Genomic DNA, 56,290 nt, shown 5'->3' with positions numbered 1-56,290 from the left:
CAGTTTTCAGTCGGCGTTGACACGTAGACCATGCACAGGTATTTCATCGATGTGCCTCCGGGCGATCGGAACGGTGCGCCATGCACGGCGAGTGCTGCCCCGCCGGCTCAGCCATCGGGGATCTCGGGCTCGACCAGTCGCGCCAGATACTCGAGTGATTCCTGCCAGCCCAGGTAGCACATCTCCGGCGGAATGATCTCCGGTACGCCGGCCTGGACGATCGTCAGGTCGGTGCCGCAGGACACCGGCTGCAGGGTAACGGTGACCTCGATCTCACCGGGCAGGCCGGGATCGTCGAAGCGGTCGGTGTAGCGCAGGCGCTGCCCGGGGACCAGTTCCAGATACTCGCCGCCGAAGGCGTGCGTGTTGCCGGTCGTGAAGTTGGTGAAGGCCATGCGGAAGCCGCCGCCGACGCGTGCATCGACATGCTCCACGGAGCAGGTAAAGCCGTGCGGCGGAGACCAGCGAGCCAGCGCCGCCGGTTCGGTGAAGGCGCGATAGACCTTGTCGGGCGCGGCGCGCAGGACGCGGTGCAGTCGGATGGTGTTGCCGGGCATGGCGTAGCTCCCAGATGGGTGGACACGGGACAGCCGTTGCTGTCGATCCATCGTCGATCGGACACGTCCCGATTCGACAGGCCACCTGTGCACCGAGTCCGCCTGCGCCGCTGCGAGGCGGGAGGCGCTGCCGCGCGCGCATGCCGGCCCGGGGGCTGAAGCGGGCCGGTCGGGGAGGCGTGGGGCCGCGATCGGGCGCCCGCGCCGGCAGGTGCTCAGTCCCCGGCGCCGCCCTCGGCGAAGCCCATCATGCGGAAGCCGGCGTCGACGTAGGTCACTTCGCCCGTGATGCCGGATGCCAGATCCGAGCACAGGAAGGCCGCGACGTTGCCGACCTCGTCGGCGGTGACGTTGCGCTTGAGGGCGGACATGCCCTCGGCCTTGGACAGCATGCTGCGGAAGCCGCTGATGCCGGCTGCGGCCAGGGTCTTGATCGGTCCGGCCGATATCGCGTTGACGCGGATACCGTCGGGCCCGAGATCGGCCGCGAGATAGCGCATGGTCGACTCGAGCGCCGCTTTTGCCGGTCCCATCACGTTGTAGCGCGGCACGGCGCGTTCGGCACCGAGATAGCTGAGCGTGAGCATGGCGCCCTGGCGGCCTTCCATCAGCGGCAACACCGCCCGCGCGAGTGCCGCGAAGCTGTACGCCGAGATGTCCTGGGCAATGCCGAAGGCCTCGCGCGAGGTGTTGTCGATGAAGCGGCCCTGGAGCGCGTCGCGCGGCGCGAAGCCGATCGAATGCACGGCGATGTCCAGATGGCCGTGCCGCGCGCGGATGGCGTCGGTCAGCGCGGCCAGATCATCGTCGCTGGCGACGTCCAGCGCATGGACGCTGTCGCTGCCCAGTGACTGTGCGAACTCTCGGACGCGGCCCTCGAGCTTGTCGCCCTGATAGGTGAAGATGAGCTCGGCGCCCTCGCGATGCATTGCGCGCGCGATGCCGGCCGCGATCGAGCGGTCGCTGGCAAAGCCGGTGATGAGTGCTTTCTTGCCCTCGAGAAAGGCCATCGGTGCTGTCTCCCTGTCTGTGGTCCGCATGCCCGCCAACGCGGCGGGCTGCAATCAGCTCGGCATGAAGTACATCGGATAGGTCATCGTCACCGTGTCGACGTCCTTGGCCCCGAAGTTCAGGGTGCGGACCCGGGTGAGGATGCGGCTCTCCAGAGACGGATTGTTGAGCTGGCTATCGACGATGCTGGCGCTGGTGACGCTGCCATTGGGGGCAATGGTCAGGCGCAGCGTGACCTTGCCGCGCAGCGACGGGTCCTGGCGCAGGGCGCGGTTGTAGAGCGTGTAGAACGAGCCCTTGTTGCGATCGAAGACCAGCTGGATCTCGTTGAGGCTGCGGCCGGCGGTGCGCTGATTGCCGGTGCTGCCGACCCGCTCGCGCGACGGACCGGCACCCGCCTGCCGCGCGATCGTGGTGCTGGAGCGCTCGCCGATATCGGTGCTGCCTTCGCGGCTGCGGGTCTGTGCATTCGCCGCGGCGCCGCCGGAGCGTTCGCGGGCCGAGTCGGAGATGGAACCACCGCCCCGGCGGCCGCTGTCCTGGGCGCGCAGCACGTCGTCACTGCTGCGCAGCTGGCGGTCGCTGTCCGGTGCGAGACTGTTGTCGCGCAGATCGTTCAGTGCGGCGAAATCGCGCGAGAAGCGTTCGCGGACCTCCTCGCGGGCGCGCTCCTCGGGGGACGGCTCTGGCGGTGCCTCGGGTTCCGGCGGTGCTTCAGCGACCTCGGGTTCCGGTTCCGGCTCGGGTTCCGGTTCAGGCTCCGGTTCAGGCTCGGGCTCGGGTTCCGGGGCTGCCGGCTCCGGCGCGGGTTCCGGCGGCGCCTGCTGGAGGAGGCGCGCGAAGCGCTCTTCGCCGGCGTCGCCGCCGCCCTCCTCGAGACCGGGAATCTGCAGGAACGGGATGACCAGCGCCATCACCAGGAACGGGATCAGCAGGATCAGCAGGATGCGACGGAAGCGGCGATCCGACTCGTCGCCGTACCGTGCGAGCTCGGGGCTGAGGGCGTAGACGCTCACGAGCCCCCCTGTCCGCCGCGGGTCTGCAGCACCGTCAGGGAGACATTGGCGAAGTCGGCCTGCGTGGCGGTCGCCATCACCCGCTTCAGCGCGGAGAAGGGGGTCTCCTTGTCCGCCATGATGTTGATCTCGCCGCGGGTACGACCGCCTTCCTCGTCGCCCTCGATGGGAAGCAGGTCGACATCGCGCTGCAGCGCGGCGCGGAGCGCGGGCAGGGTGGCACCCTCGGCGTTCGCCGCCTCGGCAGCGGATCCCACCGGTGTCACGTTGCCGCTGTACTGCAGGAAGATCTCGTCGCGCGTGATCATGATCACCGCTACCTCGCGCGCCCGGGTATCGGCGATGGACTCCGGCAGGGTCATCGCGCGCGGCGCCGGCAGGACCTCCACCGCCGACGAGTTCACCAGCAGGAAGAACACCAGGATGGTGAAGATGTCCATCAGCGACACGAGGTTGAGCGTGCCGCCACGGCGCTGCTCGTCGGCGCGACGCTCCAGGCGCTTGCCGCGGAAGCTCATCGAACGGTTCACGATGCCTCCGCCGGTGCGGCTTCGCCGATGGCGATGTCGGGGAACATGGGGGCGTCGGGGTCGTCGGGCATGACGCGGACCGCGTCCATGACGCGGACGAGATCCTCGTAGGCGACCTGCGGCTCCAGCAGCAGGGTGATGGTCTGCTCCTGCGGCATGCGCGACTTGACCTCGGCGAGCAGCGCCGCGACGGCTGCGGCATCCACGGCACCGTCACCGGTGCGCGGGATCCGCTGCAGCGGGCCCGAGCCGTCCAGCACGACGGTGGCGTCGGCACGGATCTCGATGCGCAGTCCGGGGGGCAGCGGCGGTTCCTCGCTGTCGGGGCTGGCCGGCTCGGGCAGTGCCAGCTCCAGCACGGCGAGCTGCGAGAACACTGCCGTGATGAGCAGGAACGGCACCAGCACCACCATCAGATTCATGAAGGCGGTGATCTGCAGCTCCGACGACGGCGAGCGCCGGCGTCTGTGCAGCCGGGAAATCATCCCTCGCGGGAGAGCGCGTTGACGAACTTCACCGACGCCATCTCGAGGCTGTCGATGAGGTCATTGGTCTTGGTCGTCAGGAAGGTGTGCAGGAGCAGCAGCGGGATCGCCACCATGAGGCCGAATGCGGTGGTGTTCATCGCGATCGAGATCGACGCCGACAGCAGATTGGCCTTCTCGGCCGGATCGACGTTGGCAACCGCCGAGAAGCCCTGGATGAGGCCGATGATGGTGCCCAGCAGTCCCAGCAGCGTGGCGATGTTGGCGAAGGTGGCGAGATAGTGCGTGCGCTTCTCCAGCAAGGGCGTCACCTCGAGCAGCGACTCCTCCATCGCGCTTTCCATCTCCTGCCGGGAACTGCGCCCGTGGGCGCGCGCCAGGCCGAGGGCGAGGACCTTGCCGACCGCGCTGTTGGAGCGGGCGGCGACCTCGCCGGCCTGCTCGACTTCGCCGCGGCCGACCATGGCCTGGAGCTCTTCCCACATCTTGCGGTTCTCGCGGTGCGCGCGCGTCAGGAAGACCCAGCGCTCCAGCGTGATGGCAAGCCCGAGCACCAGCACGATGCCGATGGGGTACATGAAGGGACCACCGCGGCCGAGAAACTGGAGGATGATGCTGAATAGATCCATGAGCGAAGCGTTTCCTGAGGCTGGAACGGGGGCAGGGCGGGCTCAGTTGCCGGTGTTGCCGGCATTGCCCTGTTGGGCGGCGCGGTGCCGCGTGAGGGCGTCGTAGTATTCCACGAAGCGCCGGAACTGGGTTTCGTCCACCGGCTCTTCGGTGGCATCCACGAAACGGGCGGGGCGATCCATCTGCGGCGTCGGCGACGACGACCGCCACGGGATGATGTACAGCCCGATGGGCGACTCCGAATCGCCGATCACGCTGGTGCCGCCGCCGCCGGAGGATCCGGTATCCACTGCCGGTGCAGCGCCGTCCGCCTGCGGCCGGGATGCCGCCGGCTCGGGGGCCTGCTCCTGGGACTGCGCGCTGAAGCCGCCGCCGCTGGTGTCGAGCGCGGGCCCTTCCTGCGCCCACAGCGCGGCGGGAAGCAGGAGGGAGGCGGCAACGGCGATGGTCGTCGATGTGCGGTTCATGGCGCTATCACGGTTGCTGGGACGGGGCGGACCCGCCTTGGGATGCATTGTCCGCGCCAACAGCGGTGTTGCTGTCAGTGGCGGGACTACGCGACTGTAGGCGTTCTTCGAGACGCGCGATCCACGGCAGCACGCGCAGCTCGGTGCCGTCGCTGGCCTCGTAGGCCGCGCGGTAGTGCCGGACGGCCGCCTGCAGGTCGGCGAGGACTTCCTCGTAGAGCCGACCCAGGTTGACGTGTGCGGCAACGTAATCGGGATCCACGTCCAGCGCTTCCAGCCACATTGCCTCGGCGCTTTCCGGGCGGCGATTCTCGCGATGGGCATGCGCCAGCCAGTTGCGGGCGATGATGTTGTCCGGGTTGCGCTTGATGGCTTCGCGCAGCCACGTTTCGGCGGCCTGGTAGCGCTCCGCGCGCACTTCCAGGATTCCCAGGTTGGTGGGCGGGCCCGACAGGTCGGTACGTTCGCGGGTCAGCGCGGTGAGCACGCGCCGCGCAGCGTCGTTCTGCTCGTTCGCAAGGAAGGCCTGCGCCTGCGCGTAGCGTTCCTCGACGGTGCCTTCCACCGCGGCCTCGGGATCCGGTGTCGGCCGTTCGGGCTGCTCGCTGCGGTCGCGGCCCTCGGAAAGCGGCTCGGCCCGCTTCGGTCCGGTAGCGCAGCCCGCTGCAACCAGCGCGGCGGCCACGATCAACAGCTCAGCGCAGCGCTTCATAGCGATCCTCCAGCAGCGGGCGGCGCTCGTAGCGCGCCGGCACCAGCGATTCCAGCGCCTGCCACGACGCCCGCACATCGTCGTTCCAGATGCCCTGCGGAATGCGCCGCAGGTTGGCTTCGTAGAGTTCGATGGCTTCTTCCTCGAGCGGGAAGGCCTGATCCTCCAGCAGCAGCTGGTATTCGTCGCGCGCTGCGCCGGCGAGATCCGCCGGCGGCTCCGAATCGAGCAGCGCACGCGCGAAGTCGTGATAGACCTTGGCCAGCTCGTGGGTGGCGGCGGGGGTGATCTCCTTGAAGTCGTAGCCGGCGGCACGATTGAGCCGGTTGGCCGCTTCCTGCACGTGGGTCCGGCGCTCCGCCAGACTTTCCTGCAGGGGCTGGGTCAGCCGGGTCTGACGGGCGGTCTCGGCAGCCATGCGGCCGAGTGCCAGGCTCGACTCGGCGGCGAGCAGCTGAGCGTCGGCGCTGTTGCCGGCATTGCCGGCCGCCTGCCGCAGCCAGTAGCGGTAGGCCTCCGCGTCGCGGCCGCGGTTGAGCGCGATCAGGCGGCGCCGGGCCTCGGTGACGCGCGTCGCCGTGCGCGTATCCAGCTCGAGGTAGTTGCGGAAGCCGGTGATCGCCTCGCTGCTGCGGTTGCCGGCGTCGTACAGCGTGGCCGCCTTCCAGGCCGCCTCCTCGCGGACCTCCGCGCTCTCGGTGGCGCGGCCGGCAATGCGCGCATAAGCGCCGGCGGCCGCGGTCGGCTGGCCCGCATTCTCGTAGGCGGTCGCCAGGCGCTTGTCGGCGTCCGCGGCCAGCTCGTGATCCGGATAGCGCGCCTGGAAGCCTTCCAGCACGCGCGCGGCGCCGGCCCAGTCCTCGAGCTCGGCGAGCAGCACGGCGGCGTCGTACTCGGCGTCGGCGCGGATCTCGGCGTTGGGCGTGATGCGTCCGATGCGCAGGTACTGCGCGACCGCGGCGCGCGCGTTGCCGGCGGCCTGCTCGGCCTCGCCCTGTCGGTAGATGCTGAGGGCGAGCTGGTTGGCGACGCGGGCCGCCTCCTCGGTGCCCTGCGTCTGCATGCCGAGCAGATCGAGGTAGGAAGTCTCGGCTTCGGCGTAGCGCTCCAGCGTGAACTCGGCATCGGCGCGCACGCCCAGCGCGGTGCGCACCAGCTCGGGCTCTGCGCCGGCGTCGTTGAGCACCCGTGCCGCAATGGCGATGGCGTCCTCGTAGCGCTGCAGCGCATAGAGATCCTCGGCCGCGCGCGTCAGCACGGCGAGACGCTGCGGATGCTCCGGGAACTGCTCGGCGAACTGCAGGCTCTCGTCCACCGCCTGCTGCAGCGCTTCGGGCCGCTCGGTCTCGGTGGCGGCCTCGGCGGCGTCGTAATAGGCCAGGACCGCGGCGTAACCGGCCTCGGCGCTGCGCGCGTGGGCGGGGTAGTCGTAGGCGGTGGCGTGGAAGGCTTCGGCGGCCTCCAGCGTGCGACCGCCGGCGAGCAGGGTCTCGCCCAGCAGGAAGTGCACCTCGGGTGCGTCGTCGGCGTCCGGGAAGATCTCCAGCGTGCGGCGGTACCAGCCGGCAGCGGTCAGGTAGTCGGCCTGCGCGGCGGGCCACTCGGGGTCGCGGTCGTCCTCCTGCGCGCGCGCATGGAAGAACGACGACAGATTGCCGAGATAGTCGCGCAGCGTCGTCAGCACGGTCTCGGTGGCGGCATCGCCACCCCAGTAGGCGGCGCGCGGGTCGTAGGTATCGACGTAGCGCTTCTGCTCGGCGATGACCTGGTCATCGAAGCCGCCGGCCTCGTAGCTGTCCACCACCGATACCTGGAATCCGGGCGCCAGGCCATGCGAGGGATTGCTGTCCACGAAGGCGCGATAGGCGCCGGCGGCATCGGTGTAGCGCTCGCGCTCCAGCAGGAACTCGCCCAGCGCGGCGTAGACCAGCGGGAAGAAGCGCGGCTTGCCGCGGCGCGCGAAGGAGTCGCTGACGGCCGGACCGCCGCCGAGAGCGGTATAGGAGAGACTGGTCACGCGCAGCACATCGCGCGCCATGTCGCGCTTGGCCTGTGGCACTTCCGCCAGCGCGGCCTCGGGGTCGTGCAGCTCGCCGTCGGGGAGCTCGCGATCGAGGATCGTGAACAGCACCTCGATGGCGTCCTCGTGGCGCGAAAGCTTGTAGAGCGTCCACGCGTACTTGTACTGCGCGGCCTCGAAGAAGGGCGTCTGCCGGTCGAGCGCGATGACCTCCTCGTACTCGCCGGCGGCCTCGTCGAAGCGCTCGGTGGCGAAGAGCAGCTCGGCGCGGCGGAAGCGGCCGTCCGCGGCGTAGGGGCTGTTGGGGAATTCGCGCACCAGCTCGGCGAGGGTGCTGATCGACTCATCGACGCGGCCCATGTTCTGCTGCGCCCGCGCCAGCTGGTAGTAGACGCGGTCGTTGCCGGGGTCGTTCGGGCGCGTGCGCAGCAGCTTACGGTAGAGCGAGATGGCCTCGATCAGTCGGCCCTCGCTCTGCGGCCCGGGCTCGACATCGTCGATCATCACCTGGAGGTCCGCCATGCGGCGCTGGGCCTCGGCGCGGGTGTCCTCGTCCCCGGACAGTTCCAGCAGCTGGCGGTAGTTCTCCAGCGCCATCTCCGGGTTCGGTGCCACGCGCTCGCTGCGCTGCACCTGCAGGTCCTGGTCGGGAGGCGTCTCGCGATCCTCCAGGCTGCGGATGGTGCGGTCCGATGAATCCCCGGTCGCGGCGCAGCCGGCCACCAGACCGGCGAGCAGCGACAGGGTCAGGGTGTGGTGGATTCTGATCATGGGGCGGATGTCTGATCGCGCAGGCGGCGGTCGTAGATGCGCGCGACCGCGAAGCGGGCTTCCAGCAGGTACTGCTCGAGCACGGCACGCTGGTCCTCGAGATCCGATATGGCCAGCTCGCGCACCGATTCGCTCTGCTGCTCGGCAAGCTGCTCGAAGCGGTCCTGCGCGGTGGCGAGCTCGGAAACGGCTGCCGAGTACGCTTCGCGCCGGCCGCGGAACTCGCGCGGCAGGCCGGCCTCGCGCAGCGGCACGGCGGGATGGGATACCGGCGGCACGCTGCGTGATCCCTGCAGCGTCAGGCGTTCGGCGCGCTCCAGACGCAGCGCCGGGAGATCCGAGCGCTGCAGCGACGAGGCGCGCCGCGATACCACCACCGACTGCGGGGGCGGCGGCAGATTGGCCGCGGCGCGGAAGGTGGCGCCGACGTTCTTGCGCAGCGCGCTGATGCGGGCGGCCAGCAGGCGGGCGTCGCGGTAGTTCTTGAGCTGCTCCTGGAAGCGGTGCTCGGCGAGCAGCCGGTTCAGCCAGTAGGTCTCGGGCAGGTCCGGCAGATCGAGCAGGCGCCAGTTGTAGCCCGACTGGGCGTCGGCGTCGCGCCGCACGATGGTGTTGAGCATCAGCGCGCCCTCGACCGATTCGATGCCGTCGTCGATGCGGTCACGCGCCTCCTCGAACACCGAGATCGCGCGCTGGTAGCGCTGCAGTGCCTGCTCGTAGTCGCCCAGCCGGTCGAGGGCGTAGGGGATGGCGAGCATGGCCTCCTGCACGGCCGCATCCATGGGGTCGCGCTTGACCAGCTCGTTCCATACCACCAGCGCGCGCAGCAGCGATTCCTCCTCGTCCTCGGCGATGCCGCTGCGGCGGAACGGGCGGTTCGCGAGCCGTCGGTAGATGTCGGCCTCGAAGAAGCCCGGACGGATCAGCACACCCAGCGAGGCGACATCGCGGAACTCGTCGGACTCGCCGCCATCGCCCACCTCCTGGCGGTCCTGCCGGCCGCCCTCGGGCGCCAGCTCGGCCCAGCCCATGCCGAGCAGCGCCCGGTTGGAGAAGGGCCCGTCGATGCGCACGCGTTCGAACACCGGTTTGGCGGTGCCACCGAGCTGTTCGCGCAGGAAGTGGTAGCCCAGCGTGAGATTGGCCTTGTCGCGCAGCGCGCGCTCGGCGTCGTCGTCGGGTCGGCGCTGCGATATCTCGTCGAGGGCACTGCGGCCCTGGGCCAGATCGCCCGAGTTCAGCAGTGCGATCCCCAGGTTGTAGCGCATGAACGGGGTGTGCTCGCTGCGGTCGGCGGTCTCGCGCAGCACGTCGGCCGCCTCCGAATAGCGCCCCTGTGCCAGCAGCACACGGCTGGTCAGATCCTGCCAGCGCTGCAGGTGTCGGTCCTGGACATCGTTGCGCAGCGCGCGCAGGCGCTGAACGGCCTCGTAGAGGTAGCCGCGCTGGTACTCGAAGGACGCCAGCTCCAGCAGGCCGTCGACCAGGCGGTCGCGGTCCGGCGTGACGCGTTCCAGGCGTGCGAAGGCCCGGCGCGCCGGCTCGAGCATGCCGAAGGCGAGGTAGCTCTCGGCCATCAGCCAGCGGTAGCTCTCGGGCAGCGGCGCGTCGCCGCCGCCGAAGTCGATCTGCTGCAGCTCCACCAGCGCGCCGAAGTTGCGGCCGACGGCGTTGAGGTAGCGCGCGTGCCCCAGGCGCGGGTCCTCCGCGCTGCCGGCTTCGACGCGGGTGATGGCGCCGGTGTCCTCGTCGGCCTGGCCGCCGTAGGCGATCTGGCGCAGCTCGACGGGGCTCGACTCGTCGGTGACCGGGATGATGACGTCGAGCGCCTCGCTGCCCTTGGTGAAGGTGGCGGAGAGCTGCCGGGCGACCGGCCGGCCGGCGTCGCGCGCCTGCATGATGCGGCCGCTGAACTCGATGACGATGTCGTGCTCGCCCGGCTCCAGCGCGACGCGGCTCACCCGCTGCATGGCGTCGTCGGAGAGAGCGCGCGCCTCGTCGAGCTGATAGTCGCGGTCGATGATCTCGCGCCCGTCGACGCGCACGCGCAGGGTCTCCAGCACGAAGCCGCGTGCCCGCTTGTCGACGTAGAGGCTGGTGCGCAGGTACGCCGGGAAGCGCAGCGCCAGCTCCTGCTGGCGGACCGCGGCCTCCTTCTGGAGCAGATCCATCTTGGCATCGGCGACACGCCGATCGAGCTCGACCCGATTCTGGGCGCCCGCTCCGGTTGCGGTCAGCAGCAGGAGAGCAGGCAGTAGAAACAGCCGCAGCATGGCGCCTGCAGTAGAGTTCTGGATCACGTTCCGGTAGGCCTTCGATACGAGGGCAACGACCCTTCGAGTGTAGCAAAGCTGCCGGGCCGCACCCCTTGTGACGGTCCGCTTGCGGCGACTTCCTACAAGTCGGTTCGCGGACTCCCGCCGTGCAGCGGCACGCGGAGTTCGACCCCCGCCCGGATGGATGAGCTCGCCAGCGCGTTCATTTCGCGCAGCGCGCGCGTGCTGGTGCCGTGCCGTACGGCGATGTGCGACAGCGTGTCCCCCCGTTGCACCCGATAGAGGCCGTATTCGAGCAGCGCCAGATCCGAGTGGCGCGCCAGCCTGTGCTCCAGGTGGTCGACGCGGTGCTCCGGAATCCAGACCCGGTGCGGCCCGGATGCCGCGGTGTGGCCGTCGGTCAGCGCCGGATTGAGCGTGCGCAGGTAGTTCGTCGGGGTGCCGATGAGCGGCGCGAGCTCGGCAAGACTGACGCGCCGGTTGAAGTTCACCGGACGGATCATCGGCTGCGCGGGCAGGGCGGGCCGTTGCACGCCGTAGTCATCCGGGTTGCAGGTGGCGCGCACGAAGCCCATGAGCCGGTGGAAATGGGCCTGGGTCTCGGCCGGCAGCCGCAGCTCGCGACGCGTGGTGCCGGCGCCGGGGCGGCTGCCGACGGCGGCCAGCGCGCGGCGCACGCGGCCCTCGCCGGCGTTGTAGGCCGCCAGCACCATCGGCCAGTGCACGAAGCGCTCCTGCAGATACTCCAGATAGTCCAGCGCGGCCCGGGTGCTGTAGCCCACGTCGGCGCGATGATCCATCGCCCCGCCGGTGCGCAGCCCGAAGCGGTGCGCGGTTGCCGGCACGATCTGCCATAGCCCGACCGCCGCCTGCGACGACGCCACCCGTGAGCGGAACCCGCTCTCGATGGCGGGCAGCACCGCGATCTCCACCGGCATGCCGCGCGTGCGCACCTGCTGCAGGATTTCCCACAGCCAGGGCTCGGCCCGGTGCAGCAGGCGCTGGTAGTGCAGTTCCGAGCGCGTGAGATCGCGGGCGGCGCTCTCCACCGCTGCATTGTCGGCCGCGCGCATTTCGGCGCTGGCGCAGAACTCGTCCCAGAGGTCCGGTGCGGCGGTGGCTGGCGTCGCCATGCACAGGGCGAGCAGGCCGCCGAGGAGGCGGCACGGAAAGCGTCGTTCCATTGCCTAGCCCCGGTCCTTCAGCGCGCGCAGTGCGGCGAAGGTGGGCACGCCCGGTTGCACGCGCTCACCGGTGGCGCGCGACACCGCCTCCGCCACGGCCGGGTCGTCGGCGCGCAGGAAGGGGTTGGCACGCTTCTGCTCGCCGATGGTGGTGGGCAGGGTCGGACGGTCGGCGTCGCGGGCGGCACGAGCGGCGGCGTCGATGCGCTCGAGGTCGGCGTTGTCCGGCTCCACGCGCAGCGCGAACGCCAGATTCGCCAGCGTGTACTCGTGCGTGCAGTAGACGGTGGTGTCGTCGGGCAGCGCGGCGAGCCGGCCCAGCGATTCGTGCATCTGTTCGGGGGTGCCCTCGAACAGGCGCCCGCAGCCGATATGGAAGAGGGTGTCGCCGCAGAACACGCAGTCGTCCGCTGCGTACGCAATGTGCCCGAGCGTGTGCCCAGGCACGCCCAGCACCTCGAAGCGCGTGCCGAGCACCTCGATGGTGTCGCCATCGGCCAGTGCCGTATCCAGCGGCGGCATCCTGTCCTGCTCCGCGGCGGGCCCGAGCACCCGCGCACCGGTGGCCGAAACCAGTTCGGCGACGCCGCCGATGTGATCGGGGTGCCAGTGCGTGATCAGGATGTCGGTGAGGCGGTGGCCGGTCTCGTCCAGCCACTTCCGGACCACGGCGGCATCCCCGGGGTCGACCACCGCGGCGGCACCGTCGGCGTGCCACACCCAGAGGTAGTTGTCGCGAAAGGCGGGAAGTGGAATGGCGTCTTTCATACTAAGATGCTGCGCAATGCCCACGTTCCGGTCAATCGGCGAAACGCATGAGTCGAAGGCGCAGCGCGCCGAGGACGCGCGCGCCCGCCGCCGTTCCAGAGCGCGTCATGCGTGGCGCTACAGCCCGCGGCGGCATGCCCTGGAAGCCATGGCCGAGGATGTCCTCGCCAGGCCGCTGGGCGATGTCTTCGGCCGCTGGTGCCTGCAGCTCGGCGCCTGCGAGCGCGACCTCACCGAACGGGCCGCCACCCTGCGTCACGTGCGCTGCGCACCCTGGACCTACCGCGACGGCCAGCTGGTGGCGGACGACTGCATGCTCCCGCTGGCCAGCGGGAGCGTCGATGCGGTGGTGCTGTGCTTCGCGCTGGAATTCTCCGCACGACCGCATCGGCTGGTGCGCGAGGCCAACCGCGTGCTCAACGATCGCGGCATCCTCGTGGTCGTGGGCCAGTCGCCGCACGGCCTGGCGGCGCTGCCGCGGCTGCTCGGCATGTCCGGACGCGCCCTGCCCGCCGGCACCGGACTGGTCCGGCCCGGCCGGCTCCGTGACTGGCTGGATCTGCTCGATTTCGAGGTCGAGGCCCATCACGGCTTCGGCAACGGCTGGCCGTGGCGCGGCGCCACGCGCGGACCGGTGGGGCGCGCCATGGCCGACTGCTACGCACTGGTCGCCCGCAAGCGCGTGCTGCCGTTGACGCCGATGCGCCGGCCTCTCCGCGCGCCACGCGCCGCTCCCGCGCCGGGCGCCGTGGTCAGCAATTTCAGTCGGCGCAACCGGGAGGATGGCGAGGCGGCATGAAGACGGTGGAGATCTATACCGACGGCGCCTGCCGCGGCAATCCCGGCCCGGGCGGGTGGGGCGCCATCCTGCACTACGGCGGTCGCGAGAAGGAGCTCTGCGGCGGCGAGGCCGGCACCACCAACAACCGCATGGAGCTGATGGCCGCGATCGCCGCGCTCGAGGCGCTGCGCGAGCCCTGCACCGTCACGCTGTATACCGACTCCACCTACGTGCGCAACGGCATCACCGAATGGATGGCCGGCTGGCGCCGCCGGGGCTGGAAGACCGCCGACAGGAAGCCCGTGAAGAACCGCGAACTGTGGCAGCGCCTGGACGCCGCCACCGAGCGCCACAGCATCGACTGGCGGTGGGTGCGCGGCCACGACGGCAATCCCGGCAACGAACGCGCCGACGCGCTGGCCAACCAGGGCCTGGAGCGCGCGCAGCAGGAGGCACGGGCATGAGCAGCGGCCGCCAGATCGTCCTCGATACCGAGACCACCGGCCTGGAAACCGCCGAGGGCCACCGCATCATCGAGATCGGCTGCGTGGTCATGGAGCAGCGCCGCGTCGTCGACACGCTGCACTGGTACCTGAACCCCGAGCGCGACATCGACGAGGGCGCCTTCAACGTCCACGGCATCTCGCGTGCCTTCCTCGCCGACAAGCCCCGCTTCGCCGAGCGCGTCACCGAGCTGCTCGACTTCCTGCGCGGCCACGAGCTGCTGATCCACAACGCCGATTTCGACGTCGGCTTCCTCGACTACGAGCTGTCCCTCGCGGGCCTGCCCGAGCGCATCGGCGACATCAGCACCGTCACCGACACCTGGGCGATGGCCAAGCGCAAGCATCCCGGCCAGAAGAACAGCCTGGACGCGCTGTGCAAGCGCTACATGGTCGACAACTCCAACCGCCAGCTCCACGGCGCCCTGCTCGACGCCCAGCTGCTGGCCGAGGTCTACCTCGCCCTCACCGGCGGCCAGGAAAGCCTCGCCCTGCACGCCGAGGGCGACGAGCAGGCCGCCACGCTGCCCCCTGCAGTGCAGGCCCTCGTGGATGCCGCCGGCGACACCCCGCTGACCGTCGTCAGCGCCAGCGACGACGAGCGCGCCGACCACGATGCGCGACTCAACGAGATCCGGGAGCGGGCGGGGCACTGTCTCTGGGTTGAGCACGGCTGATTCCTCGGGCGGTAAACGCCGCTCGCTCATTGCCGGCTGGTAATGTCTCGCCAGACGTGATATCAGGAGCACCAGAAGGGGTATCACTGGACTGGGCAGGGCATGCGTATATCAATATATGAGGTGATATCCGGATTTCGCTCAGTAACACCGCACCCGCGGCTTTGATGGCCACTAGCGTCACCACGCAAGTGGCTGAAATAAGAGAATGGGCATCGGATGCCGCGTTCGGTCTCTCACGGAAGCCTTCGATGTCGTGCGTGGTGTGTCCACCCAAGCAAGTCACGTTGATATGCAGACGGCGCCGTCCTATCACTGTTATGCCCGAAGGGCGCGATGACTTTCGACGCTAAAGAGTACCTTCGGCAGTTCGACCCCTTCCGAGATGAGCACGGCTGGGTAAGGGAACCGCCCGAAGAGTATGCCTTACGAATGCGGGGCGGTCTGCTACAAAACTGGCCCGAAGAGGTGTTGATCGAGTGGCTGCATCGCCACAACGCGGAATCTGACTGCTATGCGTTCCTGGGGTTCGAGAATTTCCGCTTTCGCCACGAACGGTGGTGTCTGGGGGACGTACCTGACCGTGTTGCTTTCCGGGATCCCAGCTTTTGCGATAACTTCGAAGATGTGGAGCGTCGTTCTCAAACGCTCCAAGGAGACTGGCTGGCGCATTTCATGATTGGTGCTGGCACGTGGAACACTTCGCCCGTATTCCTGGACAATCGGAGTCAGCGAATTCTCTTCCCGTCGGGCGAACCGCTCAAGACTCCTTACCATCTCTTGGAAGGGCATCGACGACTTTCGTTCTTGAACGGCCTGAGAAAGAATGGTAAGGCCAATACACACCATGACGTTTGGGTAGTAGACCTTGTGGCCCGTGGCGAGAAATAACAATTGCTTGGAATCGCGCAGATTTCTCGTGATAATATGAGGAGTTAAATGAGTCACTTTGGGTATGCTGACGAGAAGTGTCCGCAGTGCAAGCAACTAGCGTTCGACTGTAGCTGTAGAATTCATAGTGTCGGGCGGTGCATGGTTGCCACTGGGAAATGTAAGTCATGTGGCTTTATTCCACCACCAGCTGAATGGGAGAAGGAATCTGACAAGGACGCTGAGGATTATGGGTGGGATTTTCTTCGAGAGGCCTACAAAGTATGGGGTGGAGAGTAGAACCGCACAACGAGTGCCGCTGCCCACTGGCTGCAGTCGCAATATTCAGGCGAGAATATTGCGGCGGTATTCGGAGTAAGTGAGGTCTGATACGTTCACTATCCTGTTTAGGCGGAAGCCATCAGTGCCTGCCACGAACATTAGCTCGCATTTTTTTCTGAAGAAGCAGTGCGCATGTATATCAAACTTGGCAGCGAATCATGAAGACTATCTTGCTCAAGACTGTGTCCGAGAATGCGCTGGCGCTGTTGCTGGCAATATTTTTAGTGCCGGTAATGATGTTTCTTCGTGACACAATTGATTTCTCATTGGAGCCATTCATGTCCCGAATCACTCCTAGATCATGGGGTGAACTGATTGGAGTGCTATTTGGAGTGGGGTTTTGGATGGGGGTGGGTGGTTATGTTCAATATAAAACAGGGCAGTCTGTTAATGCGCGTTCTATCATAAGATCATGGGGGTGGCTTAGCGGCATACAGTTGCTTTTTTGGGCTGTTATGGCACCGAATGGTGCTGAACTCGGCATAGAAAATAGATTCTACGATAGTGGTGGCATGGCATTTGTCACTGCGACAGATAATGCCCTGTACTTTATTGGATTTATTTTAAGAGATGCTGCCACTCGATCAAATTAGGCTGGTTCGAATATCTGTCAAGATCTTTCTTAAGTGAAGGTAACCGATACTGTGCTGCACTTCGAGCACGTGGATTGCCTTGACGTATTACCGCGACCAGGACATCTGTGGTCTGTCCCTGCCGTGGCGTTCGCAATTGTGGTTATCGAGGTTATGGTCGGCTTCGTGGACGATATAGGTGAACCGTCATTCTGTTTGGTGCTTGCCCTCATGTTGGCGGTCTGGGGCGCTGTTCGGCGGGTGAGCTACCTCGCGAACCGCGAGCGTTGAGGGGCAGGGACGTGTAGAGCGATGAGGTGGTGCGTGGCGCGCAGGATTCAATCCCGATACCGCTTCACCAAGTCCCCGTAGTTCTCGATCCACCGATCGCGCAGGAGGGCCACCACTGCCGCACGCGCTCGCAGGCGGCGAGGTCGAGGGTCACGTTGTGGACGCCGGGCTGGTCGTCGGCTTCACTGCCCCCGGCAGTGCACGCCTTGGTGGATGCCGCCGGCGACAACCCGCTGACCGTCGTCAGCGCCAGCGACGACGAGCGCGCGGACCACGACGCGCGACTCAACGAGATGCGCGAGCGGGCGGGGCACTGTCCCTCGGGCGAGCCCGGGTGATCGATCGGGCGGTGCACGCCGCTCGCTCATTGCCGGTCTGTAGCGTGCCACCGGGCGTGATGTCGAGAACACGGGAGGCAGGTCAACCGGACGATCGATATCCTGGAAGGCACGACTTGCAAGAGGGCTCTTCATTCTTTTGCGGATGCGAACTCGGCCCGCGAAAACCGTGACTACTTCATGTCCCTATAGCGATTTGAGAAGTGCTCAAGGGGAGACCCGCTCAGCTCGGTCCCCTCGGCTCTACGTCAGGTTGTCGTGTTGAATGCCTTGACAGTCACGGCTATATCCGGGAACGCCCGGAGCAACTTCTTGTCCGCCGTTATCAGCGGCTTCGACAGACCTTGTGCCAGGGCCACGAATTCGCAGTCATATGCCGAGCAGCCGCTTTGCTGGGCCGCGGAAAGGACCGAGAGGGAGTCGATTTCGTACTCTCCGCCGGCCATCAGGGCTTCAGCTTTGTGTTGTATCTGGCACGCCGTCGTCAAGTCGACAATATTCTTGCGGACATGCAGCGCCATGATGTTCCGAAGCTCGCTTCGCCAAAGCAGTGGCGCGACCCAGGCGCTGTCCAGTTCAAGGAGGCGCTCCACGTACGGAGTGTCGGGCGTCGGCAAGTACAAATACGCAATGGTGTTGGTATCGACAACGATCACTTGCGGCCTTCGCGCTTGGCCGCGTCGATCTCCTTGGCGGTGATCCGGTCCACCTTTACCTTCTGGCGCAATGCCCGAGCTTCGGCAAGAAGTTCCTGCGCGCCGACTCGACGCGGCATCAGTGCCAGCTCAAGGCAATGGATCAGCTCGCTGTTCAAGCTCCTGTGGTGCGCGTGCGCGGAAGCTTTGAGGTGGTCGTACAGCTTTTCGGGGATGTTCTTTACGGTCAGTGCTGGCATGGCTGGGTGCTGGTCTCACCGGAAGGTTGCATTATGGTGTCCGTATGGTTGCCTCACAAGCCGGGCCAGAGAACGTGCACGTGCACTTCCCGTGCAAGTCGCAGAGCGCGCGAGCACATGTGTGCGAGGTCGGTTGCGGCCTTTCGTGCCGGTTGGAGGGGGGTAGGGCGGGAGATTCATCGCCAAGGGCCCCGGGCGAGGCCGGTGCGCGGACGGTGTGGCTTCGGACCAGCCCTACTGTCGGCGCGCCTCAATCCCTATACCGCTTCACCAGATCGCCGTAGTTCTCGATCCGCCGGTCGCGCAGGAAGGGCCACCACTGCCGCACGCGCTCGCAGGCGGCGAGGTCGAGGGTCACGTTGTGGACGCCGGGCTGGTCGTCGGCTTCGACCAGCAGCTCGCCCTGCGGGCCGGCGACGAAGCTGCCGCCCCAGAATTCGGCGCCGGCGTGCTGCCCGGCGGGGTCGGGCTCGTACCCGCAGCGGTTGGCGACCAGCACCGGCAGGCCGTTGGCGACGGCGTGGGCGCGCTGGACGGTGCGCCAGGCGTCGTGCTGGCGCATGCGCTCGTCGGTGTCGTCGTCCGGGTTCCAACCGATCGCAGTGGGGTAGAGCAGGATCTCGGCGCCGGCCAGTGCCATGAGGCGCGCGGCCTCCGGGTACCACTGGTCCCAGCACACCAGCACGCCCAGTCGGCCGACCTTGGTGTCGATGGGCTCGAAGCCGAGGTCGCCGGGGGTGAAGTAGAACTTCTCGTAGTAGCCGGGATCGTCCGGGATGTGCATCTTCCGGTAGATGCCGGCCAGGCGGCCGTCGGCGTCCAGCACCGCGGCGGTGTTGTGGTACAGGCCGGCGGCGCGGCGCTCGAAGAGGCTGGCGACGATGACGACGCCGAGCTCGGCGGCGAGTGCGGACAGTGCTTCGGTGCTGGGGCCGGGGATCGGTTCGGCCAGATCGAAGCAGCCGGGGTCCTCCTGCTGGCAGAAGTAGCGGCTGCGGTGCAGCTCCGGCAGCAGCACCAGCTGCGCGCCGGCTTCGGCGGCGTCGCGGATGCCCTGGACGCTGCGCGCGAGATTGGTGTCGCGGTCTTCGTCGCAGGCGTGCTGGACGATGGCGACTTCGAGGCGGCGCTCGGCAACGGGCATGGGGCTACTCCGGAATCTGCATGGTGACGCAGTGCAGGCTGCCATTCTGCTGAATGAGCGTGCGGCAATCGACCCCGCGCACGGCATGCCCCGGGAAGGCAGCCTGCAGCCGCGACAGCGCCTCGGCGTCGGCGGGGTCGTCGTAGGTCGGCACCAGCACCTGCGCGTTGGTGATGAGGAAGTTGGCGTAGCCGGCGGGCAGGCGCCGGCCGTCCGCCTCGTCGTACGCCGGGGCGGGCAGCGGCAGCGGGACGAGGCGGTACGGGTTGCCTTCGGCATCGCGCAGCGCGCGCAGCTCGGCCTCCATCGCACTCAGCTCGGCGTGGTGCGGATCAGCTGCGTCCTTGCAGGCCTGGTAGGCGATGGTGTGCGGGTCGCAGAAGCGCGCCAGCGTGTCGATGTGGCCGTCGGTGTCGTCGCCGATGAGGTCGCCGTGTGCCAGCCACAGCACGCGCGCGGCGCCGAAGTGCTCGGCCATCCAGGCTTCCACCGATGCGCGCGTGGCGCCGGCGTTGCGCGCCGGGTCCAGCATGCAGCGAGTGGTGGTGAGGATGGTGCCGGCGCCGTCGCTCTCGATGGCGCCGCCCTCGGCGACGATCGGCAGCGCCTCGCTGGTGCCCGGTAGCGCGCCGGCGGCCGCGAGGGCGGCGCAGACGGCGTCGTCGGCGTCGGCGGTGAACTTGCCGCCCCAGCCGTTGAAGCGGAAATCCAGATGCACCGCAGTACCGTCGCGGAACACGGTGACGGGGCCATGGTCGCGCGCCCAGACATCGTTGCTGGGCAGCGGCACGATGGCGAGGCGCTCGGCGGGCACGCCGGCGGCGATCAGCTCGTCGCGCAGGGCGGGTCGGTCCGGTGGCGCGACGACGAGCAGCGGCGTGCTGTCGGCGATGGCGAGCGCCAGGTGCAGGAACTGCGCGTGCGCTGCGTCGAGCATGGGGCCGAAATCGCCGGCGGCGTGCGGCCAGGTCAGGAGCACCGCCTGCTGCGGCGCCCATTCGGCGGGGAGCGTGGTGGTCATGTCGTGGTCGGCGCCGGGCGCCGCGGCCGTTTCGGGTCAGTTCGCGCCCAGGGTCTCGGTGCGGACCTCGAGCTCGTCCGTGCGCTGGAGCGGCGTCGGCCGGTCGGGCTGTACGGCGTTGATGACGCGGTCGCGCTCGAAGACGACGTAGAAGCGCTCGTAGTCCCAGCGCGTGATCGGCGGTCGCTGGGCGTTGCCGCCGCCCACCTGCTGGTGGCGCCGGGCCGGTGCGCCGAAACGCGCCTCGACCTGCGTCATGGTGGTGCCGCGCTCGGGCAGGGTGACGTCGGGTGCGGTGGTGCCGGCGGGAATGCGCAGAACGTCCGCCGCCGCGACACCGGGCAGGGCGACGGCGAGGGAGAGGATCAGCGATCGTGCGACAGCGGATGCGGACATGATCGATTCGGGCGCGCGGTTCCCGTTCAGGATAGCGCAGGCACACCGGCCGGGACAGCCGCCGTATGGTCTAATCCTCCGCCATGACATTGCCCGTCGAGCTCCTTATCGGGTTGCGCTACGTGCGCGCCAAGCGCCGCAACCACTTCATCGGCTTCATATCGATCGTTTCCATGCTGGGTATCGCGATCGGCGTCATGGCGCTGATCGTGGTGCTCTCGGTGATGAACGGTTTCGAGGAGGAGCTGCGCAGCCGCATCCTGGGCATGGCCTCGCACGCGACCATCGCCGGCGAGGCGGGGCGTCTGGACAACTGGCAGCAGGTGGCCGACGGAGCGCGCGAGCATCCGCGCGTGGAGGCCGCCGCCCCTTACGTCAGCGGCGAGGCCATGCTGCGCGCGGGGAGCCGCACCAGCGGTACGCTCATCCGTGGCGTGCTGCCGGAAGCCGAGGGCGATGTCTCGCGCATCACCCAGTACCTGCGCGACGCCCGGCTCGCCGATCTGCAGCCCGGCGAGTACGGCCTGATGCTGGGTGCCGAGCTGGCGCGCTCGATGGGCCTGCTACCGGGCGACAGCGTCGACCTTATGGTGCCGCAGGCCAGTGTGTCGCCGGCCGGTCTCATGCCACGCTTCCGGCGCTTCACGGTCACCGGCGTGTTCGAGGTCGGCATGTACGAGTTCGACCGCGGGCTGGTCCTGCTGCACATGGACGACGCCCAGGCGCTGCTGCGCATGCGCGGCCAGGTATCGGGCGTCCGGCTCAAGCTGCACGATCTCTTCGAGGCGCCGCGCGTGGTGCGCGAGGTGGCGCAGGGCCTGCCCGGCGTCTATCGCATCTCCGACTGGACCCGCGAGCACGCCAACTTCTTCCGCGCCATCCGCACCGAGAAGATCGTGATGTTCATCATCCTGTCGCTGATCGTGGGCGTGGCGGCCTTCAACATCGTGTCCACGCTGGTGATGGTGGTCCAGGACAAGCAGCCGGACATCGCCATCCTGCGCACCATCGGGGCCACACCGCGATCGATCATGCTGGTGTTCCTGGTGCAGGGCACGCTCATCGGCGTCATCGGCACGCTGCTCGGCGTCGGCGGCGGGCTGGCGCTGGCGCTCAACATCGACGTGGTGGTGCCGTTCATCGAGGCTGCCACCGGGCAGCAGTTCCTGGCCCCGGATGTCTACTACATCAGCGATCTGCCCTCGAAGGTGGAGGGGGACGACGTGTTGAAGATCGGCGGGCTGGCCTTCACCCTCGCGCTGGTCTCGGGGCTGTACCCGGCCTGGCGCGCCAGCCGCACCATGCCGGCGGAGGCGCTGCGCCATGAGTGATGCCGTCATCGCCGCCACCGGGCTGGCCAAGCGTTTCGCGGACGGTCGGCGCACGCTGACCGTGTTCGAGAATGTCGATGTGCGCGTGGCGGAGGGCGAATCGCTGGCCATCGTCGGCGCCAGCGGTGCCGGCAAGTCGACGCTGCTGCATCTGCTCGGCGGGCTGGAGAAACCGGACGACGGCTCGGTGCTGGTGGACGGCACCGACATCGCGCGCCTGTCCGACGCCGACCGCAGCCGGCTGCGCAATCGCGCGCTCGGCTTCGTCTACCAGTTCCACCATCTGCTGCCCGAGTTCAGCGCGCTGGACAACGTCGCGATGCCGCTGCTGCTGCGGCGCCAGTCGCGTCAGCAGGCGCGGGCCACGGCGCGCGAGGTGCTGGACCGCGTCGGACTGGGTGAGCGCGAGGATCACAAGCCCGCCGAGCTGTCCGGCGGCGAACGCCAGCGTGCCGCCGTGGCGCGGGCGCTGGTGACGCGTCCGCGCGCGCTGCTGGCCGACGAGCCCACCGGCAATCTCGATCGCGAGAACGCCGAGCGCGTCTTCGAGCTGCTGCTCGAGCTCAACCGCGAGTACGGCACCGCGCTGGTGGTGGTGACGCACGATGAGCATCTCGCCGCGCGCATGCAGCGCATCCATTCGCTGGACAGTGGCCAGGGCGGCGCGTGGCGCGACTCCCGGCAGGAAGCCTCCCCGGCGCAGTCCTAGCGTTCGGCGCCGGGGTGCTCGGCGTCCTGTGGGCGCCGGCGCTGATGCCGTGGTGGTGGCCGGGACTGGCGCTGCCGGTGGCTCTGGCCGTACCCGCCCGCATCCGCTGGCCGGCACTGTGCGCGCTGCTCGGCGCCGTGTGGGCGCTGTGGCACGTGCAGAGCACGCTCGATGCGCGCTGGCCCGCCGCGCGGCACGGCGAGGACGTCTCGCTGCAGGGCCGGATCGTGGGCCTTCCCGAGACGCGCGGGCCGGACCGGCGCTTCCGCTTCCGGCCCGAGGCCGGCGCGGCGGTGCGGGGTGACATCCGGGTGAGCTGGTACCGCAGCGAGGTCGAGGTAGCCGCGGGCGACTGTCTCGATGTCACGCTGCGCATGCGCACCCCGCGCGGCTCGGTGAGCCCGGGTGCCTTCGACTACGAACGCTGGCTGCTCGCGGAGCGGCTGGTCGCCACCGCCTATGTCCGCGATGCCGCGTTCTGTACCGGCGCGCCGCCGCCGCCGTGGACGCGCCTGCGCCAGGGGCTGGACACGCGCCTGGGGGCGTGGCTGGCCGGGCACCCCGGTCTGGGGCTGGTGCGCGCGCTGACACTGGCCAACCGCAACGGCATCGACGACGACGACTGGCGCGTGCTGCGCGTCACCGGGACCTCGCATCTGCTCGCGATCTCCGGGCTGCACATCGGGCTGGTGGCGGGCCTGTTCCTGTTCCTCGGCCGATGGGCGTGGCGCCGCTCCGCGTGGCTGTGCAGCCGGCTCGCCGCGCCGCGGGCCGGGGTGCTCATCGGCACCATGGCGGCACTGGCCTATGCCGCGCTGGCGGGCTTCTCGGTGCCCACCCAGCGCGCGCTCATCATGTGGGCGGTGGTGGCGGCGGCGCTGTGGTCGGCGCGCTCCGCGCGGCCGTTCCACGTGCTGGCGCTGGCCGGTCTGGCGGTCATGGCGCTGGATCCGCTGGCCGTTCTGTCGGCCGGTACATGGCTGTCCTTCATCGCGGTCGGCGCCATCATGCTGCTGGCCGGCGGGCGCGCGGCGGGAGTGCGTGCGTGGTGGCGCATCCCCCGTCTGCAGGCGGGGCTGCTGGTGGCGCTGGCGCCGGCAACGCTGCTGTTCTTCGATGGCGCCAGCCTGCTGGCGCCCGTCGTCAACGCGCTGGCCATACCGCTGTTCGGGGTCCTGCTGCCCGCGGTGCTGGCGTCGGTGGTGCTGGCCTGGTCGGGGATTGCCGTGCTGCCCCTGGCGTTCAGCGCCGAGGCGCTGCACCTCGTGCGTGTCGGGCTCGGCGTCGTGGCCGAGCACGGCGCCGATCTCTGGGTGCAGGCCGCGCCGTCGGGACCGGCGCTGCTCTGCGCCGGACTGGGCGCGCTGCTGGTACTCGCGCCGCAGGCGGTGCCGCTGCGCTGGCTGGGCGTGGCGTGCTTCCTGCCGCTGATCTGGCCGCGGCCGGGATTGCCGCACGGTCAGGCGGAACTGGCTCTGCTGGATGTGGGGCAAGGGCTCGCGACGGTGGTGCGCACGCGACATCACACGCTGGTCTATGACGCCGGCCCGGCCTGGCCGGGCGGTTTCGACGCCGGCGATGCCATCGTCGCGCCGTGGCTGCGCAGTCACGGCATCGCACGCATCGACCGCGCCGTGCTGTCGCATCGCCACGCCGACCATTCCGGCGGCTTCGACGCACTGGCCCGCGATTTCGACATGGCGCCGGTGCATGGGCGCGGCGATGCGCCGCCCTGCGAGCGGGGCATGCGGTGGGAATGGGACGGCGTGCGTTTCACGGTGCTGCATCCGCGCGACGTCGCGGCCTGGGACATCAACAACGTGTCCTGCGTGCTGCGCGTGCAGGCGGGCAACGACACCGTCCTGATGCCCGGCGACATCGAGCGGCGCGGGGAGCGGCGCCTGGTGCGGACGGCCGATCCCGAACAGCTCGATGTCGACGTGGTGGTCGCGCCGCACCACGGCAGCCGGACCTCGTCGACGCGCGCCTTCGTGCGTGCCACGCATCCGGAGATCGTCCTGGTCGGGGCCGGCTGGCGCAATCGCCACGGGCACCCGCACGGCGAAGTGCTGCACCGCTGGCGCGAGGCCGGCGCACGCCTGCACGTGACCGGGCACACCGGCTCGCTGTGGCTGCGGCTGGGCGCGCCCGACGACGGATTCCGCCTGCGTCGCGCCCGCGACACCGCCCGCATCTGGCGGGCGCGGCCGAGCGTGCCGGTGCGCTGAACGGGGCCCGAGCGCGCGGAACGAGCGCGCCGCAAACGCGAACGGGATCGGAGACGAAAGAGGGGACGTGCGAAAAAGGGGGCGGTATCTTGATTTGTTGGCGCACGGTTGCCGGGAGTCGCAATCCGCCAGCAGAAATCAGTATACTGTCACCAATTTTATCGCAGACGTCAGGAAAGGCGGGGCTGAGAATCCAGGGACGGTGACGGAACGGGGACGCTTCACGCAGCGGGGACAGTATATTGATTCCCGGGGCGCTCTCGACGCATCAGCCGACGAGGCGTCAGGAAATCAATATACGGTCCCCGAACTGTCGGGCTACAGCTTCGTCGGGTTCGGTGCGTCGCCGTAGACTTCGGTCGGGTCGAAGAGCTTGGCGTGCTCGCGGAACTCCAGCGCGCGCTCTTCGCCGCCGTCGCCCACCGGCACCGCGCGGTAGAAGCAGGAGCGGTAGCCGACGTGGCAGGAGGCGTCGCCGGCCACCGAGACGCGCAGCCAGATGGCGTCCTGGTCGTCGTCGATGCGCAGCTCTTCCACGGTCTGCACCAGCCCGCTGGTGGCGCCCTTGTGCCACAGCACCTCGCGCGAGCGCGACCAGTAGTGGGCCTCGCCGGTGGCGATGGTCCGGCGCAGCGCTTCCTCGTTCATGTAGCCCAGCATGAGCACCTCGCCGGTGCCGACGGCGGTGGTGATGCAGGGAATCAGGCCGTTCTCGTCGAACTTCGGCGCCAGCTCGGTTCCCTCCTCGACCTGTTCGACCGAGTTGCGGGAGTGAAAGCGGATGAAATCGGACATCGGGAAGCGGGGCGGGTGGCGGCGGGCGCGTGTTATATCATGCTGGCAGCCATGAGCAAGTTCGCCAGCCAGGCCAGCACCGGAGACCACGGCGGTCGCGCCGCCACCGCCGCGATCGAGGCCGCTTGCGACCGGCGAGGGGTGCGGCTGACGCCGATGCGGCGCGCAGCGTACGAAGAGATGCTGGATCACGCGGCGCCGATATCGGCCTACGAGCTGCTCGATCGCATGCAGCAGAGCACCGGCCGCCGGCTCGCACCGCCGACGGTGTATCGCGCGCTGGAGTTCCTTCTGGACGAGGGCTTCGTTCATCGCATCGAGTCGCAGAATGCCTTCGTGGTATGCGAGCACCCGGGCGAGCGCCACGAGAGCATCTACTTCGTCTGCCGCGACTGCGGCGCGTCGCAGGAAGTGCACAACACCGAGGTGCGCGAAGCGCTGGATGCGCAGGCCGCGACGCTCGGCTTCGTGCCCAAGCGGCAGGTGGTGGAGGTCTACGGGTCCTGCGCGGCCTGCGCGGGCGCTGCCTAGGCCCCCTTCCCGCTGTCGCGCGCTGTGCGTGACCACTTGCCGGGGCCTTGGCCGCCGCAGGAGGCCGGATGCCCGGATCGCGCGTCGCGCGTGTTCCGCCATCACCCGTGCTGGCGACGGGGAGGGGCCTGCGGAAGCACGGGACCAACTTCGAGCAGTTTCTGCATTGTTTCCGTATTGACTTGTATTGCAATGGAAACAATCGGATCCGGTGCGTTATCCGCCGTCCGCGATCGCGCCCTTGTTCACGCCCTCGAAGGCGCGCACCCGCAGCGCGGCATCCGCCGGGATGTCGCCCCGCGCGCGCAGCCGCCCGTGCAGGACGGTGGCGATGCATTCGACCGTGCTGTCGCGGTCGAGCACGTCGACGCAGTGTTCGGGCAGCGCCAGCTCGAAGTGCCCCTCGGGGGCGTCGTAGGCAAACCGGATGCGGCCGTTGGCGCGGGCGGCGATGTCGTCGTGCACGCCCAGATAGATGTCGGTCCAGGCCAGCGCGATCTCGTCCTCCAGGTCCGCACGCCGTTTGCCGTCGGTCTCGATCTCCAGACGGGAGCGGTGGCCGTGCGCGATGCGCTGGCAGGCGCCGTCGTGCTTCCGCAGGCCGTGCACGTACTGGTAGTAGGCGCCGTTGATCGCCTCCTGGCGCAGGTGCAGGCGCAGGGCATGCACCGACGGCGGCATGAGCGGCATGAGCGCCTCGTTGAGCGTGGCGGCGACCGATTCCGGCGTGATCTCGGCGCAGTTCAGCGCCGAGACGGCGCACGGCGGTCCGACGTGCTCGATGGCGCCGAGCGCGCTGGGGAAGAGGAGGCGCACGCTCCCATCGCGGCTCTGCCACTGCAGACCGTCGGCCTGCATCGGAACCAGCAGGGTGTGGTCGATGCTGTCGTCGATGGCCCGCTTCAGGCGCTTCTTGACCGCGCCGAAGTCGAGCACCATCGACTGGTCGTCGAGATCACCCTCCAGCTCGATGTCGACGATCCAGGATTCGCCCACCAGGCCGCGTGCGCCATCGAGGTAGGCGAAGTCCGCGACGGTCAGGTGGTTGACGAACAGGCAGGCCATCTCGATCTCATGCGGTTCCGTGGGTGAGCGCCGCACCCATAGTTTAAGATTGCGCGCCGCATTCCTGCCGCTTTCGCGCCTTCCGCAATGTCTGTCACCACCCGCTTCGCTCCGAGTCCGACCGGCTTCCTGCATATCGGCGGGGTGCGCACGGCGCTGTTCTCGTGGCTGTTCGCGCGCGGGCGGGGCGGGCGCTACGTCCTGCGCATCGAGGACACCGACCGCGAGCGCTCGACGCAGGAGGCGGTGGACGCGATCACCGAGGGGCTGAACTGGCTCGGTCTGGATGCCGACGAGCCGGCGGTCTTCCAGTCGGCGCGCGACGCCCGCTACCGCGAGATCATCGAGCATCTGCTGGCCGAGGGACTGGCCTACCGCTGCTACGCGTCGAAGGAAGAGCTCGATGCCATGCGCGAGGCGCAGCGTGCCGCCAAGGAGAAGCCGCGCTACGACGGGCGCTGGCGGCCGATGGACGGCAGGACGCTGCCGGAGCCGCCGGCCGGCGTCGATCCGGTGATCCGCTTCAGGAATCCGCTGGAGGGGTCGGTGGTGGTCAACGACCTCGTCAAGGGGCCGATGGCCTTCGACAACAACGAGCTCGACGATCTCATCATCGCGCGCGCCGACGGTAGCCCGACCTACAACCTGTGCGTGGTGGTCGACGACATGGACATGGGCATCACCCACGTCATCCGCGGCAACGACCACGTCGCCAACACGCCGCGCCAGGCCAACATCCTCAAGGCGCTGGGCGTCGAGCCGCCCGCCTATGCGCACGTGCCGATGATCCTCGGGCCGGACGGCGTCAAGCTGTCCAAGCGCCACGGCGCGGTGAGCGTTACCGAGTACCGGGCCATGGGCTTCCTGCCCGACGGGCTGCTCAACTATCTGGTGCGCCTGGGCTGGTCCCACGGCGATCAGGAGATCTTCTCGCGCGCCGAGATGATCGAGCACTTCGATCTGGAGCACATCTCCAGCAGCCCGGCCCGCTTCGACATGGAGAAGGCCTGGTGGGTGAACCACCAGTACCTCAAGCAGGCGCCGATGGATGTGCTGCGCCCCGAGCTGGTCTGGCATCTGGCCCGCCTGGGCATCGACGCCGAGGGCGACGCGCGTCTGGACGCGATCATCGACGCCCAGCGCGAGCGCTGCCGCAGCATGGCCGAGATGGCCGAGAAGTCGGCCTTCTTCTTCCAGGCACCCGGCGAGTACGCCGAAAAGGACGCCCGGAAGCACTTCAAGGCGCCCGCCGACGCCGTGCTGGCGGATCTGCGCGCCAGGCTGGCCGATACCGAGTGGCAGGCCGAGGCGCTGCACGGCGTGGTGCACGCCGTGGCCGCGGCGCACGAGGTCGGCCTCGGCAAGGTGGCCCAGCCGGTGCGCGTGGCCGTATCCGGTGCCGCCGTCACGCCGCCCATCGACCAGACCCTTGCCCTGATCGGGCGCGACGTCACGCTGTCGCGCCTCGACACCGCCATCGCATGGCTGGCCGCCCAACCCAGCGAAACCGCATCATGAGCATCGACATCACCTTCCCGGACGGCCGCGTTCAATCCTTCGAGCAGCCGCCCACCGGTCTGCAGATCGCCCAGGACATCAGCCCCGGCCTCGCGAAGAAGGCGGTCGTGCTGCGCGTGGGCGACCAGTACTGGGATCTGAACCGGCCGATTCCGACCAGCGCGAAGATCGACATCATCACGCGCGACCGGCCCGAGGCGCTGGAGGTCATCCGCCACGACGCCGCGCACGTGCTGGCGCAGGCGGTGCAGGAGCTCTTCCCGGGCACGCAGATCACCTTCGGACCCGCGACCGACACCGGCTTCTACTACGACTTCGTCCGCGACGAGCCCTTCTCGCAGGATGATCTCGAGGCCATCGAGCAGCGCATGAGGGAGATCGTGCAGCGCGATCTGCCCATCGAGCGCCATGTCTGGGATCGCGAAAAGGCGATCCGGCATTTCCGCGAGATCGGCGAGACCTACAAGGCGGAGTGGATCGCCGAGGGCATCGGCGCCGACGAGGAGATCACGGTCTACACCCAGGGCGACGACTGGAAGGACCTGTGCACGGGACCGCATCTGCCGTCCACCGGCCGGCTCGGCACCGCCTTCAAGCTGACCAAGCTGTCCGGTGCCTACTGGCGGGGCGACAAGAACAACGCCCAGCTGCAGCGCATATACGGCCTGGCCTTCGCCGACGACAAGCAGCTCAAGGCCCATCTCCACATGCTGGAGGAGGCCGAGAAGCGCGATCACCGCAAGCTCGGCCGTCAGCTCGACCTGTTCCACTTCCAGGAGGAGGCGCCGGGCTCGGTGTTCTGGCACGCCAAGGGATGGGCGGTCTTCCAGACGCTGATCGCCTACATGCGCAGCCAGCAGCAGGCCGCCGGCTATCGCGAGGTCAACACGCCGGACATGATGGACCTGGAGCTCTGGAAGCGTTCCGGCCACTGGGAGAACTACGGCGAGAACATGTTCACCACCGAGCGCGACGAGGACCGCATCCTCGCGCTCAAGCCGATGAACTGCCCGGGTCACGTCGCGGTGTTCAACCAGGGCCTGCGCTCCTATCGCGAGCTGCCGTTCCGGGTGGCGGAGTTCGGCAAGGTCCACCGCTTCGAGCCGAGCGGCGCGCTGCACGGCCTGCTGCGCGTGCGCAGCTTCACGCAGGACGACGCGCACGTCTTCTGCACGCGCGAGCAGATGCATCAGGAGTGCATCAACATCACGCGCCTGACGCTTGATATCTATAAGGATTTCGGATTCGAGGACATCATCGTCAAGCTCTCGACGCGCCCCGAGAAGCGCATCGGAGCCGACGAGCTGTGGGACCAGGCCGAGTCGGCACTGGCGCGCGCACTCGATGATCTCGATCTCGAGTACACCGTCTTCGAGGGCGAGGGCGCCTTCTACGGCCCCAAGCTCGAGTTCGTGCTGCGCGACGCCATCGGGCGCGACTGGCAATGCGGCACCCTGCAGCTGGACTTCAACCTGCCGGGCCGCCTGGACGCCGAATACATCGGCGAGGACAGCGCCAAGCACACCCCGATCATGATCCACCGCGCCATGTTCGGCTCGCTGGAGCGCTTCTTCGGCATCCTCATCGAGCACCACGCCGGCAGTCTCCCGATGTGGCTGGCGCCGGTGCAGGTGCAGGTGGCGACGATCGTCTCCGATGCCGACGACTACGCCCGCGAGCTCTGCGCACGGCTGCTGCGTGCCGGCATCCGCGCCGAGACCGATCTGCGCAACGAGAAGATCAACCTTAAGGTGCGCGAGGCCTCGCTCGCCAAGGTGCCGGTGATCGCCGTGGTCGGCCGCCGCGAGGCGGAGGAGGGCACGGTGGCGCTGCGCCGTCTGGGCAGCAAGGATCAGACGGTGATGAGCGCCGACGACGCGCTGGCCCTGCTGGCCGACGAAGCCAAGACGCCGGCTGCATGATGCTCGACATCGCGCTGCCGATCGTCGGCGGTCTCGCCGGCCTGGTGTTCGCAGCGCACTGGCTGGTGGAAGGCGCAGCCCGCATCGGGCAGCGCCTGGGCGTGTCGGCCATCATCATCGGCCTGACCATGGTGGCCTTCGGCACCAGCGCGCCGGAGCTGGCGGTATCGCTGCGCGCGTCATTGTCCGACTCGGCCGATATCGCGGTCGGCAACATCGTGGGCAGCAACATCTTCAACGTGCTGCTGATCCTCGGCCTCTCGGCGCTGATCCTGCCGCTGGCCGTGCACCGGCATCTGCTGAGACGCGACGTGCCGCTGATGATCGGCGTGTCGGTGCTGGTGTGGGGGCTCGCCTTCGACTCCCGCCTGAGCACGCTCGACGGTGCGCTGCTGGTGGCGATCCTGCTGTCCTACCTCGGTTACCTCGTGCTGGCGGTCCGCCGCGGCCGCGCGGAACTCGATCCGGAAGCCATGGAGGCCGCCGGCAAGAAGCCGCGCGCGCTCTGGGTCGATCTGCTCAGCGTGGTGGCGGGCATCGGCGGACTGGTGCTGGCCGCGGACTGGCTGGTTTCCGGCTCGGTATCGCTGGCCCGGCTGCTGGGCGTGTCCGAGCTGGTCATCGGCCTGACCATCGTCTCCCTGGGAACCTCGCTGCCCGAGCTGGCGACCTCGGTGATCGCCGCCATCAAGGGCGAGCGCGACATCGCGGTCGGCAATGTCGTGGGCAGCAATCTGTTCAACCTGCTCTCGGTGCTCGGGCTGACCGCGCTGATCGCGCCCGGCGGCGTGTACATCAGCCTGCAGGCCATCCAGCTCGACATGCCGGTGATGATCGCGGTGGCGGCGCTGTGCGTGCCCATGTTCCTCATCGGCCTGGAGATCGGACGCGCCGACGGCGCCCTGATGATGGCGCTGCTGACGACCTATCTGGCGGTGCTGGTCGGTGTCGCGCGCGGATTCGAATTCACGCCGCAGCTGGTCTGGCAGCTGTGCGCGGTCATCGGCGTGGCCGTGGTGGCGGTGCAGGGTGTGCAGTTCCTGCGCACCCGCCGCGTGAGCTGACCGCGGCGCGCAGGCAGAATGGTCGGATGCACGCATTGAAGCGCATCGCCATGCCGCTGGTCGTCCTCGCGCTGGCGCTGACCGCGCCGGCGGGGGCGATGGACCCGGAAGCGCCGACCGAGCCGGTGCTACTGCCGGGAAGCGCGCTCGCCCAGGGTGGCCTGGTGCGCGGGCAGGTGGCGCCCGGCACGCGCGTCTGGCGCGGCGAGCGCGAGCTGCAGGTCGATGCCCGCGGCCGTTTCGTCACCGGCCTGCACCGGGACGATCCCGCCGAGCTGGTCCTGCGGCTCCGCCTGCCGGACGGCAGTGAGCAGCGCAGCACCTTCGGCGTCCGCCAGCGCGCGTACGACGAGCAGCGCATCGACGGACTGCCCGGCGGCATGGTGACGCCGCCCGAGGACGTGCTGGCGCGCATCCGGGCCGAGCAGGAGCGCGTCAATGCCGCGCGCAGCCACGAGACCGCAATGGACGCGGTCTTCGAGAGCTTCGTCTGGCCGGTCACCGGCACCATCACCAGCGTCTACGGCAGCCGCCGCATCCTCAACGGCGAGCCGCGCCAGCCGCACTACGGCATCGACATCGCGGCGTCGCGGGGCACGCCCATCCGCGCCACCGCCGCCGGCATCGTGCGCATGGCCGACGCCGACCTCTACTACACCGGCGGCACCGTCATCATCGATCACGGCCATGGCGTTTCCAGCACCTATCTGCACATGGCCAGCCTCGACGTCGCGGTCGGCGACGAGGTGGCGCGCGGCGCGCGCATCGGCACCGTGGGCGCCACCGGGCGCGTCACCGGGCCGCACCTGTGCTTCCGCTACAACTGGTTCGACAAGCGCCTCGATCCGGCGCTGCTGCTGCCCGAGGCGCAACCCGATGACGGGCCCTGAGCGCCAGCGGGGCCGGAGCGCGCTGCGTCAGATCGCGGTGCCGCTGCTCGGTCTCGTCATCCTGTTCGTGGGCTACGGCGTCTACAAGACGCTGACCCCGCCCGCGACACTCGCCGGTGCCGGTGGGCAGCTCGCCGTGTGTCCGCCGCGGCCCAGCTGCGTGTACAGCGGTGCCGGCGAGGCGCGCCACCGGATCGCGCCGATCCGGGTCGAGGGCGACCCCGACGACGTCTGGCGGGAGGTCGCCACCGCGCTGCTGCAGATGCCTCATCTGGAGCGCATGAGTGCCGAGGGCGACTACATGCACGCCGTTTTCGTCAGCCCCATCGTGCGCTACCGCGACGATCTCGAGCTGAAGCTGCGGAGCGACGGCGAGATTGCCGTGCGCTCCGCGTCGCGCTTCGGCTACTACGACTTCGACGTCAACCGCGAGCGCGTCGAGCGCCTGCGCGCCCGGGTGCGCCAGGCCGGCGGGAGCGCCGGTTAGGGGCGTTCCGCGGAACCCCGCGGGCGATGCCGCAGGCCGCGCCGGCCGGTGCCCGCAATGCCGGGTCCCGCCGGGCTGCGGCGTTTTCCTAGGCGCTTTCGGGAATCGCGATGCCCAGGTCGTCCCGGAACTGCTTCTCGGCCGCGGCGGCCCAGCCGCGGTTGGCGATGGGGCTCGCCGGGCTCGGGTGCAGCACGGTGCCGATGGAGCAATCCATGCCCGACAGGGCCGCCTCCGCGCGCTGGCGGGCGAAAGCACCCACGCCGACGACGATGCGCGGGCGAAGCGATTCGACGGTCGCGCGCAGCGCTTCGTCGCAGACCGCGAACAGCGCATCGCGCTCGGCCGCCGGGAGCTTGTCGGGCGTCCGGTTGCGGCCGCTTTCCTCCATGAAGACCAGCGGGCAGTAGTTGGCGACGAAGAAGCGCGCGAAGAAGCGCTCCGGTGTGCCGAAGCGCTCGCGCGCCCAGCCCCACAGGCGCGCGCCGCTGACTTCGGCGCGCCGGCAGTCGAAGCCCTGGACGGGACGCTTGGGATGCGGATCCGCGGGCTGCTTCACATCGCCGGAGATGTCCATCCAGTCCCGCACCAGCGCGATCTCGCCGAACGGCACCCCGGTCTGCGCCATGCCGAAGGGCCCCGGGTTCATGCCCACCAGCAGGACCTCGCGCGTGCCGTCGCCGAAGCGTTGCAGATACTGCTCGTGCGGCTCGCGCGCGTAGTCCAGCGGGTTGTAGACATGCGTGACCGGGGCCGCGAATGACAGGCGGTCGACGGCGTCGGCAAGGGTGCGGCTGATGGCGGTCAGGGACATGCCGGCTCGGAGTCGTTGGGCTTGTGGGCCGGGAGGATAGACGGCGGGGCGGGCGTCTGCCGAGCGCGCCGCGGGAGCGAGCCGGGCGGGCAAGGGCGACGCGTCAGGCCTCGCGCACGCCGCGACGCAGCCAGTGATGCACGAAGGCGAGCTTGGCGCGGGCGGTGTCGGACATCACGAAGGGGTAGAGGTCGGGCAGCCCCATGGCGCGATTGACGTGGTTGACGCCCAGCGTGACCGCCGCCGCCGCCGCGGTCAGTCGCGCCGCATCCGGTTCCGCGTAGGGATCCCAGTCGGTGGCGGGCAGGTCGGGTGCACCGAGGCCGGCCGCCACGAAGCTGTCGGCGATGTCGGTCAGATGCAGCAGGTGCGCCGCGGTCTCCGCCCAGTCCTCGTGCGGATGCGCCGACGCGTAGCCGGTGAGGTAGTGCTGCTCCCATCCCGCGGGCGGGCCGTTGCCGTAGTGACGCCGCAGCGCCTCGCCGTAGTCGGTGCGCTCGTCGCCGAACATGGCACGGAAGGCATCCAGGAAATCGGCGCGCAGGCTCAGTCGCCACCACACCACGTGGGCGATCTCGTGCCGCAGATGGCCGATCATGGTGCGGTAGGGCTCGTTCAGCGCTTCGCGCCGGCTGGTGCGCAGCACCGGATCGGCTTCCGCCACGCTGATCGTCACGACGCCCTGTGCGTGGCCCATGGACACCGGCACCGGTCCCTCGGCCAGCATGTGGAACACCGGGCTGGGGCCGGTGTCCTCCGGCCCGAACCACCCCCAGCGGCCGAGATTGTCCAGCACCCATCGCTTGCCGGATTCCGCCTCCGCCCAGTGCGGGATGGCATCGGGCATCGACGGATCCGGCGCCAGCGTCGTCATCGCGCACGAGCGGCACAGCGCACCCGGCTCCGGCGCCGCCCAGTTGCAGCCCAGCCGGTCGCGATTCGCGCAGAACGCCGCGGCGGTCACGAAGATGCGCGCCTGCGGATCGTAGGCAACCGCCGTGCCGTCCGGGGTGACGAGATTGTCGAACCACAGATGCCCCGGGCCGAGCGGATTGTCGAAGACGTTCATGGCGCGATGCGTGTCCGGTTGCGTGCCGTGCGGGCGGCACGACATGGCTCAGCACTATAGGGCGTCGCCTGCCACTGCATCCGCATTCCGGAACGCGCCGGTTTCGCCGGCACTCTCTCCCCCGAGGGCGGGGGAGAGGGGGATCGGGAAGGCGGTTCCGTGGCCAATGGCCCTCACGCGCTGCCTTCTTCCCTTGGGGAGGAAGCGGGGTCGGACTGAGGGGGTGCGCAGCGCGCGCGGTGTTGCAGCATATACAGGGGACAGTATATTTATTTCTCGGCAATGACGCTCTACCCTCGGTACCCTTAATAAATATACTGTCCCCGTTTCGCGTCCGTCCCCTAAACGGGGGGGCGAACACACATTACCGTGCCGGCTCGCAAGCTCCCTTCTCCCTCCGGTAGAAGGGCTGGGGATGAGGGGGGCGCGAAGCGCGGTGTCGCGTTGCGACTCGCCCGGACACATTGGCTGTGCGCGTCATCGGCCGCCGCAGTCACCACGTTCGATCATCCTGATCTCACTAAGTGACCCTGCCGGGGCCATCCATGGCCCCGGTGTTGAGCGGAGCTGCGACTTGCCGCTGGCAAGTCGGTCGCATTACCCCGGCGGCCAGGAGAGGGCGCGGCCGCCGATGATGTGGAGGTGGAGGTGGAAGACGCTCTGGCCGGCCTCGGCACCGTTGTTGACGACCAGCCGGAAGGCCTCGCCCACGCCTTCGGCCTCGGCGATCCGGTTGGCGGTGAGCATCAGGTGACCGAGCAGGGGCTGGTCCTCGGGTGTGGCGTCGCACAGCCTGGGTATGGGCTTGCGCGGCACCAGCAGGATGTGGATCGGAGCGCCGGGATTGACGTCGCGGAAGGCCACGCAGTGTTCGTCCTCGTGCACGATGGTGCCGGGCAGCTCGCGGTCGATGATCTTCTCGAACAGGGTCTTCTTCTGATCGGACATGCTGGCTCGCCAAGTGGTGGGTGCGGAGCGGCCACAGGGTGGGCCGCCGGAGGCGTTACCATAACGTGACCAGCGCAGCAGTCCCCTTCATGACGCATTCCGCAACACTCCGGCCGATCGAGCCGAGCGACGCCTACCGCCGCCTGTTGCGCTATCTGCGCCCGTTCAAGGTGCCCTTCGCCCTGGCGGTTCTGGCAATGGCGTTGTTCGCCGGCTCCAACGTCAGCTTCATCGGCATGATGCAGCCGCTGCTCGACGAGAGCTTCGTCGAGAAGAACCGCGCCGAGGTGGTCTGGATCCCGTTCGCGATCATCGGCCTGTTCATCCTGCGCGGTGCCTCGAACTTCGGCGCGCTCTACGGCATGGCCTACGTCGGGCGCGGCGTGGTGCGCGACCTGCGCCAGGACCTGTTCGATCACCTGCTGACGCTGCCGGTGATGTTCTACGACCACAACAGCTCCGGCCAGTTGCTGACGCGCCTGACCTACCACGTCGAGCAGATCGCCGAGTCGATCTCCACGGCGCTGACCGCGATCATCAAGGAGGGCCTGACCGTCATCGGCCTGCTCGGGCTGATGCTGTGGCTGGAATGGCGCCTGACCCTGTTCTCGCTGGCGATCACGCCGGTGGTGGCCATCATCATCAACGTCGTGTCCAAGCGCTTCCGCGGCATCTCGACGCGCATCCAGGGGTCGGTCGGCGGGCTGAACCACGTTGCCGAGGAGGTCATCCAGGGGCAGCGCACGATGAAGATCTACGGCGGCGAGGCCTTCGAGCGCGGGCAGTTCCTCAGCGCCAACCGCCACAACCGCAGCCTGTCGATCAAGCTCACCGCCACGCGCGCGATGTCCTCGGGCGTGGTCCAGATCGTCGCATCCTTCGCGCTGGCGGCGGTGGTCTACTACGCCACCACGCCCAGCATGATCGAGGCGCTGACGCCGGGCATCTTCGTGTCCTATATCGGCGCCATGCTGTCGTTGATGAACCCGATCAAGGAGCTCACCCGCGTCAACGAGCGCATCCAGCGCGGCATCGCCGCCGCGCAGGAGATCTTCGGCATGCTCGAGGCCGAGCCCGAGGCCGAGACGGGCGATCTCGCCCCGGCGCGCGTGCAGGGCGCGCTGCGCTTCGAGGGCGTTTCCTTCCGCTACCCCGGTGGGGACGAGCTCGTGCTGCAGGACATCGATCTCGACGTGCCCGCCGGCGCCACGGTGGCCTTCGTCGGCCGCTCCGGTGCCGGCAAGTCGACCCTGCTGTCGCTGCTGCCGCGCTTCTACGACCCGACCGCGGGCCGCATCCTCCTCGACGGCAACGACCTTCGCGACTACCGGCGTCAGGCGCTGCGCACGCAACTCGCGATGGTCGATCAGCAGGTGCGCCTGTTCAATGCCAGCGTCGCCGACAACATCGCCTACGGCCTCACGCCCCGGCCGGACGACGCCGCCATCCAGCGCGCCGCGCAGGATGCCTACGCCTGGGAGTTCATCGAGAAGCTGCCCGAAGGGCTCGCCACCCAGGTGGGCAGCAACGGCGTGCTGCTCTCCGGCGGCCAGCGCCAGCGGCTGGCGATCGCGCGCGCGCTGCTCAAGGACGCGCCGCTGCTGCTGCTGGACGAGGCCACCTCGGCGCTGGACACCGAGTCCGAGCGCTACATCCAGGGCGCGCTGGCACGGCTGATGAAGGGCCGCACGACGCTGGTCATCGCGCACCGGCTGTCGACCATCCGCGATGCCGACCTGATCGTGGCGATGGACGGCGGTCGGGTCAGCGAGGTCGGCACCCATGACGAACTGCTGGCGCGCGGCGGCCTGTACGCAGGCCTGCACGCCATGCAGTTCCGTGAAGAGGACGCGTCGTCGCCCGCGGAGGCCTGATCCGGTGAGCGCGCGCGGGCGGGTAGAGGCGTGGTGCAACGCGCGCTGGTACGGCGAGACCCGGCCGCCGCGCTGGCTGGCGCCGGCCGCGGCTCTCTACGGTGCCATCGCCGACGGCCGCGCGCGGCGCCACGCCGCTGTCGCTCCCGAGCTGCCACTGCCCGTCGTGGTGGTGGGCAACATCACCGCCGGCGGTGCCGGCAAGACGCCGTTGACCATCGCGCTGGCGGCGCTGGCGCACGACGCCGGCCTGCGCGTCGGCATCGTCAGTCGCGGCTACGGTGCCGGCGACGCGACGCCGCGCATGGTCACCGATGCCAGCACCGCCGACGCAGTCGGCGACGAGCCGCTGCTCATCGCCCGGCGCACCGGCGCGCCGGTGTGCGTGGCACGCGACCGCAGCGCCGCCGTGTGCCATCTGGCAGGGCAGGCGACGCTCGACCTCGTGCTGGCGGACGACGGGCTCCAGCACTACCGCATGCGGCGACAGGCGGAGATCTGCGTGGTCGACGGCGCGCGCGGGCTGGGCAATGGCGCGCGGCTGCCCGCCGGTCCGCTGCGCGAGCCGCCCGAGCGTCTGGCGCGCTGCGATCTGGTGGTCATCAACGGCGAGGGCGGGCGCGGCGATGCGCTGGCGCGTGCCGCCAACGCGGTCCGCGTGCGGGCGGTGATGCGCGAGGCAGTGGCGCTGCGCGACGGCGCGCGACAGCCGCTGACGGCGCTGGCCGGCTGTCCGGTGCACGCCATCGCCGGCATTGCGCATCCGCAGCGCTTCTTCGCGGCCCTCGAAGCCGCCGGCCTGCAGGTCACCGGCCACGCCCTGGCCGATCACCAGGCGGCATCACCGGCGCTGCTGGCGACCCTCGGCGACGCGCCGCTGTTGATGACCGAGAAGGACGCGGTCAAACTGCCCGGTGCCGCAGCCGCGGACCGCGACTGGTACAGCGTCCCGATCACGCTGGAATGGTGCGGCGACGGCGCGGAGCGCGCACGGGCGCTGCTTCTGCGCGCGGCGCGTTGCGGCGCCGATCGACCCTAGGAACCAACCCGAGACGACATGGACAAGCATCTGCTGGACATCCTGGTGTGCCCGGTCACCGGCGCCAGGCTGGTGTGGCGGGAGAACGACCAGGAGCTCTGGTCGCGTGCCGCGCGGCTCGCGTATCCGGTGCGCGACGGCATCCCGGTGATGCTCGAGGAGGAAGCGCGCTCGCTGAGCGACACCGAGCTCGCCGAGATCGGCGACTGAGCGTTCTCGTGGACGCGGCATTCGACGTCGTCATCCCGGCGCGTCTGGGCTCGACCCGGCTGCCGGGCAAGGTGCTCGCCGACATCCACGGCAGGCCGCTCATCGCGCACGTCCACGACCGCGCGATGGAGGCGGGTGCGCGCTCGGTGGTCATCGCCACCGACAGCGAGCGCGTGGTCGAGGCCTGCCGGGCCTTCGGCGGCGACGTGCAGCTGACATCACCCATGCACCACAGCGGTACCGATCGCGTGCACGAGGTGGCCACCATCCGCGGATGGCCGGACGACCGGCTGGTGGTCAACATCCAGGGCGACGAGCCGCTGATGCCGCCTTCCGTGGTGGCGGCCTGCGCGGCGCGGCTGGAGGGCGATCCCGATGCCGACATCACCACCTGCGCGCACCGCATCGACAACGGCGAGGACTTCGCCAATCCCAATGTCGTGAAGGTGGTGTGCGACGCACGCGGTCGCGCGCTCTACTTCTCGCGGGCGCGGGTGCCGTTTCCGCGCGGCGGCGATGCCGGCGCCCACCCGCCGGGGGCGCTGCGGCACATCGGGGTCTACGGCTACCGCGTGGCGGCGCTGCGGCGGTTCTCGAGCCTGCAGCCCGGGACGCTGGAAGCGTGCGAGGCGCTGGAGCAGCTGCGCGCGCTGGAGCAGGGCATGGCGATCAGCGTGGCGGTTGTCGACGAGGCCCCGGGCAGGGGTGTCGACGCGCCGGAGGATCTCGAAGCGGTGCGCACCCGGCTGGCGCCGGGCTGAGCCGGGCGCTCAGTCGTTCTTGCGCTTCGCGTTCGCCGCGGCGGAGTCGCGGCCCAGGTTCTTGAGGAACTCGCGCCGCACGGTCCGCCAGATCGGGACGTGCTCCTCGGCCAGCTCGCGCAGGTGGTAGAACGGCTGCTCGGCGCGGCCCAGCATGTGGCGCATCTGGTCCGAGAACTGCTGCTGCTTCTCCAGGAACATCTGCATCGACAGCTCCAGATAGCGGCTGATGCTGCCCTGCATGGGGTCGCCGTAGAAGCGGATGATGTGCTTCAGCAGGTCGGTCTGGAAGATCGGGTCGCCGCCCTGTTCCTGCTCGGCGATCACCTGCAGCAGGATCGAGCGCGTGATGTCCTCGTGGGTGCGCTTGTCGATCACCTGGAACGGGCGGCTGTCCAGTACCAGCTGGCGGATCTCCTCGAGCGTGATGTAACGGCTGATGGCCGTGTCGTAGAGGCGCCGGTTCGGGTACTTCTTGATGACACGCACTTCGCTCATGTTCGAGGCGTCCGCCGGAAAAATGTTGCGGTGCATTATAGAGGTCCGGCGCCGAGCGTACCGGCGTGGCCGAAAATCCCGCTGTCGGCGGTTTCCTCCGTCCAGACGATCCGCTGCGGCGGCACCCGCTGCGCGGACCGTTCGCGCCAGATCGCGACCGCACCGGCGACGATCGCGGCCGGGTCGTCCGCGCGCTCCGCGCCGTCCGGTACCACCTCCAGGATGCGGCAGCACGCGAGCAGGTTGGCGGCCGCGGCACCGGTCACCAGCGGAGCGGCGTGATTCTGCTTGCTGAGCTTGGCGCCGTCGGCCCGCACCAGCAGCGGACCGTGACGACTGCGCGGGCGGGGCAGCCCAAGCGCGTCCAGCACGCACCAGTGCATGAAGGTGGCGTGCAGCAGATCGCTGCCGCGCACGACGTGCGTGATGCCCATCGCCGCCTCGTCGACGGCGCTCGCCAGCGCATAGCCGGGGATGCCGTCGCGTCGCTGCAGCACGAAGTCGCCGATGTCGGCCTGCCAGTCGGCCACCAGCGGGCCGTGCCAGTCATCGGCGAGCTGCGCTCCGCCCGGCGGAACCCGCATGCGCAGGGCGAGGGCACTGTCCGGCGCATCCGTCAGCAGATGCCGGCGTGCGCAATGGCCGTCGTAGACCGGGCCGAAGGGGCCCGCCGGGGCGTGCTCGCGCAGGCGCCGGCGCGTGCAGTCGCAGCCGTAGATCCTGTCGGCCTGCCGCAGGGTGGCAAGCGCCTCGCGGTAACGCGAACCGGCCTGCGACTGCCGGTACACCGGCCCGTCCCACGCCAGTCCGTGGGCGTCGAGCTGGTGCCGGATGGTGTCGGTGTGCGCGGGGTCGCAGCGTGCAGCATCGAGGTCGTCGATGCGCAGCATCCACACCCCGTCGTGCGCGCGCGCGTCGAGGTAGCTGAGCAGCGCGGTCAGCAGCGAGCCCATGTGCAGTGGCCCCGAGGGCGTCGGTGCGAAGCGGCCGCGATAGCCGGACGTGATCGCCATCACGACATGGTAGGGCACGGCAACGGCGCCGGTAGCGCCGTGTTGCTAAGCTAGCGACAGTGATGGACAACGACTCGGTAGGCATGCGGGCGAATCGGGCGCCGGAGACGGCGACAGGCCATTACGCCCCGCCCAAGCGGTGATGCTGCGCGCGATCTGCTTCGATCTCGACGGCACGCTGGCGGATACCGAGCCTCTCGGTCATCGCCCCGCATACAATCGCGCGTTCCGCGACGCCGGTTTGTCCTGGCAATGGACGCCCAAGCTCTACCGCGACCTGCTGCAGCATCCCGGCGGCGGGCGCGAGCGACTGCGCCACTACCTCGACAACTACCAGCCCGACTGGGCGGACAGCGCGGCCATCGAGACGACCGACCCGGAAGAGCTCATCCAGGACCTGCACGCGCGCAAGGCGCGGCATTTCCGCGACCTCGTGCGCAACGGCGAGATCCCGCTGCGGCCCGGCGTCGAGCGCCTGATCGGCGAGGCCAGCGCCGCCGGCATCAAGCTCGCCATCGTCAGCAACGCCAGCCGCGGCACGGTGGCGTCGGTGCTCGGGCACAGCCTCGGCAAGACCATCGGCGAGTCGCTGGACGTCGTCATCTGCGGCGACGAGGGCTTCCGCAAGAAGCCCGAGCCCGACCTCTACATCGAGGCCCTGCGGCGCATGGAAGTGGAGCCGGTCGAGGCGGTCGCGGTGGAGGACTCGCGGCTGGGGCTCAGCGCCGCGCTCACGGCCGGACTGGCGACTGTCGTCACGCTCAACGCCACCACGCGCGACGAGGACTTCTCCGGCGCCGAGCTCATCGTCGACTCGCTCGGCGAACCGGAAGCGCCGACCAGCATGGCGCGGCCGCCGCTGCAGAACGACGGCTGGGTGACGCTCGCCGATCTCCGGGCCGTGCAGGAGCGCCACGCCGAGTCGGCGTAGGTCCGGCCGGCTGGCGCCGGCACCCCCTCAACCAGGCCCTCTCGCCGAGCGCGGGGGAGAGGGGATCAAGCCCGGTCGCCTAGGAGCAGAAGCAGAAGGCCACGGGGGAAGGAGGGGGAGGGGGACAGTATACTTATTCCCCGTGATATGACTCACCACGGGGAAGGGGACAGTATGGAGGGAAGGGGACAGTATACTTATTTCCCCTGATATGACTCTGCAACTGCAGTGCGTTCCAGGAAATAAGTATACTGTCCCCTTTCGTGGGGCCCCCTGTAGTCTGGTCTCCCGTATCCCTGCGGGAGGAGCGCCGGGGATGAGGGCCCGCGCGCCAGCGCGGAGGTCGCGTCAGCGCGCGGCCGGGTCGGCGAAGTACCCGCCGCTGAGTTCGTCCACCACGAACAGCGGGCCGATCAGCAGGAACAGCAGGTCCTTGGCGAAGGAGGGCTTGGCGCCCTCGACCTCGTGGCCGTAGAACTGCACCGCCCACGACGCGACCCAGACGACCACCGAGGTCCACAGCAGCGACAGCGGGCTGGCGTCGATGGCGACGATGCCCAGCACGCTCACCGCCAGCCAGGCGGCCATCACCAGCGCGGCGCGCAGCGACAGCATCAGGTAGAACAGGGCGGCCGGCGTGGCGCCCACGGTGGCGCCGTTGACCCAGTACGCCAGCGGCGCTTCCAGGCCCATCCAGGCGCCCAGCGGCAGGCACCAGGCGATGCCCAGGGTGGCGAAGAAGATCAGCGGCACGCAGAAGAAGTGGATTTTCTGGTTCAGCGGGTTGCGGTGGCTGATGCCGTACTCGTCGAGGTATTCGGTAAGCGTTTTCATGGCCTTAGCGGTTTCACGCATTCGGATGCGCATGCTGCACCCGCACCGGACGACGGGGAATCGTAGATTCTGATTAAGCAGAATGCGGGGTCAGCCGCGCCCCGGCACTGCGTTGGCGTTGGGGTCGTCGTGCCAGGCGGCCGGTGGCAGCGTGCCGTTCCAGCCCGGTGCGCGGTGCTCGGCCGTGACGTGCGTGTAGACGCCGCCGCGGACGTTGAACACCGCCGTCAGCCGCATGAAGCGCGGCGCCACGGCGGCGACGAAGTCGTCCAGCATGCGGTTGGTGACGGCCTCGTGGAAGTGGCCCTCGTCGCGGAACGACCAGATGTAGAGCTTCAGCGCCTTGAGCTCGAGGCAGTGCGCGTCCGGCACGTATTCCAGGTACAGCGTTCCGAAATCGGGCTGCCCCGTCTTCGGGCACAGGCAGGTGAACTCGGGCAGCCGCATCCGGATGCAGTAGTCGCGCTCCGGGTTGGGGTTGTCGAAGCTTTCGAGCTGGCGCGAGGGCTGGGTGGTCATCCGGTGGCGGCGGGTCACGAGGGGCGCTCATGCTAAACCAGCCCAATCCGCACGGCGTGCGTGCAGGCCAACGGGTCGATCCGCGTCGAAGCACTACACTAGTGTAACGACCCCGGATGGTGCACCCGCCGCCGGGCCATGCACCCGACCGTCTCCGGTGACCGCAACTCCGTCGCATGCGTCTGTCCCAGATCAAGCTCGCCGGATTCAAGTCCTTCGTGGACGTGACCACGCTGCCGCTGCCGTCGAACCTCACGTCGGTGGTCGGCCCCAATGGCTGCGGCAAGTCCAACATCATCGACGCGGTGCGCTGGGTGCTGGGCGAATCCAGCATGAAGCAGCTGCGCTCGTCGTCGTCGGAGGACGTCATCTTCAACGGCTCGCGCTCGCGCAAGCCGGTGGGGCGGGCCTCGGTCGAGCTCGCCTTCGACAACAGCGACCAGACGCTGCAGGGGCCCTACGCGCACTACACCGAAGTCGCGGTGCGGCGCGAGCTGACGCGCGACGGCCAGTCGCAGTACTTCCTCAACGGCGCCAAGTGCCTGCGCCGCGACATCGTCGACCTCTTCCTGGGCACCGGCCTGGGCGCGCGCTCCGGCTACGCCATCATCGAGCAGGGCATGGTCTCGCGCATGATCGAGGCCAAGCCCGAGGAACTGCGCCAGTGGCTGGAGGAGGCCGCCGGCATCTCGCGCTACCGCGAGCGGCGCCGCGAGACCGAGTCGCGCATCCGCAGCACGCGCGAGAACCTGTCGCGCCTCGACGACCTCTGCGGCGAGGTGCAGGCGCGCGCCCGCGCCCTGGAGCGCCAGGCCGAGAACGCGAAGAAGTACAAGCGCTATCGCGAGGAGGAGGCCCGGCTCAAGGTCGAGATCCACTTCCTCAACACGCGCGACACCGAGGCCCAGGCCGAGGCCGCCGCCGAGAAGGTGCGCGAGGGCGAGGCCGCCGATCTGCGCGCCCGCAACGCCCTCGACACCGCCCGCAACAACCGCCTGCGCGCCGAGGCGGACCTGGAATCCGCGCGCGGTGCCTTCAACGAGGCGCAGAGCGCCCACTACGCCGCCGAGGCCGAGACCTCGCGCACCGATCAGGCCCTGCGCCACGCCCGCGAGCTGGCCGAGATGCGCCAGCGCGAGATCGCCTCGCTGGACGACGAGCAGCAGCGCGCCGAGAAGCGCCGCGCCGAGGCCGCCGAGCAGGCCGAGCAGGCCGGTACGCGCGAGCAGCAGCTGCAGGCCGAGCTCGACGCCGCCGCCGGGCGCCACCAGCAGGCCGGCGAGGCGCTGGAAACGGCCGAGGCCACCGCGAGCCGCGCGGCCGAGGCGCTGGAGAAGCACGACGCCGACAGCCGCGAGCCGCTGGAACAGCTCACCGGCGAGCGCACGCGCCTGCGCGAGCGCGAGCACGCGCTCAACCAGCTCGACGAGCGGCGCAAGCGCCTGCACGCCGATCGCGAGCGCACCCCGGCGCCGGACCCCGAGGCTCTCGCCGAACGGCGCCGCGCCACCGCCCGGGCCGCCGAGGCCCTGCGCGTCGCCCGCGAAGCCGCCGAGACCGCCGAGACCCACGCCGAGCACAGCGAGCACGCCCGCAACGAGGCGCAGTCCGCGCTCGCCGAATGCCGTGCCGAGCACACCCGACTCAGCAGCGAACGCACCTCGCTGCAGACGCTGCAGGCGGCGGCCCTCGGCGAGGACGACCCCGCGCTGCACGACTGGGTGCACGCCGTCGGCCTTGGCGAGGCGCGGCGCGTCGGGCAGGGCATCCGCGTTGCGGAAGGCTGGGAGACCGCCGCCGAGCACGTGCTGGGGCGCCTGCTGCAGGCGCCGCTGGCGGACGATCTGCAGACGGCGCTGGCCGCCGTCGGACAGGCGCCCGAGGCCGGCGCGGCCGTGGTGCGCACCGGTGGCGACGCCGTCACTGCCGATGCCGGTTCGCTTGCCGCGCGTGTCGACGGCCCGGCGGCCGTCCGCGCGCTGCTGACCGGCATCCGCTGCGCGGATGAAGCCGCTACCGCCGAGCGGCTGCTCGCCGAGCTGGACGAATCCGCCAGCGTCATCACCCCCGACGGCGTGTGGCGCGCCCGCGGCTGGCTGCGCACCCCGCCGCGCGGAGGAGGCGAGGGCGTCATCGCGCGCACCCGCCGGCTCGAGGCCATCGAGTCCGCGCTCGCCGACGAGGACCAGCGCCTGCAGCGCCTGGAGCACGAGGCCGAAGAAGCCGCACGCGTGCAGTCCGAGGCGGTGGCGGCCCGCCGCGCGGCGGCGGCCGAGGCCGAGCGCGCCCGCGAGGCGCACGTCCAGGCCCAGTCCGCCGAGCACAAGGCACAGCAGGAATTCGACAACCGCACCGCGCAGCGTCAGCGCATCGACGAGGCGCTGGCCGAGGTCGAGCGCGACTTCGAGCAGCGCACCGCCGACTGTGCGGCGCTGCGCGAGACGGTGAGCACGCTCGAGGCGCGCACCCAGACCCTGGCGAGCGAGCGCGAGCAGCTCGCCGGCGCCGTGCAGAAGGCACGCGAGGAGCGCGACGCCGCCCGCCGCGCGCTGGCCGAGCTGGAACGCAGCCAGTCCGACCTGCAGGCCCGGCTGGCCGCTGCCCGCAGCGAGGCGCAGTCGGCCGCGCGCCAGGCCGAGGAATCGGCCAACCGCGCGCGCCAGCTCGCCGAGTCGCTGGCCGCCCGCCGCGACGAGCCCGCCCGCGACGCCGCCGTGGAGCAGGCCCAGGAGCAGGTCCGGGTCGCCCAGGAGAAGCAGCAGCAGACGCGCGAGGCCTTCGCCGAGGCGCGCCGCCGCATGGAAGCCGGCGAGCAGGCGCTGGCCGAGACCCGGACGGCCGAGCAGACCGCGCAGGGCGAGCGCGAGCAGGTACAGAACGCGCTCCAGGAAGCCCGCCTGGAGCACGGCACGCTCGATTCACGGCGTCAGACCCTGGCCGCCCGCTTCGAGGAGTTCGGCGTCACCCGCGCCGAAGTGGCCGAAGGGCTCGACGAGAACGCCGATGCCGAGCAGTGGCAGGAGCGGCTGGCGCAACTGCAGCGCCGCATCGAGCGGCTGGGGGCCATCAACCTCGCGGCCATCGACGAGCTCGCCGAGACCCAGGAGCGCGCCGAGGACCTGGCGAAGCAGCACGCCGACATCACCGAGGCGCTGGAGACGCTGGAAGAGGCCATCCGCAAGATCGACCGCGAGACCAAGGCCCGTTTTCGCGAGACCTTCGACAAGGTCAACGAGCGCTTCTCGGCGCGCTTCCCGCGCCTGTTCGGCGGCGGCGAGGCATCGCTGGAGCTGACCGACGACGATCTGCTTTCGGCCGGCGTGCGCGTCATGGCGCGGCCGCCCGGCAAGCGGAATACCACCATCCACCTGCTGTCGGGCGGCGAGAAGGCGATGACGGCGGTGGCGCTGCTGCTGGCGCTGTTCGAGCTGAATCCGGCACCCTTCTGCCTGCTCGACGAGGTCGACGCCCCGCTCGACGACGCCAACGTGACCCGGTTCTGCGACGTCATCCGGGAAATGTCGGCCAACGTCCAGTTTGTCATCATTACCCACAACAAGATCACGATGGCGCTTGCCGAGCATCTGCACGGTGTGACCATGGCCGAGCCGGGGAGCTCGCGCCTGGTGAGCGTCAACGTGCAGGAAGCCGCCAGCCTGGCCGGAGAAGCCGCTTGACTGCACTGCAACTGTCGCTGCTCATTCTCACGCTGATCGCCATCGCGGCGGTCGGGTTCGTCAGCTACAAGCGCAACGAGGCGCCGCGCGAGCGCAAGGCGCCGCGCGTGGACGGGGACGAGGAGCAGCTCGACCTGCTCGGCTCCGGCAGCGCCGCCGGCCGCTTCGACGAATTCGGCGTCAGCGAGCCGCGCCGTGCCGGCACGGCGCGCGAGGAGCCCGCGATTCCGCCCGCGCCGGAAGCGGACCCCGGGACGCAGGCCCCGCCCGCCGCCGAGCCGCGGCCGGCGTCGAAGGAGGAATGCATCGTGTCGCTGTTCGTGCTGCAGCGCGAAGGCGAGGCCATCGCCGGCGAGATCATCCACCGTCAGCTGCACGCCCTCGGCCTCGAGCCCGGCGAGCGCCTGACCTACGAGCGCCGCGTCGGCGGGCAGACCTGGTTCCACGTCGCCAACATGCGCAAGCCCGGCCACCTCGACCCGGGCGAAGCCGACCGCTTCGAGACCCCCGGCCTGAGCCTGTTCGCGCTGCTGGATACCGCCGACGACCCGGTCGCCACCTTCGACGACCTGCTGTCGACCGCCAGCCGCCTTGCCGAATCGCTGGACGCGGTGGTGCTCGACGACCAGCGCCGCCCGCTGGAAGCCGACGGCGCCGAGCGGCTGCGCGCCGAAGTCTTGGACTGGCACAACCGGCAGGCATGAGCGAGCAGGCGCAGGCGCGCGCGGCCGAGCTGCGCGAGACCATCCGCGCCCACGACCGCCGCTACTACCAGGAAGACAGCCCCGCGATCAGCGACGCCGAGTACGACCGGCTCTTCCGCGAGCTGGTCGATCTGGAGCGCGCCCATCCCGAGCTGCAGTCCGAGGATTCGCCCACCCAGCGCGTGGGCGCGCCGCCGTCGGATGCCTTCTCGCCGGTGCAGCACAGCACGCCCATGCTGTCGCTTGGCAACGCCTTCGATGCCGACGAGGTGCGCGAATTCGACCGCCGCCTGCGCGACCTGGTGGGCGGCGAGGCGCTCGCCTACTTCGCCGAGCCCAAGTACGACGGCGCCGCCGTCACGCTGCGCTACGAGCACGGCCGCTTCACGCAGGGCGCCACCCGCGGCGACGGCCGTACCGGCGAGGACATCACCGCCAACCTGCGCACCGTGCGCGACATCCCGCTGAAGCTGGGCGACGACGCCCCCGCGCTGGTGGAAGTGCGCGGCGAGGTCGTCATGCCGCAGCCCGCCTTCGAGCGCATGAACGCCGCGCTGGCCGAGAACGGCGAAAAAACCTTCGTCAACCCGCGCAACGCCGCCGCCGGCAGCCTGCGCCAGATCGACCCCGCCGTCACCGCGCGCCGGCCGCTGTCCTTCATGGCCTATGCGCTGGGCAGCGGCGAGGCCGAGCTGGGCGTGGCCACGCAGGCCGAGCTGATCGCGCGGCTGGCGCAGTGGGGCTTCGTCACCAGCGACTACGCCGCGCGCGTGCAGGGCGTCGAAGGCTGCCTGGCGCACTACGACAAGCTGCTGGAAGCGCGCCACGGCATGGATGTCGCCATCGACGGCGTCGTCTACAAGCTGGACAACATTGCCCTGCGCGAGGAAGCCGGCACCCTGTCGCGCACGCCGCGCTGGGCCATTGCGCACAAGTTCCCGGCCGAGGAGGCCGAAACCGTGCTGGAGGCGGTCGAGTTCCAGGTCGGCCGCACCGGCGCCGTCACCCCGGTGGCGCGGCTGAAGCCGGTATTCGTCGGCGGCGCGACGGTGTCCAACGCCACGCTGCACAACGCCGACGAGATGCTGCGCAAGGATATTCACATCGGCGATACCGTTGTGCTGCGCCGTGCCGGCGACGTCATTCCCGAGGTCGTCCGTGCCCTGCCGGACAAGCGCCCCGAGAACGCCCAACGCGCGCAGATGCCGGGCCACTGCCCGGTTTGCGGCGCCGAAGTCGCGCGCCCGGAAGGCGAGGTCGTCGCGCGCTGCACCAACGGCCTGTCCTGCCCGGCGCAGCGCCACGCCGCGCTGGCGCACTTCGTTTCCCGCCGCGCCATGGACATCGACGGGCTGGGGGACAAGATCCTCACCCAGCTGCTGGACAAGGAACTGGTCGAAACCCCGGCCGACCTCTACCAGCTGGACAAGGACACTCTGCTGGGCCTGGAGCGCATGGCGGACAAGTCCGCCGACAATCTTCTGGCCGCCATCGACAAGAGCCGCAACACCACGCTGGCGCGCTTCCTCTTCGCGCTGGGCATCCCGGATGTCGGCGAAAGCACCGCCCAGGCCCTGGCCGAGCACTTCGGCAGCATCGAGGCCCTGCGCGAAGCCGCCGCGGCCGACGACGGCACGCGCGACACCAAGCCTGCCACCAAGCGCTTCCCCCAGCTCACCGCGGTAGCGGATGTCGGCCCCGTCGTCGCCGCCGAGATCTGCGACTTCTTCAAGGAACCGCACAACCATGCCGTCATCGACGCCCTGCTGGCCGCCGGCATCCACTGGCCCGAGCCCCGAACCCCGCGCGGCGACGCCCTGGCCGGCCTGCGCTTCGTCATTACCGGCACGCTGCCCGACGTCACCCGCGACGCCGCCGCCGCACTCATCAAGAGCCAGGGCGGGGCGGTCTCAAGCTCGGTCTCGAAGAACACCGACTACCTGCTGGCCGGCGAAAACGCCGGCAGCAAGCTGGAGAAGGCGAATAGCCTGGGCGTGACCGTGATCGACTGGGAGCAGCTGCAGACGCTGTTGCAATGAGCTGACCCTACGCGCGGGTTGGCTTTCCGCGCGAGAATGCGGCACGCTGACCGCTGGACAAGCGCTTCGGGGTCGGGGGATGCCCAAGGAGTGGGCACTGGATAGAGCGTCCCATCCACCGTTCCGTGACATACGGGACGGCGTGATTGCGCGGTTATCACAAGCCGGATTGGATGCGCGATGGTGCAGCGATCGAGCCGAGCCGGGCTCCCTGCCAAGCAAACACCCGACGCGAACTATCCCGATCCTTGATCCAACCGCGCGCGCATCGCGGCACCCACAGGCCCGCGCCATACATCAGCGACGCCATCAGATCGTAAGGCGCCTCCAGTCCCGCTATCACTCTCCGTGCCTCGCTGTCCGTAAGCACAACCGGCAGGCGAGACGGTCCCTTCGCACGCGCCGCGTTCCCGATGTCACCCAGTGGTTGGTTCAGAACCTTCGCGTACAGGAACACCAGAGCATTCAGCGCCTGGTTCTGCGTGGCAGCGGCCACGTTGCGCTGCGTCGCCAGCCACGTCAGGAACTGGCGGACTTCTTTCTCGCCCATCTCCAACGGGTGGGTCATGTCATGGAAGCGGATGAAGTACCGAATCCAGTACCAGTAGACCTTCTCTGTACGCAGGCTATAGCGACGGGTCCGGATCACCGCCCGGACCTGCTGCTGCAACCGGGGCTGTTGACCTTGACCATCAACCATGCCTTTCTCACATACTGTACAAACATACAGTATTATCGAGCGAGCAAAACGCTGCAGTCAAACGAATACACGCCGGAGTGGGCGAAGAGACGCTAGGTAGCTGAAAAGAAAGAAAAACCGATGGCGGCTGCGTCGACTGTGCTCCGGAGTTATGAAGCGCGCACGATCATGCAATTATGCAGCGCGCTGTCCAATCACTGTTAGATTTGCGGATTCCTGTATGCCCAGCGAGATTATTAGCTCCCTATCCCATGCGATAAGTATTGCTTACCGACTTAAGGAGGTGTCGGAGAACGTCAAGAGTGCTGAATTCAAGAACCTTCTTGCCGACCTGAGCCTTGAGTTGGCAGATGTGAAGCTAAAGCTAGCGTCTGTACTTGAAGAGAACATCCGTCTCGCAGAGCAGGTGCGCGAGCTTGAAGCAGTAGAGAGCGACCCATGCCCAAAGTGCAGGAAACGAACTTGGGAGTTAGAGGTTAGTAAGCCACATCCAGATCTTGGCGAGCTCGGAGTAGTTATGAGGTACTACAAGTGCACGTCCTGTGGTCATGCAGAGCAAACTACAGTCACGCCATGACGAAATCTAACAAGTCGCTCAAGTACGTTCCGGGCCTGTCGGCCTTGCACCGGACGCAGCAAAGCTGCGCCGCTTAGCTCAGGCGTCATAACCACAAGGAACATGGATGACATATGCACTAATTGACAACGCCTCCCTTACAGCCGTGCAACGGGTAACAGGGAAAATCGTCGTTAAGAACCCGGACACTATAAATGGTGATCTAGTAGCATTGGAAAACTTCGTCCAAGCTATCCTTTTTTATGACGACCTTGTCTGTATTGATAATTACAAGGAAGAGCATAAGGAAAAAAGAAAACAAGAGTTTAATTTTATAAGATTCATATCACCTGAAGAATATCAGTTAGAAGGCCTTTCAGGAAAAGCTAAAGCAGAAGCTAAATTGATTCGGCCTGAAATCCGTGCGGGAGAATTTGTAGATTCAGATTTTCGAGAGCTAGTTGAGTTACTTAAACTCAATATGGTTTGCACATGGGATTTGCGCTCGAGCGTTTATTATTTGACCATGAAAATGCTCGGCCAGCCTAACACGCCAGAGTATGTAAAATATAGTGAACTGAGTTCGGCTATATACAATGAACTTTCGGATGCGGGTGATACATTTGGTCACTGGTCAACAGAAGTTAACCTTGTCGGCTCGGATGGAACTGAATATACGAAAGGAAAAATGGCTGAAGAAGCCAAATCAGCTAGCCGAGGTCATGGTGGTACGACCCGTGCCTTAGACATGTTTATTGCCTCCCTTAATTGGCTTGCTTATAAATCTATTTATTACAGCCTGGCGGCCAATTATTTACGAGCAGATACCTTTCTTCATCCTATCAGGCATGCCTACCAAATCCATTGGTTTAAAAAGACGGGCGCATTTGGCCATGATTTTACTTCAAAACTAATAGCCGCTTTGTCAAACAGACTAACAACATCAGTAGGCGAAATAATTGATAGTGGACGGTCTACAGCAATTTCGCTAGATATTCCAATATTTTCTGCATGGTTGTCAGTTCAGTCTGGCGATGTTCGAAGCGTAGTCAACTCCGCCCTTGAAATTAGAGATGAGCAAATCTTGCAGGATGCAAGAGGACTTCTTAGGGAAATACGTATTGGATTTGATGAAGGGGGAGTCACGCTGGCTAACAAATCTATCCAAAAATGGGAAAGGCAGATTAAAAAGGCAGAGCTTGAGCTAAAATCAAGGTACGGCATCAAGACAGACCAAGGGGTTCAGGGAAGCTTTTTAATGAAAGTATATAATTCTTTTGCGGCATTAGCAGGTCTGCCGCAATTTCCTGAATTTGATTTCAAAGTCCCTTTGCCTAAATTCTTTAATGATAATCAATCTGGGAATTTTTCTACTCTCTTTAAAGATGTCGCTTCTGAACTTGCCTCAACAGAAAGGTTGGGTGGTGTGAGGGACTTAATGGCCGCAAACTTTGTAATAGATGACGAACATTATGTACCACCAAAAACAGAAGCTCCTGAATATCGAAAATATGTCTCCGACTGGAAGTTGCCGATGTAGGTTATAACAATTGGGTCAACCAGTACGCTCCTATCGTCGTGCCTGTTATCCAAAACGTTAGACCCATTGAGCCCTAATTTGCTCGAATGCACATACGCATTGGATAGGAAATATTAGGAATGCAATTCATCACGGACGGCCCTGACATTCCGGATGCACTCTTGCAGGCGCACGAGGATGGCCGCGTGGTGTTCTTCTGCGGTGCAGGAATTTCCCACCCGGCCGGTTTACCGGGTTTCAAGGGGCTTGTAGACCAAATCTACCGGCTGAGCGGGACGGCACTTTCGGACATTGAACGAGAGGCCTTCGAGCGTGGGCAGTTTGATGCCACACTTGATCTGCTCGAACGGCGCCTGCCGGGCCAGCGTCTGGCTGTCCGTCGCGCTCTGGCAAATGCCTTGAAGCCGAAACTCCGCCGCAAGGGTGCTACCGATACACAAGCGGCGCTGTTGCATCTGGCGCGCAGCCGAGAGGGCGCGCTGCGGCTGGTCACCACCAACTTCGATCGCATCTTTCATGTGGCGGCCAAACGCACGGGTCAAGCGTTCCAAGAGTACGCCGCCCCGATGCTGCCCATCCCCAAAAACAGCCGTTGGAACGGGCTGGTTTATCTGCACGGCCTGTTACCCGAAAAGGTGGACGACACGGCCCTGAACCGTCTGGTTGTCACCAGCGGTGATTTCGGCTTGGCCTACCTCACAGAGCGCTGGGCGGCACGCTTTGTAAGCGAGTTGTTCCGCAATTACGTGGTCTGCTTCGTGGGTTACAGCATCAACGATCCGGTTCTTCGCTACATGATGGATGCGCTGGCGGCCGACCGAATGCTGGGCGAAGTTACGCCGCAGGCCTGGGCACTGGGCGATTGCGAATCGGGGCAAGAGCAACGCAAGACAATCGAGTGGGAAGCCAAGGGCGTCACGCCCATCCTTTATAACGTACCTGCTGACAGCTACGATCACTCAGCGCTGCACCAGACTTTGCACGTATGGGCAGACATCTACCGCGATGGTGTGCAAGGCAAAGAAGCCATCATCGTCAAGCACGCCTTGGCCCGGCCACAGGACAGCACGCGGCAGGACGATTTTGTAGGGCGGATGCTGTGGGCCTTGTCGGATAAATCGGGCTTGCCGGCTAAACGTTTCGCCGAATTCAATCCCACTCCTTCGCTTGACTGGCTGCTGGAACCCTTCGCGGATGAGCGTTTCGGGCACGGCGATCTGGCCCGCTTTGGCGTGCCGCCACGCGATGAGGGGGACGCCAAGCTGCGCTTCAGCTTGATTCGTCGGCCGGCCTCCTACGACCGCGCCCCATCCATGCTACTGGCCTCCGGTGGAATCACCGGTAGCCAATGGGATGACGTGATGTTCCATCTGGCCCGATGGCTGGTGCGCCACCTGGACGACCCGAGACTGGTCATCTGGATTGCGGAACGTGGCGGGCAGTTGCACGACCGTTGGCCGTGGCTGATCGAACGCGAGTTGGATCGTTTTGCTTCACTGGAGCGTGATGGCAAGACCTCCGAGCTGAATGAAATCCGCTTGCATGCATCCAAGGCCATTCTTGGCCCCCTGATGCACACCTTGTGGCGCCTACTGCTTAGTGGCCGGGTCAAATCCCCATGGCACGACTCCGATCTGTATCGCTGGAATGGGCGGCTGAAACGGGATGGGCTGACCACCACGCTGCGTCTGGAGTTACGGGAGTTGCTTGCACCCAAAGTGGTCTTGAAGAAGCCGTTTCGCTGGGGTGACGACGACTCGAACAGCACCGACGAGCCTGCGCGGATCAAGCAATTGGTGGACTGGGAACTCGTGCTGGCCGCTGATCACGTGCATTCTGCTCTGCGCGACTTAGCCGACGAGCACTGGACATCGGCCCTGCCGCTCCTGCTGGAGGATTTTCAGCAGCTATTGCGTGATGCACTGGATCTGTTACGCGAGTTGGGTGAGGCCAACGACCACAGCGATCGGTCGCACTGGGATCTCCCGTCCATTACGCCACATTGGCAGAACCGGGCCTTCCGAGACTGGGTGAGCCTGATCGAATTGCTGCGCGATGCTTGGTTGGCAGTTCGCGCGAACGACAGCGTGCGCGCGACACGAATCGCACAGAGCTGGTTTGAATTGCCGTACCCCACCTTCAAACGCCTGGCCTTGTTTGCCGCCAGTCAGGATGGTTGCATCCCGCCCGAGCAGTGGGTGGATTGGCTGTTGACCGATGGGGCGTGGTGGCTGTGGTCCACAGATACGGGGCGGGAGGTCTTCAGACTGTTCGTTCTACAGGCGCGGCAGTTGGCAGAGGGCGCTCAAGAGCGTTTGGAGGCAGCCATCTTGGCGGGTCCACCACGCGATATGTATCGGGATGATCTGGAGCCGGATCGATGGCAAGACTTGGTGGCACGCTCTGTCTGGCTGCATCTGGCCAAGCTGAACACATCGGGCCTCACTCTGGGAGTAGATGCAGCGGCACGATTGGCGGAAATTTCCAATGCCTACCCGCAATGGCAGTTGGCAACCAACGAGCGTGACGAGTTCTCGCACTGGATGAGTGGCACTGGCGATCCGGATTACGAGGACAGCCGAGACGTCGACATTGCTCCCCGCAAGCGGAAGGAACTTGTGCAATGGCTCACCAAGCCGACGCCCGAACGGCGACCTTTCTACGAAGATACGTGGCGTGACGTTTGCCGCACCCGTTTCTTTCACAGTCTGTCCGCGTTATGTGATCTGGCACAGGATGGCGTGTGGCCCGCTGGCCGATGGCGCGAGGCTCTGCAGGTCTGGGCCAAAGAAGGAATGGTGTTGCGCTCCTGGCGATATGCGGCACCGCTGGTTCAGACCATGCCCGATGCCGTACTTCAGGAGATTGCTCACGGTGTAACGTGGTGGATGGAAGCTGCATCCAAATCGATCAACCGCCACGAGGATATTCTGCTGGAGTTGTGCCGTCGCGTGCTTTCGCTGCCGCTGGAAGCTGACCCAGGTTCCCGCATCATCCGTAACGGTATCGAAACCTACGACCCCGTCGGTTCTGCAATCAACCACCCCATTGGGCATGTCACTCAAGCCCTGATCAATCTCTGGTTCAAGAAGAACCCGAATGACAACGATCTGATTCCAGCCGACCTCAAGCCCATTTTCACCACATTGTGCGACGTGCAAGAGGACCGATTCCGCCACGGCAGGGTACTGCTGGGTTCGCGACTAATTGCATTTTTCCGCGTAGACCGTCCGTGGACCGAGCAATACCTGTTGCCGCTTTTCAGTTGGAGTAATCCGGCCGAAGCAAAAGCAGTGTGGGAAGGTTTCCTATGGTCTCCTCGTTTGTATCAGCCCTTGCTAATTGCTTTCAAGCCAGAGTTCCTGGAGACCGCAAACCGCTACGCCGATCTTGGCGAGCATCGGCAGCAATTCTCGGCGTTCCTAACATATGCAGCATTGGGCCCGACCGAGGAATACGCCGCAGATGAGTTCCGATCCGCGATTGGCGAGCTTCCACAAGAAGGCCTGGAGGAATCCGCGCAGGCGCTCTCCCAGGCGCTTGAAGGTGCAGCCGATCAGCGTGAGGACTACTGGAAAAACCGTGTCCAGCCGTTCTGGCAACAGATCTGGCCAAAGTCCCGCGACTTGGCCACCCCGCGAATCGCCGAGTCCTTGGCCCGGTTGGTCATTGCTGCCCGAGGCGAGTTTCCGGCGGCCTTGGCTGCGGTGCAGGACTGGCTGCAACCCATTGAACACCCTAACTAGTCGCCCCTGAACAATCCGCAA

General features: G+C 67.8%; 53 protein-coding genes. 26 read left to right on the top strand and 27 right to left on the bottom strand.

Translation table 11 applies throughout. From position 1 onward, the window contains the following. Positions 1-107 precede the first annotated feature (107 nt). From KAH28_RS15075 to gloB, 12 genes are all read right to left on the bottom strand, one after another. Entirely contained in the window at positions 108-557 is a 450-nt protein-coding gene (locus KAH28_RS15075; protein ID WP_290578005.1) for an SRPBCC family protein, read from the bottom strand. A gap of 215 nt (positions 558-772) precedes the next feature. Then, on the bottom strand, positions 773-1,567 hold the full coding sequence (locus KAH28_RS15070; protein ID WP_290578003.1) for an enoyl-ACP reductase: 795 nt from the start codon (positions 1,565-1,567) through the stop codon (positions 773-775). 54 nt (positions 1,568-1,621) lie between these two features. Next, a complete protein-coding gene (locus tag KAH28_RS15065; RefSeq protein ID WP_290578001.1) occupies positions 1,622-2,584 on the bottom strand; it encodes an AgmX/PglI C-terminal domain-containing protein in 963 nt (320 codons plus the stop codon). Then, positions 2,581-3,114, bottom strand: coding sequence for a biopolymer transporter ExbD (locus KAH28_RS15060; protein ID WP_290577999.1), 534 nt, complete (start codon positions 3,112-3,114; stop codon positions 2,581-2,583). The genes KAH28_RS15065 and KAH28_RS15060 overlap by 4 nt, the downstream gene beginning before the upstream one ends. Continuing rightward, the gene (locus KAH28_RS15055) at positions 3,111-3,599 is read right to left on the bottom strand and encodes a biopolymer transporter ExbD (protein ID WP_290577997.1); all 489 of its coding nucleotides are present in this window, start codon (positions 3,597-3,599) and stop codon (positions 3,111-3,113) included. Before KAH28_RS15055 ends, KAH28_RS15060 begins: the two co-directional genes overlap by 4 nt. Then, the gene (locus tag KAH28_RS15050; protein ID WP_290577995.1) at positions 3,596-4,228 is read right to left on the bottom strand and encodes a MotA/TolQ/ExbB proton channel family protein; all 633 of its coding nucleotides are present in this window, start codon (positions 4,226-4,228) and stop codon (positions 3,596-3,598) included. Before KAH28_RS15050 ends, KAH28_RS15055 begins: the two co-directional genes overlap by 4 nt. A gap of 42 nt (positions 4,229-4,270) precedes the next feature. Next, on the bottom strand, positions 4,271-4,696 hold the full coding sequence (locus tag KAH28_RS15045) for a hypothetical protein (RefSeq protein ID WP_290577993.1): 426 nt from the start codon (positions 4,694-4,696) through the stop codon (positions 4,271-4,273). Positions 4,697-4,703: 7 nt separating this feature from the next. Beyond that, positions 4,704-5,381 carry a tetratricopeptide repeat protein gene (locus KAH28_RS15040; protein WP_290577991.1) on the bottom strand — a complete coding sequence of 226 codons (678 nt, stop codon included), beginning with the start codon at positions 5,379-5,381 and terminating at the stop codon, positions 4,704-4,706. A 10-nt stretch (positions 5,382-5,391) separates the two neighbouring features. After that, positions 5,392-8,199 (bottom strand): tetratricopeptide repeat protein, encoded by a 2,808-nt coding sequence (locus tag KAH28_RS15035; protein ID WP_290577989.1) that lies wholly within the window; start codon positions 8,197-8,199, stop codon positions 5,392-5,394. After that, a complete protein-coding gene (locus KAH28_RS15030) occupies positions 8,196-10,472 on the bottom strand; it encodes a tetratricopeptide repeat protein (RefSeq protein WP_290577987.1) in 2,277 nt (758 codons plus the stop codon). Before KAH28_RS15030 ends, KAH28_RS15035 begins: the two co-directional genes overlap by 4 nt. Before the next feature lie 122 nt (positions 10,473-10,594). Further along, entirely contained in the window at positions 10,595-11,659 is a 1,065-nt protein-coding gene (locus KAH28_RS15025) for a transglycosylase SLT domain-containing protein (protein WP_290577985.1), read from the bottom strand. Positions 11,660-11,662: 3 nt separating this feature from the next. Further along, positions 11,663-12,427, bottom strand: a complete 765-nt coding sequence (gene gloB, locus KAH28_RS15020) for a hydroxyacylglutathione hydrolase (protein WP_290577983.1) — start codon at positions 12,425-12,427, stop codon at positions 11,663-11,665. 16 nt (positions 12,428-12,443) lie between these two features. Between gloB and KAH28_RS15015 the strand changes: the two genes are divergently transcribed. The 6 genes from KAH28_RS15015 to KAH28_RS14990 all read left to right on the top strand — a co-directional run bounded on the left by KAH28_RS15015 (position 12,444) and on the right by KAH28_RS14990 (position 16,801). After that, positions 12,444-13,226 carry a methyltransferase domain-containing protein gene (locus tag KAH28_RS15015; protein ID WP_290577981.1) on the top strand — a complete coding sequence of 261 codons (783 nt, stop codon included), beginning with the start codon at positions 12,444-12,446 and terminating at the stop codon, positions 13,224-13,226. Next, positions 13,223-13,672: a ribonuclease HI gene (gene rnhA / locus KAH28_RS15010; protein WP_290577979.1), complete on the top strand. Its 450-nt coding sequence runs from the start codon at positions 13,223-13,225 to the stop codon at positions 13,670-13,672. Before KAH28_RS15015 ends, rnhA begins: the two co-directional genes overlap by 4 nt. Continuing rightward, positions 13,669-14,388 carry a DNA polymerase III subunit epsilon gene (dnaQ, locus tag KAH28_RS15005; protein WP_290577977.1) on the top strand — a complete coding sequence of 240 codons (720 nt, stop codon included), beginning with the start codon at positions 13,669-13,671 and terminating at the stop codon, positions 14,386-14,388. The genes rnhA and dnaQ overlap by 4 nt, the downstream gene beginning before the upstream one ends. Before the next feature lie 336 nt (positions 14,389-14,724). Further along, positions 14,725-15,279, top strand: coding sequence for a hypothetical protein (locus KAH28_RS15000; RefSeq protein WP_290577975.1), 555 nt, complete (start codon positions 14,725-14,727; stop codon positions 15,277-15,279). Positions 15,280-15,758: 479 nt separating this feature from the next. After that, positions 15,759-16,193 (top strand): hypothetical protein, encoded by a 435-nt coding sequence (locus KAH28_RS14995; protein WP_290577974.1) that lies wholly within the window; start codon positions 15,759-15,761, stop codon positions 16,191-16,193. A gap of 476 nt (positions 16,194-16,669) precedes the next feature. After that, on the top strand, positions 16,670-16,801 hold the full coding sequence (locus KAH28_RS14990) for a hypothetical protein (RefSeq protein ID WP_290577972.1): 132 nt from the start codon (positions 16,670-16,672) through the stop codon (positions 16,799-16,801). A 248-nt stretch (positions 16,802-17,049) separates the two neighbouring features. Here the strand turns inward: KAH28_RS14990 and KAH28_RS14985 are convergent, their stop codons facing one another. The 5 genes from KAH28_RS14985 to KAH28_RS14965 all read right to left on the bottom strand — a co-directional run bounded on the left by KAH28_RS14985 (position 17,050) and on the right by KAH28_RS14965 (position 20,257). Beyond that, the gene (locus KAH28_RS14985; RefSeq protein ID WP_290577970.1) at positions 17,050-17,457 is read right to left on the bottom strand and encodes a type II toxin-antitoxin system VapC family toxin; all 408 of its coding nucleotides are present in this window, start codon (positions 17,455-17,457) and stop codon (positions 17,050-17,052) included. Beyond that, positions 17,454-17,696 carry an Arc family DNA-binding protein gene (locus tag KAH28_RS14980; protein WP_290577968.1) on the bottom strand — a complete coding sequence of 81 codons (243 nt, stop codon included), beginning with the start codon at positions 17,694-17,696 and terminating at the stop codon, positions 17,454-17,456. Before KAH28_RS14980 ends, KAH28_RS14985 begins: the two co-directional genes overlap by 4 nt. Before the next feature lie 250 nt (positions 17,697-17,946). Continuing rightward, positions 17,947-18,840, bottom strand: a complete 894-nt coding sequence (locus KAH28_RS14975; protein ID WP_290577966.1) for a carbon-nitrogen hydrolase — start codon at positions 18,838-18,840, stop codon at positions 17,947-17,949. A gap of 4 nt (positions 18,841-18,844) precedes the next feature. Then, positions 18,845-19,861, bottom strand: a complete 1,017-nt coding sequence (locus tag KAH28_RS14970; protein WP_290577964.1) for an agmatine/peptidylarginine deiminase — start codon at positions 19,859-19,861, stop codon at positions 18,845-18,847. 36 nt (positions 19,862-19,897) lie between these two features. Further along, complete coding sequence (locus KAH28_RS14965; protein ID WP_290577962.1) at positions 19,898-20,257, bottom strand: hypothetical protein; 360 nt, start codon at positions 20,255-20,257, stop codon at positions 19,898-19,900. An 83-nt stretch (positions 20,258-20,340) separates the two neighbouring features. Here KAH28_RS14965 and KAH28_RS14960 point away from each other — a divergent pair, with 83 nt between their 5' ends. From KAH28_RS14960 to KAH28_RS14950, 3 genes are read left to right on the top strand one after another with little or no spacing between them, the layout of a single operon-like run. Next, positions 20,341-21,588: a lipoprotein-releasing ABC transporter permease subunit gene (locus tag KAH28_RS14960; RefSeq protein WP_290577960.1), complete on the top strand. Its 1,248-nt coding sequence runs from the start codon at positions 20,341-20,343 to the stop codon at positions 21,586-21,588. After that, positions 21,581-22,297 (top strand): ATP-binding cassette domain-containing protein, encoded by a 717-nt coding sequence (locus KAH28_RS14955; RefSeq protein ID WP_290577958.1) that lies wholly within the window; start codon positions 21,581-21,583, stop codon positions 22,295-22,297. The genes KAH28_RS14960 and KAH28_RS14955 overlap by 8 nt, the downstream gene beginning before the upstream one ends. Positions 22,298-22,311: 14 nt before the next feature. Then, positions 22,312-24,525 carry a DNA internalization-related competence protein ComEC/Rec2 gene (locus KAH28_RS14950; RefSeq protein WP_290577956.1) on the top strand — a complete coding sequence of 738 codons (2,214 nt, stop codon included), beginning with the start codon at positions 22,312-22,314 and terminating at the stop codon, positions 24,523-24,525. Between the two features lie 318 nt (positions 24,526-24,843). Here the strand turns inward: KAH28_RS14950 and hisI are convergent, their stop codons facing one another. Then, on the bottom strand, positions 24,844-25,320 hold the full coding sequence (gene hisI, locus KAH28_RS14945) for a phosphoribosyl-AMP cyclohydrolase (protein ID WP_290577954.1): 477 nt from the start codon (positions 25,318-25,320) through the stop codon (positions 24,844-24,846). A 51-nt stretch (positions 25,321-25,371) separates the two neighbouring features. Here hisI and KAH28_RS14940 point away from each other — a divergent pair, with 51 nt between their 5' ends. Beyond that, the gene (locus KAH28_RS14940) at positions 25,372-25,851 is read left to right on the top strand and encodes a transcriptional repressor (RefSeq protein ID WP_290577952.1); all 480 of its coding nucleotides are present in this window, start codon (positions 25,372-25,374) and stop codon (positions 25,849-25,851) included. 216 nt (positions 25,852-26,067) lie between these two features. Here the strand turns inward: KAH28_RS14940 and KAH28_RS14935 are convergent, their stop codons facing one another. After that, entirely contained in the window at positions 26,068-26,916 is an 849-nt protein-coding gene (locus KAH28_RS14935) for a 6-carboxytetrahydropterin synthase (RefSeq protein WP_290577950.1), read from the bottom strand. A gap of 87 nt (positions 26,917-27,003) precedes the next feature. On the opposite strand from KAH28_RS14935, the gene gltX reads away from it, so the two are divergent. Genes gltX through KAH28_RS14910 form a run of 5 tightly spaced genes read left to right on the top strand, consistent with a single transcriptional unit; the run spans position 27,004 to position 32,797 of the window. Continuing rightward, on the top strand, positions 27,004-28,434 hold the full coding sequence (gltX, locus tag KAH28_RS14930; protein WP_290577948.1) for a glutamate--tRNA ligase: 1,431 nt from the start codon (positions 27,004-27,006) through the stop codon (positions 28,432-28,434). Further along, entirely contained in the window at positions 28,431-30,356 is a 1,926-nt protein-coding gene (gene thrS / locus KAH28_RS14925; protein ID WP_290577946.1) for a threonine--tRNA ligase, read from the top strand. Before gltX ends, thrS begins: the two co-directional genes overlap by 4 nt. After that, a complete protein-coding gene (locus tag KAH28_RS14920) occupies positions 30,353-31,420 on the top strand; it encodes a calcium/sodium antiporter (RefSeq protein ID WP_290577943.1) in 1,068 nt (355 codons plus the stop codon). The genes thrS and KAH28_RS14920 overlap by 4 nt, the downstream gene beginning before the upstream one ends. A gap of 26 nt (positions 31,421-31,446) precedes the next feature. After that, the gene (locus KAH28_RS14915; RefSeq protein WP_290577941.1) at positions 31,447-32,310 is read left to right on the top strand and encodes a M23 family metallopeptidase; all 864 of its coding nucleotides are present in this window, start codon (positions 31,447-31,449) and stop codon (positions 32,308-32,310) included. Next, the gene (locus KAH28_RS14910) at positions 32,297-32,797 is read left to right on the top strand and encodes a DUF1499 domain-containing protein (protein WP_290577939.1); all 501 of its coding nucleotides are present in this window, start codon (positions 32,297-32,299) and stop codon (positions 32,795-32,797) included. Before KAH28_RS14915 ends, KAH28_RS14910 begins: the two co-directional genes overlap by 14 nt. 88 nt (positions 32,798-32,885) lie before the next feature. On the opposite strand, the gene KAH28_RS14905 is transcribed toward KAH28_RS14910, so the two are convergent. From KAH28_RS14905 to KAH28_RS14895, 3 genes are all read right to left on the bottom strand, one after another. Further along, complete coding sequence (locus tag KAH28_RS14905) at positions 32,886-33,611, bottom strand: uracil-DNA glycosylase family protein (RefSeq protein WP_290577937.1); 726 nt, start codon at positions 33,609-33,611, stop codon at positions 32,886-32,888. A 103-nt stretch (positions 33,612-33,714) separates the two neighbouring features. Beyond that, the gene (locus tag KAH28_RS14900; protein WP_290577936.1) at positions 33,715-34,680 is read right to left on the bottom strand and encodes a putative zinc-binding metallopeptidase; all 966 of its coding nucleotides are present in this window, start codon (positions 34,678-34,680) and stop codon (positions 33,715-33,717) included. A gap of 597 nt (positions 34,681-35,277) precedes the next feature. Further along, positions 35,278-35,628: a histidine triad nucleotide-binding protein gene (locus tag KAH28_RS14895; RefSeq protein ID WP_290577934.1), complete on the bottom strand. Its 351-nt coding sequence runs from the start codon at positions 35,626-35,628 to the stop codon at positions 35,278-35,280. 89 nt (positions 35,629-35,717) lie between these two features. Between KAH28_RS14895 and msbA the strand changes: the two genes are divergently transcribed. Genes msbA through kdsB form a run of 4 tightly spaced genes read left to right on the top strand, consistent with a single transcriptional unit; the run spans position 35,718 to position 39,512 of the window. Then, positions 35,718-37,502 (top strand): lipid A export permease/ATP-binding protein MsbA, encoded by a 1,785-nt coding sequence (msbA, locus tag KAH28_RS14890; RefSeq protein ID WP_290577932.1) that lies wholly within the window; start codon positions 35,718-35,720, stop codon positions 37,500-37,502. A 4-nt stretch (positions 37,503-37,506) separates the two neighbouring features. Next, the gene (gene lpxK / locus KAH28_RS14885) at positions 37,507-38,541 is read left to right on the top strand and encodes a tetraacyldisaccharide 4'-kinase (protein ID WP_290577930.1); all 1,035 of its coding nucleotides are present in this window, start codon (positions 37,507-37,509) and stop codon (positions 38,539-38,541) included. A gap of 18 nt (positions 38,542-38,559) precedes the next feature. Continuing rightward, positions 38,560-38,751 carry a Trm112 family protein gene (locus KAH28_RS14880; RefSeq protein ID WP_290577928.1) on the top strand — a complete coding sequence of 64 codons (192 nt, stop codon included), beginning with the start codon at positions 38,560-38,562 and terminating at the stop codon, positions 38,749-38,751. 8 nt (positions 38,752-38,759) lie between these two features. Further along, complete coding sequence (gene kdsB, locus KAH28_RS14875) at positions 38,760-39,512, top strand: 3-deoxy-manno-octulosonate cytidylyltransferase (RefSeq protein ID WP_290577926.1); 753 nt, start codon at positions 38,760-38,762, stop codon at positions 39,510-39,512. 9 nt (positions 39,513-39,521) lie between these two features. Here the strand turns inward: kdsB and phaR are convergent, their stop codons facing one another. After that, a complete protein-coding gene (gene phaR, locus KAH28_RS14870) occupies positions 39,522-40,010 on the bottom strand; it encodes a polyhydroxyalkanoate synthesis repressor PhaR (RefSeq protein WP_290577923.1) in 489 nt (162 codons plus the stop codon). A 35-nt stretch (positions 40,011-40,045) separates the two neighbouring features. Further along, entirely contained in the window at positions 40,046-41,041 is a 996-nt protein-coding gene (gene gluQRS / locus KAH28_RS14865) for a tRNA glutamyl-Q(34) synthetase GluQRS (protein WP_290577921.1), read from the bottom strand. A 124-nt stretch (positions 41,042-41,165) separates the two neighbouring features. Here gluQRS and KAH28_RS14860 point away from each other — a divergent pair, with 124 nt between their 5' ends. Beyond that, a complete protein-coding gene (locus KAH28_RS14860) occupies positions 41,166-41,954 on the top strand; it encodes an HAD-IA family hydrolase (protein WP_290577919.1) in 789 nt (262 codons plus the stop codon). A 348-nt stretch (positions 41,955-42,302) separates the two neighbouring features. Here KAH28_RS14860 and KAH28_RS14855 read toward each other — a convergent pair whose 3' ends face one another. Both KAH28_RS14855 and queF read right to left on the bottom strand, forming a co-directional pair. Continuing rightward, entirely contained in the window at positions 42,303-42,788 is a 486-nt protein-coding gene (locus tag KAH28_RS14855; RefSeq protein WP_290577917.1) for an Mpo1-like protein, read from the bottom strand. 90 nt (positions 42,789-42,878) lie between these two features. Continuing rightward, complete coding sequence (queF, locus tag KAH28_RS14850) at positions 42,879-43,307, bottom strand: preQ(1) synthase (protein ID WP_366918206.1); 429 nt, start codon at positions 43,305-43,307, stop codon at positions 42,879-42,881. A gap of 176 nt (positions 43,308-43,483) precedes the next feature. Between queF and smc the strand changes: the two genes are divergently transcribed. From smc to ligA, 3 genes are read left to right on the top strand one after another with little or no spacing between them, the layout of a single operon-like run. Continuing rightward, positions 43,484-46,984 carry a chromosome segregation protein SMC gene (smc, locus tag KAH28_RS14845; RefSeq protein WP_290577913.1) on the top strand — a complete coding sequence of 1,167 codons (3,501 nt, stop codon included), beginning with the start codon at positions 43,484-43,486 and terminating at the stop codon, positions 46,982-46,984. Next, a complete protein-coding gene (locus KAH28_RS14840) occupies positions 46,981-47,688 on the top strand; it encodes a cell division protein ZipA C-terminal FtsZ-binding domain-containing protein (protein ID WP_290577911.1) in 708 nt (235 codons plus the stop codon). The genes smc and KAH28_RS14840 overlap by 4 nt, the downstream gene beginning before the upstream one ends. Next, positions 47,685-49,727, top strand: a complete 2,043-nt coding sequence (ligA, locus tag KAH28_RS14835; protein WP_290577909.1) for an NAD-dependent DNA ligase LigA — start codon at positions 47,685-47,687, stop codon at positions 49,725-49,727. Before KAH28_RS14840 ends, ligA begins: the two co-directional genes overlap by 4 nt. A gap of 157 nt (positions 49,728-49,884) precedes the next feature. Here the strand turns inward: ligA and KAH28_RS14830 are convergent, their stop codons facing one another. Beyond that, complete coding sequence (locus KAH28_RS14830; RefSeq protein ID WP_290577907.1) at positions 49,885-50,427, bottom strand: phage integrase N-terminal SAM-like domain-containing protein; 543 nt, start codon at positions 50,425-50,427, stop codon at positions 49,885-49,887. 220 nt (positions 50,428-50,647) lie between these two features. Here KAH28_RS14830 and KAH28_RS14825 point away from each other — a divergent pair, with 220 nt between their 5' ends. The 3 genes from KAH28_RS14825 to dsr1 all read left to right on the top strand — a co-directional run bounded on the left by KAH28_RS14825 (position 50,648) and on the right by dsr1 (position 56,269). Next, on the top strand, positions 50,648-51,004 hold the full coding sequence (locus tag KAH28_RS14825; RefSeq protein ID WP_290577905.1) for a hypothetical protein: 357 nt from the start codon (positions 50,648-50,650) through the stop codon (positions 51,002-51,004). 106 nt (positions 51,005-51,110) lie between these two features. Next, complete coding sequence (locus KAH28_RS14820; RefSeq protein ID WP_290577904.1) at positions 51,111-52,523, top strand: hypothetical protein; 1,413 nt, start codon at positions 51,111-51,113, stop codon at positions 52,521-52,523. 119 nt (positions 52,524-52,642) lie between these two features. Then, on the top strand, positions 52,643-56,269 hold the full coding sequence (dsr1, locus tag KAH28_RS14815; protein ID WP_290577903.1) for an anti-phage defense-associated sirtuin Dsr1: 3,627 nt from the start codon (positions 52,643-52,645) through the stop codon (positions 56,267-56,269). The last annotated feature ends 21 nt before the right edge of the window (positions 56,270-56,290 follow it).

The sequence above is a fragment of the Algiphilus sp. genome, from assembly GCF_023145115.1.
Classification (GTDB): domain Bacteria; phylum Pseudomonadota; class Gammaproteobacteria; order Nevskiales; family Nevskiaceae; genus Algiphilus.
This window is presented reverse-complemented; position numbering and strand designations above follow the sequence as displayed.

Bases quoted from the DNA above. Each gene is read 5' to 3' on its own strand.
- KAH28_RS15075 (WP_290578005.1), bottom strand. From the start codon at position 557: ATGCCCGGCAACACCATCCGACTGCACCGCGTCCTGCGCGCCGCGCCC.
- KAH28_RS15070 (WP_290578003.1), bottom strand. From the start codon at position 1,567: ATGGCCTTTCTCGAGGGCAAGAAAGCACTCATCACCGGCTTTGCCAGC.
- KAH28_RS15055 (WP_290577997.1), bottom strand. From the start codon at position 3,599: ATGATTTCCCGGCTGCACAGACGCCGGCGCTCGCCGTCGTCGGAGCTG.
- KAH28_RS15050 (WP_290577995.1), bottom strand. From the start codon at position 4,228: ATGGATCTATTCAGCATCATCCTCCAGTTTCTCGGCCGCGGTGGTCCC.
- KAH28_RS15045 (WP_290577993.1), bottom strand. From the start codon at position 4,696: ATGAACCGCACATCGACGACCATCGCCGTTGCCGCCTCCCTCCTGCTT.
- KAH28_RS15035 (WP_290577989.1), bottom strand. From the start codon at position 8,199: ATGATCAGAATCCACCACACCCTGACCCTGTCGCTGCTCGCCGGTCTG.
- KAH28_RS15030 (WP_290577987.1), bottom strand. From the start codon at position 10,472: ATGCTGCGGCTGTTTCTACTGCCTGCTCTCCTGCTGCTGACCGCAACC.
- KAH28_RS15025 (WP_290577985.1), bottom strand. From the start codon at position 11,659: ATGGAACGACGCTTTCCGTGCCGCCTCCTCGGCGGCCTGCTCGCCCTG.
- gloB (WP_290577983.1), bottom strand. From the start codon at position 12,427: ATGAAAGACGCCATTCCACTTCCCGCCTTTCGCGACAACTACCTCTGG.
- KAH28_RS15015 (WP_290577981.1), top strand. From the start codon at position 12,444: ATGCCCACGTTCCGGTCAATCGGCGAAACGCATGAGTCGAAGGCGCAG.
- rnhA (WP_290577979.1), top strand. From the start codon at position 13,223: ATGAAGACGGTGGAGATCTATACCGACGGCGCCTGCCGCGGCAATCCC.
- dnaQ (WP_290577977.1), top strand. From the start codon at position 13,669: ATGAGCAGCGGCCGCCAGATCGTCCTCGATACCGAGACCACCGGCCTG.
- KAH28_RS15000 (WP_290577975.1), top strand. From the start codon at position 14,725: ATGACTTTCGACGCTAAAGAGTACCTTCGGCAGTTCGACCCCTTCCGA.
- KAH28_RS14995 (WP_290577974.1), top strand. From the start codon at position 15,759: ATGAAGACTATCTTGCTCAAGACTGTGTCCGAGAATGCGCTGGCGCTG.
- KAH28_RS14980 (WP_290577968.1), bottom strand. From the start codon at position 17,696: ATGCCAGCACTGACCGTAAAGAACATCCCCGAAAAGCTGTACGACCAC.
- KAH28_RS14975 (WP_290577966.1), bottom strand. From the start codon at position 18,840: ATGCCCGTTGCCGAGCGCCGCCTCGAAGTCGCCATCGTCCAGCACGCC.
- KAH28_RS14970 (WP_290577964.1), bottom strand. From the start codon at position 19,861: ATGACCACCACGCTCCCCGCCGAATGGGCGCCGCAGCAGGCGGTGCTC.
- KAH28_RS14965 (WP_290577962.1), bottom strand. From the start codon at position 20,257: ATGTCCGCATCCGCTGTCGCACGATCGCTGATCCTCTCCCTCGCCGTC.
- KAH28_RS14960 (WP_290577960.1), top strand. From the start codon at position 20,341: ATGACATTGCCCGTCGAGCTCCTTATCGGGTTGCGCTACGTGCGCGCC.
- KAH28_RS14955 (WP_290577958.1), top strand. From the start codon at position 21,581: ATGAGTGATGCCGTCATCGCCGCCACCGGGCTGGCCAAGCGTTTCGCG.
- hisI (WP_290577954.1), bottom strand. From the start codon at position 25,320: ATGTCCGATTTCATCCGCTTTCACTCCCGCAACTCGGTCGAACAGGTC.
- KAH28_RS14940 (WP_290577952.1), top strand. From the start codon at position 25,372: ATGAGCAAGTTCGCCAGCCAGGCCAGCACCGGAGACCACGGCGGTCGC.
- KAH28_RS14935 (WP_290577950.1), bottom strand. From the start codon at position 26,916: ATGGCCTGCCTGTTCGTCAACCACCTGACCGTCGCGGACTTCGCCTAC.
- gltX (WP_290577948.1), top strand. From the start codon at position 27,004: ATGTCTGTCACCACCCGCTTCGCTCCGAGTCCGACCGGCTTCCTGCAT.
- thrS (WP_290577946.1), top strand. From the start codon at position 28,431: ATGAGCATCGACATCACCTTCCCGGACGGCCGCGTTCAATCCTTCGAG.
- KAH28_RS14920 (WP_290577943.1), top strand. From the start codon at position 30,353: ATGATGCTCGACATCGCGCTGCCGATCGTCGGCGGTCTCGCCGGCCTG.
- KAH28_RS14915 (WP_290577941.1), top strand. From the start codon at position 31,447: ATGCACGCATTGAAGCGCATCGCCATGCCGCTGGTCGTCCTCGCGCTG.
- KAH28_RS14910 (WP_290577939.1), top strand. From the start codon at position 32,297: ATGACGGGCCCTGAGCGCCAGCGGGGCCGGAGCGCGCTGCGTCAGATC.
- KAH28_RS14905 (WP_290577937.1), bottom strand. From the start codon at position 33,611: ATGTCCCTGACCGCCATCAGCCGCACCCTTGCCGACGCCGTCGACCGC.
- KAH28_RS14900 (WP_290577936.1), bottom strand. From the start codon at position 34,680: ATGAACGTCTTCGACAATCCGCTCGGCCCGGGGCATCTGTGGTTCGAC.
- KAH28_RS14895 (WP_290577934.1), bottom strand. From the start codon at position 35,628: ATGTCCGATCAGAAGAAGACCCTGTTCGAGAAGATCATCGACCGCGAG.
- msbA (WP_290577932.1), top strand. From the start codon at position 35,718: ATGACGCATTCCGCAACACTCCGGCCGATCGAGCCGAGCGACGCCTAC.
- KAH28_RS14880 (WP_290577928.1), top strand. From the start codon at position 38,560: ATGGACAAGCATCTGCTGGACATCCTGGTGTGCCCGGTCACCGGCGCC.
- phaR (WP_290577923.1), bottom strand. From the start codon at position 40,010: ATGAGCGAAGTGCGTGTCATCAAGAAGTACCCGAACCGGCGCCTCTAC.
- KAH28_RS14860 (WP_290577919.1), top strand. From the start codon at position 41,166: ATGCTGCGCGCGATCTGCTTCGATCTCGACGGCACGCTGGCGGATACC.
- KAH28_RS14855 (WP_290577917.1), bottom strand. From the start codon at position 42,788: ATGAAAACGCTTACCGAATACCTCGACGAGTACGGCATCAGCCACCGC.
- queF (WP_366918206.1), bottom strand. From the start codon at position 43,307: ATGACCACCCAGCCCTCGCGCCAGCTCGAAAGCTTCGACAACCCCAAC.
- smc (WP_290577913.1), top strand. From the start codon at position 43,484: ATGCGTCTGTCCCAGATCAAGCTCGCCGGATTCAAGTCCTTCGTGGAC.
- ligA (WP_290577909.1), top strand. From the start codon at position 47,685: ATGAGCGAGCAGGCGCAGGCGCGCGCGGCCGAGCTGCGCGAGACCATC.
- KAH28_RS14830 (WP_290577907.1), bottom strand. From the start codon at position 50,427: ATGGTTGATGGTCAAGGTCAACAGCCCCGGTTGCAGCAGCAGGTCCGG.
- KAH28_RS14825 (WP_290577905.1), top strand. From the start codon at position 50,648: ATGCCCAGCGAGATTATTAGCTCCCTATCCCATGCGATAAGTATTGCT.
- KAH28_RS14820 (WP_290577904.1), top strand. From the start codon at position 51,111: ATGACATATGCACTAATTGACAACGCCTCCCTTACAGCCGTGCAACGG.
- dsr1 (WP_290577903.1), top strand. From the start codon at position 52,643: ATGCAATTCATCACGGACGGCCCTGACATTCCGGATGCACTCTTGCAG.